This window comes from Marivibrio halodurans, assembly GCF_017963645.1.
GTDB lineage: Bacteria > Pseudomonadota > Alphaproteobacteria > UBA8366 > Aestuariispiraceae > Marivibrio > Marivibrio halodurans.
In genome coordinates this window covers 56,745-114,415 of sequence record NZ_JAGMWN010000006.1, presented here as the reverse complement: position 1 = coordinate 114,415, position 57,671 = coordinate 56,745, and the positions used below count along the sequence as shown (strand labels likewise).

General features: G+C 66.7%; 47 protein-coding genes, 1 tRNA gene and 2 pseudogenes (2 of these 50 cut by a window edge). 33 read left to right on the top strand and 17 right to left on the bottom strand.

Features of this window, described 5'->3' with window-relative positions; all coding sequences use genetic code 11:
• The 3 genes from KAJ83_RS13445 to KAJ83_RS13435 all read right to left on the bottom strand — a co-directional run.
• Positions 1-248 carry the beginning of a tellurite resistance TerB family protein gene (locus tag KAJ83_RS13445; protein ID WP_210682601.1) on the bottom strand. Its footprint begins 253 nt before the window's first position, so only the first 248 of its 501 coding nucleotides appear in the window; its start codon is at positions 246-248; the stop codon falls past the left edge of the window.
• A 109-nt stretch (positions 249-357) separates the two neighbouring features.
• Positions 358-798: an RNA-binding S4 domain-containing protein gene (locus KAJ83_RS13440; protein WP_210682600.1), complete on the bottom strand. Its 441-nt coding sequence runs from the start codon at positions 796-798 to the stop codon at positions 358-360.
• Positions 795-3,590: a helicase-related protein gene (locus KAJ83_RS13435; protein WP_210682599.1), complete on the bottom strand. Its 2,796-nt coding sequence runs from the start codon at positions 3,588-3,590 to the stop codon at positions 795-797. The genes KAJ83_RS13440 and KAJ83_RS13435 overlap by 4 nt, the downstream gene beginning before the upstream one ends.
• Positions 3,591-3,783: 193 nt before the next feature.
• Between KAJ83_RS13435 and KAJ83_RS13430 the strand changes: the two genes are divergently transcribed.
• The 10 genes from KAJ83_RS13430 (at position 3,784) to KAJ83_RS13385 (ending at position 14,087) form a co-directional block, all read left to right on the top strand.
• A complete protein-coding gene (locus tag KAJ83_RS13430; RefSeq protein ID WP_210682598.1) occupies positions 3,784-4,413 on the top strand; it encodes a TetR family transcriptional regulator in 630 nt (209 codons plus the stop codon).
• 10 nt (positions 4,414-4,423) lie between these two features.
• The gene (locus tag KAJ83_RS13425; protein ID WP_210682597.1) at positions 4,424-5,026 is read left to right on the top strand and encodes a hypothetical protein; all 603 of its coding nucleotides are present in this window, start codon (positions 4,424-4,426) and stop codon (positions 5,024-5,026) included.
• Between the two features lie 44 nt (positions 5,027-5,070).
• Positions 5,071-5,508, top strand: coding sequence for a YqaA family protein (locus KAJ83_RS13420; protein ID WP_343222004.1), 438 nt, complete (start codon positions 5,071-5,073; stop codon positions 5,506-5,508).
• Between the two features lie 144 nt (positions 5,509-5,652).
• Positions 5,653-6,471, top strand: coding sequence for a TVP38/TMEM64 family protein (locus KAJ83_RS13415; protein ID WP_246484559.1), 819 nt, complete (start codon positions 5,653-5,655; stop codon positions 6,469-6,471).
• Positions 6,472-6,580: 109 nt separating this feature from the next.
• Positions 6,581-7,954: a sensor histidine kinase gene (locus tag KAJ83_RS13410; protein WP_246484558.1), complete on the top strand. Its 1,374-nt coding sequence runs from the start codon at positions 6,581-6,583 to the stop codon at positions 7,952-7,954.
• Positions 7,955-7,988: 34 nt separating this feature from the next.
• Complete coding sequence (locus KAJ83_RS13405; protein ID WP_210682596.1) at positions 7,989-9,530, top strand: M81 family metallopeptidase; 1,542 nt, start codon at positions 7,989-7,991, stop codon at positions 9,528-9,530.
• Positions 9,527-10,555: a P1 family peptidase gene (locus tag KAJ83_RS13400; protein WP_210682595.1), complete on the top strand. Its 1,029-nt coding sequence runs from the start codon at positions 9,527-9,529 to the stop codon at positions 10,553-10,555. Before KAJ83_RS13405 ends, KAJ83_RS13400 begins: the two co-directional genes overlap by 4 nt.
• 85 nt (positions 10,556-10,640) lie before the next feature.
• Positions 10,641-12,182, top strand: a complete 1,542-nt coding sequence (locus KAJ83_RS13395; protein WP_210682594.1) for an ABC transporter substrate-binding protein — start codon at positions 10,641-10,643, stop codon at positions 12,180-12,182.
• Between the two features lie 40 nt (positions 12,183-12,222).
• Positions 12,223-13,230, top strand: coding sequence for an ABC transporter permease (locus tag KAJ83_RS13390; protein WP_210682593.1), 1,008 nt, complete (start codon positions 12,223-12,225; stop codon positions 13,228-13,230).
• Positions 13,227-14,087 (top strand): ABC transporter permease, encoded by an 861-nt coding sequence (locus tag KAJ83_RS13385; protein WP_210682592.1) that lies wholly within the window; start codon positions 13,227-13,229, stop codon positions 14,085-14,087. The genes KAJ83_RS13390 and KAJ83_RS13385 overlap by 4 nt, the downstream gene beginning before the upstream one ends.
• A 9-nt stretch (positions 14,088-14,096) precedes the next feature.
• Here KAJ83_RS13385 and KAJ83_RS13380 read toward each other — a convergent pair whose 3' ends face one another.
• Together KAJ83_RS13380 and KAJ83_RS13375 are read right to left on the bottom strand one after the other, a co-directional pair.
• Complete coding sequence (locus KAJ83_RS13380) at positions 14,097-14,582, bottom strand: tetratricopeptide repeat protein (protein ID WP_210682591.1); 486 nt, start codon at positions 14,580-14,582, stop codon at positions 14,097-14,099.
• A gap of 107 nt (positions 14,583-14,689) precedes the next feature.
• Positions 14,690-16,054 carry an AMP-binding protein gene (locus tag KAJ83_RS13375; RefSeq protein WP_210682590.1) on the bottom strand — a complete coding sequence of 455 codons (1,365 nt, stop codon included), beginning with the start codon at positions 16,052-16,054 and terminating at the stop codon, positions 14,690-14,692.
• Between the two features lie 196 nt (positions 16,055-16,250).
• Here KAJ83_RS13375 and KAJ83_RS13370 point away from each other — a divergent pair, with 196 nt between their 5' ends.
• The 14 genes and pseudogenes from KAJ83_RS13370 (at position 16,251) to phoB (ending at position 32,365) form a co-directional block, all read left to right on the top strand.
• On the top strand, positions 16,251-16,907 hold the full coding sequence (locus KAJ83_RS13370; RefSeq protein ID WP_210682589.1) for a sulfite oxidase-like oxidoreductase: 657 nt from the start codon (positions 16,251-16,253) through the stop codon (positions 16,905-16,907).
• 105 nt (positions 16,908-17,012) lie between these two features.
• On the top strand, positions 17,013-17,864 hold the full coding sequence (gene cobA / locus KAJ83_RS13365; protein ID WP_210682588.1) for a uroporphyrinogen-III C-methyltransferase: 852 nt from the start codon (positions 17,013-17,015) through the stop codon (positions 17,862-17,864).
• Entirely contained in the window at positions 17,861-19,279 is a 1,419-nt protein-coding gene (locus KAJ83_RS13360; protein ID WP_210682587.1) for a cobyrinic acid a,c-diamide synthase CobB, read from the top strand. The genes cobA and KAJ83_RS13360 overlap by 4 nt, the downstream gene beginning before the upstream one ends.
• Before the next feature lie 32 nt (positions 19,280-19,311).
• On the top strand, positions 19,312-19,803 hold the full coding sequence (locus tag KAJ83_RS13355) for a YcgN family cysteine cluster protein (RefSeq protein ID WP_210682586.1): 492 nt from the start codon (positions 19,312-19,314) through the stop codon (positions 19,801-19,803).
• Positions 19,804-20,783: 980 nt separating this feature from the next.
• Positions 20,784-21,350, top strand: coding sequence for a glycine-rich domain-containing protein (locus KAJ83_RS13350; protein WP_210682585.1), 567 nt, complete (start codon positions 20,784-20,786; stop codon positions 21,348-21,350).
• Positions 21,351-21,560: 210 nt separating this feature from the next.
• A complete protein-coding gene (locus tag KAJ83_RS13345) occupies positions 21,561-23,828 on the top strand; it encodes an NADP-dependent malic enzyme (protein ID WP_210682584.1) in 2,268 nt (755 codons plus the stop codon).
• 45 nt (positions 23,829-23,873) lie between these two features.
• Positions 23,874-25,220 carry an ATP-binding protein gene (locus tag KAJ83_RS13340; RefSeq protein WP_210682583.1) on the top strand — a complete coding sequence of 449 codons (1,347 nt, stop codon included), beginning with the start codon at positions 23,874-23,876 and terminating at the stop codon, positions 25,218-25,220.
• Positions 25,221-25,482: 262 nt separating this feature from the next.
• On the top strand, positions 25,483-26,520 hold the full coding sequence (locus KAJ83_RS13335; RefSeq protein ID WP_210682582.1) for a substrate-binding domain-containing protein: 1,038 nt from the start codon (positions 25,483-25,485) through the stop codon (positions 26,518-26,520).
• A gap of 187 nt (positions 26,521-26,707) precedes the next feature.
• Positions 26,708-28,087, top strand: coding sequence for a phosphate ABC transporter permease subunit PstC (pstC, locus tag KAJ83_RS13330; protein ID WP_210682581.1), 1,380 nt, complete (start codon positions 26,708-26,710; stop codon positions 28,085-28,087).
• Positions 28,080-28,559 (top strand): annotated as a pseudogene (locus KAJ83_RS19765) (DUF3333 domain-containing protein); the annotation flags it as partial. The gene pstC and the pseudogene KAJ83_RS19765, both read left to right, overlap by 8 nt.
• A 501-nt stretch (positions 28,560-29,060) precedes the next feature.
• Positions 29,061-29,870 (top strand): annotated as a pseudogene (gene pstA, locus KAJ83_RS19760) (phosphate ABC transporter permease PstA); the annotation flags it as partial.
• Positions 29,871-30,064: 194 nt separating this feature from the next.
• Complete coding sequence (pstB, locus tag KAJ83_RS13320; RefSeq protein WP_246484603.1) at positions 30,065-30,811, top strand: phosphate ABC transporter ATP-binding protein PstB; 747 nt, start codon at positions 30,065-30,067, stop codon at positions 30,809-30,811.
• A gap of 73 nt (positions 30,812-30,884) precedes the next feature.
• Positions 30,885-31,667 (top strand): phosphate signaling complex protein PhoU, encoded by a 783-nt coding sequence (gene phoU / locus KAJ83_RS13315; RefSeq protein WP_210682579.1) that lies wholly within the window; start codon positions 30,885-30,887, stop codon positions 31,665-31,667.
• A complete protein-coding gene (gene phoB, locus KAJ83_RS13310) occupies positions 31,664-32,365 on the top strand; it encodes a phosphate regulon transcriptional regulator PhoB (RefSeq protein ID WP_210682578.1) in 702 nt (233 codons plus the stop codon). The genes phoU and phoB overlap by 4 nt, the downstream gene beginning before the upstream one ends.
• A 27-nt stretch (positions 32,366-32,392) precedes the next feature.
• Here phoB and rmuC read toward each other — a convergent pair whose 3' ends face one another.
• Positions 32,393-33,853, bottom strand: coding sequence for a DNA recombination protein RmuC (gene rmuC, locus KAJ83_RS13305; RefSeq protein ID WP_210682577.1), 1,461 nt, complete (start codon positions 33,851-33,853; stop codon positions 32,393-32,395).
• A 150-nt stretch (positions 33,854-34,003) separates the two neighbouring features.
• Between rmuC and def the strand changes: the two genes are divergently transcribed.
• The 3 genes from def (at position 34,004) to KAJ83_RS13290 (ending at position 37,210) form a co-directional block, all read left to right on the top strand.
• Positions 34,004-34,531, top strand: a complete 528-nt coding sequence (gene def, locus KAJ83_RS13300) for a peptide deformylase (protein WP_210682576.1) — start codon at positions 34,004-34,006, stop codon at positions 34,529-34,531.
• Between the two features lie 46 nt (positions 34,532-34,577).
• Positions 34,578-35,522 (top strand): methionyl-tRNA formyltransferase, encoded by a 945-nt coding sequence (gene fmt, locus KAJ83_RS13295; RefSeq protein ID WP_210682575.1) that lies wholly within the window; start codon positions 34,578-34,580, stop codon positions 35,520-35,522.
• Positions 35,523-35,614: 92 nt separating this feature from the next.
• Complete coding sequence (locus tag KAJ83_RS13290) at positions 35,615-37,210, top strand: FMN-binding glutamate synthase family protein (protein ID WP_210682574.1); 1,596 nt, start codon at positions 35,615-35,617, stop codon at positions 37,208-37,210.
• Between the two features lie 60 nt (positions 37,211-37,270).
• Here KAJ83_RS13290 and KAJ83_RS13285 read toward each other — a convergent pair whose 3' ends face one another.
• The 4 genes from KAJ83_RS13285 to KAJ83_RS13270 form a co-directional block, all read right to left on the bottom strand.
• Positions 37,271-37,462, bottom strand: a complete 192-nt coding sequence (locus tag KAJ83_RS13285; protein ID WP_210682573.1) for a Trm112 family protein — start codon at positions 37,460-37,462, stop codon at positions 37,271-37,273.
• Positions 37,463-37,485: 23 nt separating this feature from the next.
• Positions 37,486-38,151: an LON peptidase substrate-binding domain-containing protein gene (locus KAJ83_RS13280; RefSeq protein ID WP_210682572.1), complete on the bottom strand. Its 666-nt coding sequence runs from the start codon at positions 38,149-38,151 to the stop codon at positions 37,486-37,488.
• Between the two features lie 19 nt (positions 38,152-38,170).
• Complete coding sequence (gene trxA / locus KAJ83_RS13275) at positions 38,171-39,295, bottom strand: thioredoxin (protein ID WP_246484551.1); 1,125 nt, start codon at positions 39,293-39,295, stop codon at positions 38,171-38,173.
• A gap of 154 nt (positions 39,296-39,449) precedes the next feature.
• Positions 39,450-39,965: a prolyl-tRNA synthetase associated domain-containing protein gene (locus KAJ83_RS13270; protein WP_210682571.1), complete on the bottom strand. Its 516-nt coding sequence runs from the start codon at positions 39,963-39,965 to the stop codon at positions 39,450-39,452.
• 178 nt (positions 39,966-40,143) lie between these two features.
• Here KAJ83_RS13270 and KAJ83_RS13265 point away from each other — a divergent pair.
• Together KAJ83_RS13265 and KAJ83_RS13260 are read left to right on the top strand one after the other, a co-directional pair.
• Positions 40,144-40,218, top strand: a tRNA-Gly gene (locus KAJ83_RS13265).
• Between the two features lie 510 nt (positions 40,219-40,728).
• Positions 40,729-42,309 (top strand): hypothetical protein, encoded by a 1,581-nt coding sequence (locus KAJ83_RS13260; protein ID WP_210682570.1) that lies wholly within the window; start codon positions 40,729-40,731, stop codon positions 42,307-42,309.
• 353 nt (positions 42,310-42,662) lie between these two features.
• Here the strand turns inward: KAJ83_RS13260 and KAJ83_RS13255 are convergent, their stop codons facing one another.
• Positions 42,663-43,328 carry a hypothetical protein gene (locus tag KAJ83_RS13255; protein WP_210682569.1) on the bottom strand — a complete coding sequence of 222 codons (666 nt, stop codon included), beginning with the start codon at positions 43,326-43,328 and terminating at the stop codon, positions 42,663-42,665.
• A gap of 14 nt (positions 43,329-43,342) precedes the next feature.
• Positions 43,343-44,311: a tyrosine-type recombinase/integrase gene (locus KAJ83_RS13250; RefSeq protein ID WP_210682568.1), complete on the bottom strand. Its 969-nt coding sequence runs from the start codon at positions 44,309-44,311 to the stop codon at positions 43,343-43,345.
• A gap of 316 nt (positions 44,312-44,627) precedes the next feature.
• On the opposite strand from KAJ83_RS13250, the gene KAJ83_RS13245 reads away from it, so the two are divergent.
• From KAJ83_RS13245 to KAJ83_RS13235, 3 genes are all read left to right on the top strand, one after another.
• Positions 44,628-45,086 carry a PAS domain-containing protein gene (locus KAJ83_RS13245; protein ID WP_210682567.1) on the top strand — a complete coding sequence of 153 codons (459 nt, stop codon included), beginning with the start codon at positions 44,628-44,630 and terminating at the stop codon, positions 45,084-45,086.
• Positions 45,087-45,137: 51 nt separating this feature from the next.
• The gene (locus tag KAJ83_RS13240; RefSeq protein ID WP_210682566.1) at positions 45,138-45,395 is read left to right on the top strand and encodes a hypothetical protein; all 258 of its coding nucleotides are present in this window, start codon (positions 45,138-45,140) and stop codon (positions 45,393-45,395) included.
• A gap of 117 nt (positions 45,396-45,512) precedes the next feature.
• Complete coding sequence (locus tag KAJ83_RS13235) at positions 45,513-50,387, top strand: NAD-glutamate dehydrogenase (protein ID WP_210682565.1); 4,875 nt, start codon at positions 45,513-45,515, stop codon at positions 50,385-50,387.
• Positions 50,388-50,980: 593 nt separating this feature from the next.
• On the opposite strand, the gene KAJ83_RS13230 is transcribed toward KAJ83_RS13235, so the two are convergent.
• The gene (locus tag KAJ83_RS13230; protein WP_210682564.1) at positions 50,981-52,558 is read right to left on the bottom strand and encodes a helix-turn-helix domain-containing protein; all 1,578 of its coding nucleotides are present in this window, start codon (positions 52,556-52,558) and stop codon (positions 50,981-50,983) included.
• A gap of 241 nt (positions 52,559-52,799) precedes the next feature.
• Here KAJ83_RS13230 and aceA point away from each other — a divergent pair, with 241 nt between their 5' ends.
• Positions 52,800-54,119, top strand: a complete 1,320-nt coding sequence (aceA, locus tag KAJ83_RS13225) for an isocitrate lyase (protein WP_210682563.1) — start codon at positions 52,800-52,802, stop codon at positions 54,117-54,119.
• A gap of 193 nt (positions 54,120-54,312) precedes the next feature.
• Here the strand turns inward: aceA and murJ are convergent, their stop codons facing one another.
• From murJ to rpoN, 4 genes are all read right to left on the bottom strand, one after another.
• Positions 54,313-55,899, bottom strand: coding sequence for a murein biosynthesis integral membrane protein MurJ (murJ, locus tag KAJ83_RS13220; RefSeq protein WP_210682562.1), 1,587 nt, complete (start codon positions 55,897-55,899; stop codon positions 54,313-54,315).
• 68 nt (positions 55,900-55,967) lie between these two features.
• Positions 55,968-56,435 (bottom strand): PTS IIA-like nitrogen regulatory protein PtsN, encoded by a 468-nt coding sequence (gene ptsN / locus KAJ83_RS13215; protein ID WP_210682561.1) that lies wholly within the window; start codon positions 56,433-56,435, stop codon positions 55,968-55,970.
• Between the two features lie 109 nt (positions 56,436-56,544).
• Complete coding sequence (gene hpf / locus KAJ83_RS13210) at positions 56,545-57,150, bottom strand: ribosome hibernation-promoting factor, HPF/YfiA family (protein WP_210682560.1); 606 nt, start codon at positions 57,148-57,150, stop codon at positions 56,545-56,547.
• A gap of 443 nt (positions 57,151-57,593) precedes the next feature.
• Positions 57,594-57,671: the final stretch of an RNA polymerase factor sigma-54 gene (rpoN, locus tag KAJ83_RS13205; RefSeq protein WP_210682559.1), read on the bottom strand. 1,473 nt of this gene lie beyond the right edge of the window; 78 of the gene's 1,551 nt are visible here — the last part of the coding sequence; its start codon lies off the right edge, out of view; it ends in the stop codon at positions 57,594-57,596.

Genomic DNA, 57,671 nt, shown 5'->3' with positions numbered 1-57,671 from the left:
GAGGCGTCCTGCTTGCTTTCGCCCCGCGCCACGATCTGGTCGACCTCGGCGCGTTGGATGCCGAAATGGCGTTCGATCAGGGCCGCGATGCGCTCGCGCTCTCGCTCGTCGATGGCGCCGTCCATCATGGCGGCCTCGATCAGCATCGCGGCCGCCGCGACATGCAGTTCGGCCTCGCTGTGCCGGGTGGGGCCGTCGGCGGGCTCGCCGCCCATCTCGCTGAAGAATTGCTTGATCCGGTTTAGCATTTTTCTCCCCGCGCCTCCTGTCGGCGCGGTCATCCTGATTTGTTTCCGGCGCCAGTTTGGCAAGACGTCGCCCGTCTGTCACCCGCCCGCCGGTTAATTTCCCTCTGACTCAGAGGGTTGGGTCGTCGGGGTTCGGTTTCAACCGGTCGAGTTGCCGCCGCTCGCGCTTGGTGGGCCGGCCCGCGCCGGGCTCGCGCTTCGCCGCCGGGGCGGGGGTCGAGGCTTTTCCATCCGCGTCGGCGCGCGGTTGGGGCGGGTCCAGATCACGATAGAGCGCCTGCGCCTCGCTGGCGGGCCCGCGCCGGTCGGAGAGCGCGCGAATCTCGATCACCCGCACATGGTGCCCCTGGGGGAAGGTCAGCACATCGCCGACGCGCACGGTCTGGCCCGGCTTGGCGACCGGCACGCGGTTGACCCGCACCCGCCCGCCGCCGGCGGCCGTGCCGGCCAGCGTGCGCGTCTTGAAGAAGCGCGCATGCCACAGCCATTTGTCGAGGCGCATGCCGGGGCGCGCGCCGCCGGCTGGATCGGGTGCGCCGCGGCCGCTCATCGCCGGCGGCTCCCGCCGCCGCTGCCTCCCCCGACCAGATCGCGCAGGATCGCGAAGGGCGAATCGGGATTGACCGGGCTCTCGCGACGCGGCGCGCGGGCCGGGGCGGTCTTCTTGCCCGCCTTCTGGGCGCCCGACCGTTTGGTCGCCCCGCGCTTGGGCTCCGACCGTTTCGCGTTCGGCTGCTTGGCGTCGGGCTTGCCGCCTTTCGCTCCCTTGGACGCTTTCGTCTTCCCCGTGGCCTTGCGCGCGGTCTTGTCCCCCTTCGCGGGGCGGCGCATCCGGCCGGGCGGATCGTAGAGCGGGGGCGCCGCCCCGCCGGTCGCCTCCCCCTGTTCGTTCTCGGGTCCCGTTTTCGCGGGCTTGAAGCCGAAGGCGCGCAGGACGCCGTCCGCCACGTCCCGATCGACGGTGCCCGCCGCGCTATCGGCGCCACCCAGTTCTTGCAGCAGCGCGGCGTCGAGCGCGACCGGCCCCGCCTTGGCGCGCCGGCGCAGCAGGGCGGCCAGCCGCTCCCCCCGGTCGAGGCGCAGCGCCAGCGGCCCCCGGACACGATAGCCGAGTGCCTCCCACGCATCGGCCGGGAAGCGTGCGGCCTCCAACACCGGCGCGGGTTCGTTCGGCACCTCGGGCGTCGGACGGTCGTGCCAGGCGGCCCAGAGGATCGCCTTCGCCCGCATCGCCTTCGGCGCCAGCGCGCCGTGCCAATAGACCGCCTCCGTTCCGAAGCGGATGCCGGCGGCCGCCAGGGCCTTCCGCCCGGCGGGGGAAAGGGCGTCGATCTGGTCGCGCGCCTCGGACCGCGCGACGGCTCCCAGCCCCTCCCGCAGCCGATAGAGCAGCCCGCGCGCGGGCGCGTCATCCGCGCTCAGCGCCGCCTCCCCCCCGCGATCGGGGGGGATCAGCACCGGCGCCAGGCGGCGTGCCAGGAACCGGTCGAGGAATCCTTGAAGCCGCGCTTTTACCCGGTCCTCCAGCGTCCGGTCGTTGAGGTCCGTCGGCGCCAGCCGGACGACGGGCGCCAGCGGCGTCGTTCCGCGCGCGACCCGTGCGATCGCCCGCCCGCCCCAGGTGATGCGCCCGTCCGGCTCCATGCCGAAGGCGCTATCGTCGGCGGCGGCGAGGCGCGCGACGCGGGGTCCCGCCTCCTCGCGCAGCGCGCGATGCGCGGCGGCGGCGAGGCGCTTGGCCTCGCGTAGGTCGGCCGGGTCGTGCGGGGTGAAGCGCAACCCCTCCATCCGGCCGACAACATGGCCCTCCACCACCACCTCGCCCTTGGGGGTGACGGCGGAGAGCAGGCCCTCGGCCGAGTCCATGCCTCGGCTCAGGCTCGCCGCGCGGCGATCGACGAAACGGTCCGTCAGCCGGTCGTGCAGCGCGTCGGACAGCGTGTCCTCGATCGCCCGCGCGCGGGCCTGCCAATGGGCGCAGTCCGGCACCCAATCGGCCCGGTGGGTGACATAGGTCCAGGTGCGCACATGGGCCAGCCGCGCCGTCAGCGTGTCGATATCGCCCTCCGCGCGGTCGAGACGCTCGATCTGCGCGCGCACCCAATCCTCCGGCAGGCGGCCGCCGTCGCGGTCGACCAGATGGGTAAAGACCTGCCCCAGAAGCTGGGCGTGGTGATCCGGCATGACCTTGCGGAAATCCGGGATCTGGCAGACTTCCCAGAGCAGGCGCACCCGGTCGCGGCTGGCGGCGCGGGCCATCACGCCCTCGTCGCGCATCAGGGCGGCCAGCGCCAGTTGATCGTCGGCATCGCGCGCGCGCACCAATTCGGCGCGGGGCGGGGCCTGCGTCAGGCTTTGCATCAGGCGGCCCGGGCTGGCGAAATCGAGCGTGCGGTTGCGCCAGCTCACCTTGGTCAGCGCCGGGAAGGCATGGCCCTCGATCTGGCGGATTACCTCCTCGTCCGGCGGGCGCGCGTCGCCGGTGACGCCGAAGGTGCCGTCGTTCATGTGCCGGCCGGCGCGCCCCGCGATCTGGCCGATCTCGGGCGCGGTGAGCGGCCGGCGGCGCATGCCGTCGAACTTGGTCAGCCCGGCGAAGGCCACATGGTCCACATCCATGTTGAGGCCCATGCCGATGGCGTCGGTGGCGACGAGGTAATCGACCTCGCCTTCCTGGTACATCTGAACCTGGGCGTTGCGCGTGCGCGGGCTGAGCGCGCCGAGCACGACCGCCGTGCCGCCGCGCTGGCGGCGCACCGCCTCCGCCGTGCGATAGACCTGATCGACGGAGAAGGCGACGACCGCGCTGCGCCGGGGCAGGCGGTTGAGCTTCCGCGTCCCCGCCCAGGTAAGGGTGGACAGGCGCGGGCGCGTCTCGATCCGCGCTTCCGGGGCGAGCGCGCGGATCAGATCCGCCATCGCCTCCGCGCCCAGGAACATGGTCTCCTCCCGCCCGCGCGCATGCAGCAGCCGGTCGGTGAAGACATGGCCGCGTTCCGGATCGGCGCAAAGTTGGATCTCGTCGACCGCCAGGAAATCGACCGCCGTCTCCAGCGGCATCGCCTCCACCGTGCAGATCCACCAGCGCGGCCGGGGCGGCACGATCTTCTCCTCGCCCGTGATCAGCGCGACGGAGGCGCGGCCCTCCAATTCGACCAGCCGGTCATAGTTCTCCCGCGCCAGAAGGCGCAGCGGGAAGCCGATCATGCCGGTGGCGTGCGCGCGCAGGCGCTCCATCGCCAGATAGGTCTTGCCGGTGTTGGTGGGGCCGAGCACCGCGCGGACGTCGCCGCGCGCGGGATCGTAACGGGGCATGGCGTAGGCGTCGCTGGGCGGCGTCATGACGGGTCCGACTGTGGCCGCTTCCGTCCCTTCCCGCAAGGGGGCCGCAAGAGAGGCGCGAAGGGATGGCGGACGCGATTGGGATGCGTGCGCGCGATGCGAAGATTGGTTAGTCAACCAATTTATTGTATGGTCCGTCAATCAACCTTTTGGACGATGGGCACCTTTTGGACGATGGACTGGGAGCGGCGGCATGGGGCGCACGGCACTGGACACCATTCGGCGCGAGGAACTGGTCGCCGCCGCCGTCGAGACCGTCGGGCGCGAAGGACACGAGGCCGCTACGGTGGCCCGCATCGCGCGTGCGGCCGACATGTCGCCGGGGCTCGTCCATCATTATTTCTCGGACAAGGGTGATCTGCTGGCCGCCGCCTACCGCGCGACGCGCAAGCCGGTGGCGGCGGCTTACGTCCGGGCCGTCGGCGCGATGCCGCCGGGGCATGCCGTGCCGGCGGGTCTGCGCCTGATGGCGGCGGTGGAGGCGCATCTTGTCCCGTCCGTCCTGACCCCGGTGCGCGCGGCCGCCTGGTCGGGCTTCACGGCGTTGACCCCCTATCGCGCGGACTATGCCCGCATCCGCGCGGCCCAGCGCGCGCGGCAGGCATCGGCGCTGCGCGCTGCGCTCTCCGGCCTGGGTGTCGGCGGGGAGGAGGCGTCGGATCTGGCGGTGGCGGCGGCGCTGGCCCTCGACGGTTTGTGGCTGGAGGCGGCGACGCGCGAGGGGGGGCTCTATCCGGGCGAGGGGGAATTGTTGCTGGAATCCGTGCTCGCGCCGCACTATGTCAGCGCCGACCCGCTGGCCACGGCCCAGCCGCCCCTCTAGGATCGGAGCCATGTTTCCGCGTCCCGCCCGTCTGCTCATGCCGCTGTGCGCGTTGCTCGCGCTGGCCGGTTGCTATCTGCCCGACAACTTCCGGGCCGATCTGCAGGTGGCGGCGGACGGCCGCTATGCCTTCGTCTATGAAGGGGACCTGACGCAGCTTCAGTTCCTGCAGCGCATCGGCACGGGCGAGTTGGACGGAGAGCGGCTGGCCGAGTATGTCGGCATCTACGAACGCGATCTGAAACGGGATTCAGGGTTCAAGAAGATCGAATATCTCGGCAATGCCCGGTATCACGTGCGCTACGAGCAGAGCGGCGATCTGACGGAAACCCGGCAATTCAGCTTTCCCCGGCGGAACGCCAAGTTCCTCGGTCTGCGCGTCAGGGAGGACGGGTTGATCGAGATCTTCGGCGACAAGCTGCCGGAGCAGCATCGCGAGGAATTGCTCGCCCGGGGCTTCGACGCGCGCGGCATCGTGCGCGTCTGGGCCCGGGGCGAGGTGTTGACCCACAACGCGGAAAGCGTGACGCAGGGCAGCCCGCCCCTTTATCAATGGACCATCCGTTCCCTGCGCGACCCCACCCCCAATTTGATCCTGGCGCCGGCGCGATAGGCAGGACGCGTCCCGCGCGATAGCAAGAAAGACGGAAAGGCAGCGTGACAGGCGCCGAACTCATTCTCATGTTCGCCTCGGGTTTTCTCGCGGCGACGATCCTGCCGATCGCCTCGGAAGCCGTGCTGGCGAGTTTCTCCTCCTCGGCCAGCACGGGCGATCTGGCGGTGCTGATCGCCGTCGCGACGGTCGGCAATGTGCTGGGAGCGTTGCTCAACTGGTGGATCGGCGGCTGGCTGACCCATTGGCAGGAGAAGCGCTGGTTCCCGATCAAGGCGCGCTCGCTTGAACGCGCCAGCAAGGTTTTCAACCGCTGGGGCCAACCCTCGCTGTTGCTGGCGTGGACGCCGTTCCTGGGCGATCCGCTGACCTTCGTCGCGGGCTTGCTGCGGGTGCCGATCGTCCCCTTCCTGATCTATGTCACCATCGGCAAGGTCGTGCGCTACGTCCTGGTCGCCGGTCTGGCGTCGGAGTGGCTCTGAGAGGCGGCGCCCCCCCGATCACGGCCGGGCTCGCGCGGGTTTCACGCAGGCTTGATTGGCGGGCGGCGGGATTTGGCCGCATCTCGACTCCGTTGGCGGTCGGGCGCGTGATAGGGCTGGATGGCGGGAAACGGGACGAAGCGGATGCGTATGCGCGACGAGGAGGCCGGGAGCGGCGCGGACGGATATGACGGGTCGGACATGAACCGGCCCGGGGCGGAACCGCCCGCCGGCCGCGCCGGCTTCGACTGGCGGCGCCTGTGGCCGCTCGCGGTGCTGGCGGCGGGGCTCGTCGCGGCTAAGGCGGCGGGGCTCGACGCCTATCTGAGCTTCAATCAATTGCAGGCGCATCGCGGCGCGCTGTTGTCCTGGGTGGCGGCGAACGGGTCGCTGGCGGTGTTGGTCTATTGCCTGCTCTATGTGCTGGTGGTCGCCTTCTCGTTGCCGGGCGGGGCGGTGATGACGGTGGCCGGTGGGTTCCTCTTCGGCCAGTGGCTGGGCACGGGTCTCGTGGTCGTCTCGGCGACCCTGGGCTCGGTGCTGGTATTCCTCGCGGCGCGTTCGGCGCTGGGCGATCATCTCGCGGCACGGGCCGGGCCGTGGCTCGGACGGATGCGCGCGGGTTTCAACGAGAACGCGCTCAGCTATATGCTGTTCCTGCGCCTGATTCCGATTTTCCCCTTCTTCGTGGTCAATCTGGTGCCGGCTTTCCTGGGGGTTCGGCTCGCGACCTATACGATCGGGACCGTGCTCGGCATCATGCCGGGCAGCTTCGTCTTCGCCAGTTTCGGCGCCGGAATCGGCGCGCTGTTCGACCGCGGGGAGCGGTTGAGCCTGTCGGCGGTACTGACGCCGGAAATCCTGACCGCGCTTTTCGGCCTGGGGCTGCTCGCGCTCTTGCCGGTCGCCTATCGAAAGCTGCGCGCGCGCCGGAAGGGGCGCGCCCGCGATCCTTTCGCGTAGCGTTTGTGCGTAATGGCACGGATCGCGTGACCCGGGCGGCCGGTTCGGCGTAATCTGGCCGCCCGAGACCCTCGACGACGAGAGGGCGACGACAGATCGTGAGTTCCGGTTGCAACGCAGTCTCTCCGCCCGCCTTCTGGTTCTGACCATCGTCTTCGTCATGTTGGCGGAGGTGCTGATCTTCCTGCCGTCGGTCGCGCGGTTCCGCGTGTCCTGGTTGAACGAGCGGCTGGGCGCGGCGCATCTGGCGATCCTGACGCTGGAGGCCGCGCCGGACGCGATGGTCTCGCAAGCGCTGGAGCGCCAGTTGCTCGATTTCGTCGGGGTGCGCGCGATCGCGCTGCGCCGGGCGGGGGAGAGGCTCGCGCTGCTCAACGACATGCCGCCGGCGGTCGATGCGACTTACGACCTCGCGACCGAGGGGCCGGTCGACATGATCGTCAACGCGCTTTCCCTGATGGGTCGTCACGGGGAGGCGATGACGCGCATCCTCGGCCCCTCGCCCAAGGAGCCGGCGAGCGAGATCGAGATCGTGCTGCGCGAGCGCGCGCTGCGCGACGCCATCCTGGGCTTCGCGGGGCGTATCCTGGGACTCAGCCTGGTGATATCGATCATCACGGCGGGTCTCGTCTTCCTCGTCCTGCGCTGGCAGTTCGTCCGGCCGATGCGCCGATTGACGCGCAACATGATCCGTTTCCGAGAAGCGCCGGAGGAGGCCGGCCGGATCGTGCGCGCCAGTGCGCGCGACGACGAGTTGGGCGTGGCGGAGCGCGAACTCGCCACGATGCAGAAGGCGCTGCACGATACGCTTGCCCAGCGGCGGAAACTGGCGGCGCTGGGCACGGCCGTCGCCAAGATCCAGCATGATCTGCGCGGCATCCTCTCGACCGCGCTGGTGGTCTCCGACCGCCTGGAAAGCTCCGACGATCCGGAAGTGCAGCGGGTGACGCCGACCCTCGTCGCCTCGATCGAGCGGGCGGCGAAGCTCTGTTCCCAGACGCTCGACTATGTCGGGCGCGGCATGCCGGAACGCGACCCGGTTCCCGTCGACCTGCGCGTTCTGGTGGAGGAGGCCGGCGTCGGCTTCGCCCGGGCCGCGCACCTCGACAACCGGGTGCCGGAGGGGCTTACCGCGCATGCGGACCGCGATCAGCTCTTCCGTATCGTCAACAACCTGTTGCGCAACGCGGCCGAGGCGGGGGCCGAGACGGTGACCGTCGGCGCGCCGGAAGCCGGGCGCCGGGACCGGATCGCGCTCGACTTCCTCGATGACGGGCCGGGCCTGCCGCCGCGCGCGCTGGAGAAGCTGTTCCAACCCTTCGAGGGGTCGGCCCGCGCGGGCGGTGCGGGCCTCGGCCTCGCCATCGCGCGTGAACTTGCCCGCGGTAATGGCGGCGATCTGGCCTTGAGCGGTACCGGCGCCGCCGGAACGCGGTTCCGATTGACCTTGCCCCGTACCCCGGCGCAGTCTCCCGGAACCTGATTCCACCCGACCCATAAGGACCGATCCCGAAGCCATGCGTATCCTTTGCGCGACTTTCAAGCACGAGACCAACACCTTCTCGCCGATCCCGACGGATCGCGCGCGCTTCGCCGATTGGGGGCTGCATTTCGGGGAGGCGGCGGCCGAGGCGATGGCGGGCACGCGCATGCCCCAGGCCGCCTATATGAAACTCGCGCGCGAGCGGGGGGCGGAGATCGTCACCCCGCTCGCCGCCGAGGCGATGCCGGCCGGCCCGGTCGAGGAAGCGACCTATGAGGAACTGGCCGGCGCCATCCTGGTGGCGGCGGCGGATTGCGACGCCGCGTTGCTCGACCTGCACGGCGCGATGGTCGCGACCCATCTCGACGACGGGGAGGGGGAGTTGCTGCGCCGGCTGCGCGCCGCGCGGCCCGACCTGCCGATCGCGGTGACGCTCGACCTGCATTGTAATCTGACGCCGGCGATGGTCGACAATTGCACCGCGTTGATCGGTTACAAGACCTATCCCCATGTCGATATGTACGAGGTGGCGGAGCAGGTCGGCCGTATCCTGTTCGACGCGATCGACGGGCGGGTCGATCCGGTGATGCGTTGGGCGCGGCCGCCGTTGCTCTCCCAGACCCTGTGCCAGGGCACCGACGACGCGCCGATGAAGGATCTGATCGCGCGGGCCCGGCGGTTCGAGGCGGAGGAACCGGGTATTCTCGCCGCCACGGTCTTCGGGGGGTTCGCGCTGGCCGATATCGCGGATGCGGGGACTTCCGCGCTTCTGATCGCCGACCGAAAGGTCGCGGGCGCGGAGGAAGCGGCGGCGGCCGGTGCCGGGGACCTCGCCGCCCGCGCCTTCGCGGCGCGCGCCGATTTCGTCTATCGCCATCGCCCGATCGAGGAGGCGGTGGCGGCGGCGGCGCGCCTCGACGACGGTCCGGTCATCCTATTGGATCATGCGGACAATTGCGGGTCCGGCGCGACGCAGGACGTGATGGCCGCGATCCGCGCGGTGATCGAGGGCGGGCTGGACGATGTGGCGGTCGCGACGCTGTGGGATCCGGCGGCGGTCGAGGCGATGCGGCAGGCGGGGGAAGGCGCGACGCTGACCCTCGATCTCGGCGGGCGCACGGACATGCCCGCGATCGGCCTCGAGGGCCGGCCGCTTTCCCTCACCGGCACGGTGGAGCGGTTGAGCGACGGGCGTTTCACCGTGGAGGGGCCGATGTATACCGGCGTCACCGTCGATTGCGGACCGAGCGCGCTGTTCCGCGTGGGCCAGCCGGATGGGGGGCCGGATGGGGCCCCGGATGGGGAAGGCGGGGACGGTGTGCGTATCATCGTGACCTCCCACCACCACGAGCCTTGGGATCTGGGCGTCTTCCGCATGATGGGGCTCGACCCCGCCACCCGGCGTTATCTGATGCTGAAGTCGCGAATCCACTATCGCGCGGGCTTCGGCGATCTGGCGCGCCATACCCTGACGCTGGACGGGGAGGGGGTGGCGACGTCCGACAACGGCTTGCTTCCCTATCGCAAGGTGCGCCGGCCGATCTATCCGCTCGACCCGGAGGTTTCCTGGCCATGAGCGTGCGCCCCGGCCCCCGCAATCTGATCAGCGATGTCGCCGGTCTGACGGTCGGCCATGCCCAGGACGACCGGGTGAAAAGCGGCGTCACCGTGCTGCTGCCTGAAACCGGCTGGGTCGCCGCCGCCGATATCCGGGGCGGTGGCCCCGGCACGCGGGAGACCGATGCCCTCGGCCCCGGCCGGCTGGTGGCGCGCGCGGACGCCCTCGTCTTCTCCGGCGGCTCGGCCTTCGGGTTGGCGGCGGCGGACGGGGTGATGAACTGGCTCGCCGCGCGCGGTCGGGGTTACGATACGGGCGCCGCGGTCGTGCCGATCGTGCCGGCGGCGATTCTCTACGACCTCGCCAATGAGGGCGATAAGCATTGGGGGATGGAGCCGCCCTATCGCGCGCTCGCGCTTTCGGCCTGCGAGGGGGCCGGTGCGGATTTCGCGCTCGGCCGCGTCGGGGCCGGGCGCGGCGCGCGCGCGGGCGGACTGCCGGGCGGGATCGGCTCGGCCTCCGCCGTGGACGGCGGAGCGGCAGATGGCGGGACGGTAGACGGCGAAACAGGGGATGGAACGGGGGTAACGGTCGGCGCGCTGGCGGCGGTCAACAGCTTCGGCTCCGTCACCATGGCGGACGGCACCTTCCTTGCCTGGCCGTTCGAGATGGGGGATGAATTCGGCGGCCGGCGTCCGACCGGCGCGCCGGAATCGCCGGAACCGCATTTCCCCAAGCTGGCCCGGCCGCGCGGGAACACGACGCTGGTGGCGGTGGCGACCGATGCGGCTCTGGACCACTCACAGGCGATCCGGCTGGCGGCGATGGCGCAGGACGGGCTCGCCCGCGCGATCCGCCCGGCGCATACGCCCTTCGACGGGGACAGCGTCTTCACGCTCGCTTCCGGGGCGGCGGGGCGGGTGGACGCGCTGGGGCTGGCGCGGATTGGCGCCATCGCGGCGGACTGCGTGGCGCGCGCCATCGCGCGTGCCGTTTACGAATCGGCGGAGGGGTTGCTAAACTCCGCCCCGACGGGGACCTAAGAGAGAACAAGCGACCGGCCGTGTTCGCCGCGGGCCGTGCGGGTAGCGCGAGGCGGCCGGACCAGAAACAGGGATTATCGATATCATGACCAATCGAAGCCGGCGCGCGCGCGCCCTCGCCCTCTCCGCCGCCGGGCTCGTCGCGGGGTTGATCGGGTTCGGGGTGGGGCCGTTCGCCATGGGCGCTGCCACGGCCCAGGCCCAAGGCCAGGGCAAGGATACCGTCGTCATCGGCATGACGCTGGAGCCGCCGCATCTCGACCCGACGGCGGGCGCGGCCGCGGCGATCGACGAGGTGGTCTACGCCAATGTGTTCGAGGGGCTGACGCGCATCGATTCCACCGGCACGGTGCAGCCCGCGTTGGCGCAGGAATGGACGATCTCCGAGGACGGGATGCGCTACAGCTTCGATTTGCGCCGGGGGGTTACCTTCCATGACGGTGCCAGCTTCGAGGCGTCCGACGTCGTCTTCTCCTTCGAGCGGGCGATGGCCGAGGAGTCGGTCAACGCGCAGAAGCAGCTTTTCTCCGGGATCGAGACGGTCGAGGCACCGGACGATCATACGGTGGTGATCGACCTGAAGCAGCCGCAGGGTCTGTTCCTGTGGAACCTCGGCTGGGGCGATGCCGTGATCGTCGATCCGGCGAGCGCGGAGACCAATAAGACCGATCCCGTCGGTACCGGCCCCTATCGCGTCGCCGAGCGCAAGCCGGGGGACAGCATTACGCTCGTCCGGCGCGACGATTACTGGGGGCATGCCCCGGCGCTGGCCCGCGTGACCATCAAGTTCATCGGCGACGCGGCCGCGCAGGTCGCGGCCCTGATGGCGGGCGACGTCGATGCGATTCCCAATATCGGGGCGCCGGAAACGGTGGCGCAGTTCGAATCCGATCCGCGTTTCGACGTCTATGTCGGCACGACCGAGGGGGAGACGATCCTGGCCCTCAACCACCGGCGCGCGCCCTGGGACGATGTGCGCGTGCGCCGCGCGATCCAGCACGCGGTCGACCGTCAGGCGATCGTCGATCTGGCGATGTTCGGGTTCGGCACGCCGATCGGCAGCCACTTCGCGCCGCACAACCCGGCCTATATCGACCTGACCGACACGGTGCCGCACGACCCGGAGAAGGCGCGCCAGCTGCTGGAGGCCGCCGGCGTCGAGACGCCGATCAAGGCGGTGATGAAGCTGCCGCCGACGGCCTATGCCCGGCGCGGGGGCGAAGTCGTGGCCGCGCAGTTGCGCGAGGTCGGCATCGAGGTCGAGATCGTGCCGGTCGAATGGGCGCAATGGCTCTCCGACGTCTTCAAGGGCGCGCATGATTTCGATTTCACCATCGTCTCCCATACCGAGCCGCTGGATATCGGCATCTATGCCCGCGACGACTATTATTTCGGCTATGACAACCCGGCCTTCCGGGAGCATATGGCCGAACTGGAGCGCGAGGCCGACCCCGACCGCCGGGCGGAGCTTCTGGTCGAGGCACAGGAGATGGTTGCCGACGATCAGGTCAGCGTCTTCCTGTTCCAACTCGCCAAGATCGGCGTCAAGCGCAAGGGGCTGGAAGGGCTCTGGCCGAACGCCCCGATCCAGGCGAACGACATGACGAACGTGCACTGGGCGGAGTAGCCGCTTCGCCCGGCGCGGCTTCCAGTCCGGGGCGCGCGCGATGTTGAGCTATCTGGTTCGACGGCTGGTCCAGTTCGCCGGAACGCTTCTGGCCGCCTCGCTGGTCGTGTTCCTGGCGCTGGAGTTCCTGCCGGGGGACGCGGCGCAGGTTCTGCTCGGCACGGAGGCGAGCGCGGATACGCTCGCCGCACTTCGCGAGCAGTTGGGGCTCGACCGGCCGGCGGCCGGTCGATACCTGGAATGGCTCGCGGGGTTCGCCACCGGCGATCTCGGTACCAGCCATATCTACGGCGTGCCCATCGCGGGCATGTTGGGGGACCGGCTGGCGATCTCGCTACCGCTCGCGCTCATCGCCTTCGCGCTTTCGACGGCGATCGCCATTCCGCTCGGCATCCTGGCCGCGACGCATCGGGGCGGGCCGGGCGACTGGGCCGTGATCGGGTTCGCCCAGATCGGCCTCGCGGTGCCGAATTTCTGGTTCGCCATCCTTCTTATCCTGGTCTTCGCGGTGCATCTGGGCCTCTTCGCCTCGGGCGGGTTCCCGGGATGGGAGGGCGGCATCGGCCCGGCCCTTCGGGCGTTGGTCCTGCCGGCGGCGGCGCTTGCTCTGTCGGAGGCGGCGATTCTCTCCCGCGTTACCCGATCCGCCATGTTGGAGACGCTGGGCCAGGACTATATCCGCACGGCGCGCGCCAAGGGGCTGTCGCGCGGGCGTATCCTGTTCGGGCACGCGCTGCGCAACGCGATGATCCCGGTCGCGACCATTCTGGGGCTGCAATTCGCCTTCCTGGTGATGGGCGCGGTAATCGTGGAGAACGTTTTCTACCTGCCGGGGCTCGGCCGTTTGCTGCTGCAATCGATCTTCCAGCGCGATCTGGTGGTGGTGCGCGATCTGGTGGTGCTGTTGTCCGGCTTCGTGATCCTGGTCAATCTGCTGGTCGATCTCGCCTATGCCGCGATCGATCCCCGGCCGCGCGCCGGCGTGCAGGACGGGGCCGCCCATGGGGCCGCCCATGACGGCTTCGCCCATGATGGGGCGGCGGCATGAGCGGCGGGCCGCTGATCCGCCGTCTGTGGCACGCCCGGCGGCACCCAAGCCTGGCGATCGGTGCCGGGCTGACGGCCCTGGTCTTGCTGGCGGCGCTGGTGGCGATGATCTGGACGCCCTATCCGGTCGACGGGGTCGATGCGACGGCACGCCTCGGCGGGCCCGGTCTCGCCCATCCGCTCGGCACCGATCATTTCGGCCGGGATGTGTTGAGCCTGATCCTCGCCGGGGCCCGGACCTCGGTCGCGGTGGGGCTGGTGGCGGTGGGGCTGGGTCTGGGGCTCGGCGTGCCGCTCGGCCTGATCGCGGCGTTGACGCGGGTGCCGCTGGTCGATGCCGGTGTTGGGCGGCTGGCCGATCTGATCTTCGCCTTTCCGGCGGTGCTTTCGGCGGTCTTGATCACCGCCATCCATGGGCCCGGCGCGGTCAATGTCATCGTCGCGGTCGGCATCTTCAACATCGCGGTCTTCGCGCGGGTGGCGCGCGGGGCGGCGATCGGCGTGGCGGCGCAACCCTTCGTCATCGCGGCACGCGCGATGGGGCGCCGGGGGTTTTCCACCGCGATGGTGCATGTGCTGCCGAATATCGCGGGAATCCTGATCGTCCAGGCGACGATCCAGTTCGCGGTGGCGATCCTGGCGGAGGCGGGGTTGAGCTATCTCGGCCTCGGCGTCCAACCGCCGCAGCCGAGCTGGGGCAAGATGCTGGCCGATTCCCAGACCTTCATGTTCGCCGCGCCGTTGCAGGCGGTCTTTCCCGGCCTCGCGATCATGCTGTCCGTCCTGGGGTTGAACCTGTTGGGGGACGGGCTGCGCGACACGCTCGACCCCCGGCTCAAGATCCTGCGAACCGCGTGAAGGTCGCTGTCAGCCCGTGGCTTTCCCCGACAGCGAGAGCCGTCGGGCGAGCGCCTTCAGCCCCTTGTGCCGGGGCGCGCAGACGAGCCCGGCCTTGAGCGCCTCCAGAGCCTCCTCCCGCCGCCTTAGCGCGGCGAGCGCCAAGGCGCGCTCGTAATGCGTCTCGGCCTGGATCGGCTTCAGGGTAAGCGCCGCATCGAAGCTATCGACCGCCGCCTCGGGCATGCCGGCGAGCCGCCGGGCGCGGCCGAGCGCGTAATGCGCGGCGGCGGAATCCGGTGCCAGACGGCAGGCTTCCCGGGCCGTCTCGATCGCCTCGTCGAGCAATCCGGCCTCGGTCAGCGCCAGGCTCAGCATAAGATGGCCGATCGCCGCGCGCGGCTGCACGACGAGCGCGGCGCGCAGATGCCGCACGGCGGCGGCGTGATCGCCCTTCGCCCGGGCATCGGACGCCGCCTCGACCAGACGTTTCCACTCGGCGCCCGGTTCGCTCACGGGCCCCTCCCCTCACAGCACATGCCAACCCCTTCCCCACCGCGGGCGATACTGTAGGGCGAATTCGATCCGTTGGAAATCGTTCGTCGCGGGTGGCGCGCGCACGCTCAGGCGGGCAGGAACCCCCGGTCCGGGGCGCCGGCCTCCACCAGACGCAGGCCAGCACCCGTGCGCCGGAACCCGTCGCCGTCCCACAGGCTCTCCTCCTCCGAGGCGCCGAACCAGCCGGGACCGACCGCCGCCCCCCGCAGGCAGAGGCCGCCGCCATCCGCCCCGGCGGCGCGCGCGGAAAGCCCCGGCAGGGGGACGAGGCCCGGCCCCGCCACGCCGACGCCCGGGCGCCGGTCGGCCAGCGAATCCGCGCGCCGCCAGAGCGCTATCCCCGCCGTTTCCGCCAGCGACAGCCCGTCCAGCAGCGCGATCCGCTCGCCGCGGGTGCGCCGGCCGAAGCGGTCCAGCCGTTCCGCCAGCGCCGCGTCCGCCGGTCCGTCGAGCAGCCATACCGCCTCCAGCCGGGAGGCGAGGTGATCGGCCAGGAGCTGGTCCTCCTCCGCCGCGTCGAGCAGATGGCCGAGGGCGGCCGCCGGCTCCGCGATGATGGTCGGCCCGGTCTCGCCGGACGCCTTGAGAAGCGCCGCGATCTCCCCCCGCCGCGATTGGCCGGCATGCAGGATCAGCGTGCCGCCGACCGCCATGGCGATGCGCAGCGCCGCCGCCGCCCCGCCGGGGTCGAGCGGATCGCCGGAGGTTAGGATAACCGTGTGGCGCATGGCCGCGAAGGGCCAGGCGGCCAGCAGCGAGGCGGTCGCCGTCCCGGCCGACCGGCGCGAGGCGATGACGGAATGCGGGGAGGGGGCCCGCGCGCTCGCCGGATAGAGGGCATAGGGCCGGTCGGGCGGCGTGCGCTCGCGCGCTTCCATGATCTCGATCGTCGCGCGGGTAAGGGCGATTCGCTCCACCCCGCGCACGCCGACCACGGTTTCCGGCCGGCCGGTGCCGGTGGTCTCCAGGATGTCGCTGACCGCCTGGGCGGCCGGGTTGTCGAGGCCGTAGACCAGCCCCGGGCCGGATTCCGCCGCCAGCCGCGCCGGCGCGCGCGGCGCGATCGCCGCCGGCACGCCCGCCTTGACCGCGCCCGCCTGCATCAGCACCGCCGCCGGTTCCCCCGGCCCGTGGATCATCAGTGGCCGGTCGGCGCCCAGATCGCGGTCGATCAGCGCCTGCGCGATGCCGTCGGTCAGGCCCGCGACCTCGTCGAAGCTGAGGCTGAGGCCCGGCGCGATCAGGAACGGCCGGTCCGGCGTGCGCACCGCCGCGCAGTCGAGCCACTCGGCGATCGACCCGAAGGAGGGCGGCTTGTCCGGCAGGCCCGTGACGGTGGCCGCCGTGCCCTCCACCAATTCGACGCGCACGGACGGGGCCGGCAGGTCGATCGGCGCGGTCGGGGTCGGTCCGTCGGGATTCAACTCCATCACTTCGGCTCGTTCTCCGGCGTCGGATGCGTTCCGTCGCGCGACGGAACGGGATCAGTCTAGCATGGCGGCGCGCGCCACCCTATCGAAAGCGACGGGGCCCAGTGTAGATCACCGGAGTCGGCTTGAAAAAGCGCCGCGCGGGCTAAATGGTAGCCTCTGCGTAGGAGTGCAGGGATATCGGAGGATCATCACGATGGCCGAGAACGGCGAGATCAAGGAGAAGCTGGTCCGTTCCAAGGAGAAATGGGCCGAGCAGGGGCGCCTGCTTACCGGCACGCATGGCGATCCCGCGACCGACCGCCTGCCGCCCGGCCAGCGGGAGGTCGGGCAATGGCCGGTCCTCGACCTCGGTATCCAGCCGGAGGTGGGCCGGGATGAAATGCGCCTTACCGTCGACGGGCTGGTCGAGAACCCCGTGACCCTGGATTGGCGGGGACTTCAGGATCTGCCGGCCGTCAGCCGGGTGCTGGATATCCACTGCGTCACCGCCTGGTCGCGCTTCGACAATCGTTTCGACGGGGTCGCGGTGGAAAGCATCCTGAAGCTGGTTCGCCCGAAGGACGAGGCCCGCTTCGTCCTGTTCGAGGCGCATGACGGCTATACGACCAACCTCGCCCGCTCGCTCTTCGAGACGGAGGACGCGATGCTGGCCACCCATTGGGAGGGCGAGCCGCTGACGCGCGAGCATGGCGGCCCGCTGCGCGTCGTCGTGCCGCGCCAGTATTTCTGGAAGAGCCCGAAATGGGTGAAGCGCATCACCTTCGCGGCCGAGGACAAGCCCGGTTTCTGGGAGGTGCGCGGCTATCACAACGAGGGCGACCCCTGGCGCGAGGAACGTTATTCCGAGTGAGCGGACCTTCGGCCGAACCTCCCGTCCCCGACGGCGTGTCCGCGCGCCCGCCGGTCGCTTTCGGGCTAGGCGCGGCGGGTGGGCTTCGATAGGCTCGGCCCCATTATGAGCATCCGGTCCGCCTTTCCGAAAAGTTTCGCGCCGCCCGTGTTCGAGCCCGGATGGGTTTGGCTGGTCGGCGCGGGTCCCGGCGATCCGGGGTTGCTGACGCTGAATGCCGCCCATGCGCTGGGAGAGGCCGATGTCGTCGTCTATGACGCGCTGGTGGATGAGCGCATCCTGGAACTGGCCCGGCCGGAAGCCGATCTGATCTATGCCGGTAAGCGCGGCGGCAAGCCGAGCCCACGGCAACGCGCGATCTCGCTGCGTCTCGTCGAATTGGCGCGCGAGGGGCGGCGCGTGCTGCGGCTCAAGGGCGGGGACCCCTTCGTCTTCGGACGCGGCGGGGAGGAGGCGCTGACGCTGGTCGAGCATGCCGTCCCCTTCCGCGTCGTCCCCGGCATCACGGCGGGGATCGGGGGGCTGGCCTATGCCGGGATTCCGGCGACCCATCGCGATACGAATTCCGCCGTCACCTTCATCACCGGCCATTCGGTGACGGGCGAGGTGCCGGACAATCTCGACTGGGCGGCCTTGGCGCGCGGGGCGCCGGTGATCGTGCTCTACATGGCGGTCAAGCACATGGCGCGCATCGCCGATAAGCTGATCGCGGGCGGCCGCGACCCGGCGGAGCCGGTGGCCTTCGTCTCCAACGCGGCGACGGGCGATCAATCGGTGATCGAGACCACGCTGGGCGAGGCCGGGGCCGCCGCCGCGCGGGTCAGTCCGCCGGCGGTCATCGCCATCGGTCCGGTGGTCGGGCTGCGTCCCGCCCTCGACTGGTTGGGTGCGGCGCGCGACGGGCGGCGGCTGGTCCCCGATCCGCTGGGCCACAAGGCGCGCGACGAGGCGATGTGACCGCGCCCGACCCGCCCGCCCCCCATCCGGCACACCCCCATCCGGCACACCCTCGGCCGACAGCGCCGGGCCTGATCGTCGCGGCACCGAAAAGCGGCAGCGGCAAGACCGTCCTGACGCTGGGCCTGATGCGCGCGTTGACGCGCCGGGGCCTGCGTGTCGCCCCCGCGAAGGTCGGTCCGGACTATATCGATCCCGCCTTCCACGCCGCCGCCTGCGGACGGGCGTCCGTCAATCTCGACCCCTGGGCGATGCGGCCCGCGACGCTGGATCGGCTGGCGGCCGAACTTGGTGGCGGACGTGACGGAACACCGAGCGATATCGTGTTGGTGGAGGGGGTGATGGGCCTGTTCGACGGGGCGGCGGACGGCACGGGCTCGACCGCCGATCTGGCCGCGCGCGCGGGCTGGCCCGTGCTGCTGACCCTCGACGTCACCGGCCAGGGGGCGAGCGCCATGGCCGTGATCGACGGCTTCGCGAGGTATCGCGCGGATATCTCCTTCGCCGGCGTGGTGCTGAACCGGGTGGGCAGTGCCCGCCATCGCGCCCTGATCGAAGGGGCCGGCGCGCGCGGCGCGGCGCCGGGCGTCCCTGCCGATTCCCCCCCCATCCTGGGTGCGCTCATGCGGAATGAGGGGCTGGCCTTGCCGGCGCGCCATCTGGGGCTGGTCCAGGCCTCGGAGACGGCCGATCTCGATACCTTCCTGGAGCGCGCGGCCGACGCGGTGGAGGCGGGGGTCGATCTCGACCGGCTGGTCGACGCCGCGCGGCCCGCGCACCTCGCCCCGTCTTCCCCCGCCTCCATGGACGCGGCGTGGGGGGCGCCGCCCGGCCGCCGCATCGCGGTCGCCCGCGACGCGGCCTTCGCCTTCGTCTATCCGCACCTGCTGGCGGAATGGAGGGCGGTGGGCGCGGAAATCCTGCCCTTCAGCCCGCTCGACGGGCAGGGGCCGGACGCGGGCGCGGACGCGGTCTATCTGCCCGGCGGCTATCCGGAGCTGCACGGCGCGCGGATCGCGGGCAATGCCGCCTTCCTCGACGGGCTGCGCGCGGCGGCGGGGCGGGGGGCCGCGATCTTCGGGGAATGCGGCGGCTATATGGTGCTGGGGGAGCGGATCGTGGACGGAGACGGCCGGGGACACGCGATGGCGGGGCTGCTGCCGCTCGTCACCAGCTTCGCCGAGCGGCGGCTGCATCTGGGCTATCGGCGGGCGGCGGCGCTGTCGCCCTGCGCGCCGGCGGCGGCGGGCGCGCGGCTTTCGGGCCATGAATTCCATTACGCCACCACGCTGCACGAGGGGCCGGGCGATCCGCTGTTCCATCTGTGGGACGCGGGCGGGGCGGACCTGGGAACGGCGGGGTTGGCGCGCGGGACGGTCGCGGGCTCGTTCCTGCATATCGTCGATCGGGCTTGAAGCGCGCCCCCGGTAGGCTCAGTTTGCCGCCCATGACCGACGATCCGTCCCGCGACAAGCCCTTCTGGGAGACCAAGCGCCTCGACGCGATGACCCGCGCCGAGTGGGAGAGCCTGTGCGACGGCTGCGGGCTGTGCTGCCTGCATAAGCTGGAGGATGTCGATACCGGCGAGGTCGCCTTCACCGACATCGCCTGCCGGTTGCTGGATTGCCAATCCTGCCGCTGCGCCGACTATCCCAACCGCAAGCGCCATGTGCCGGATTGCGTGCGATTGACGCCGGAGACGCTGCCGGAGATCTATTGGCTGCCGCGAAGCTGCGGCTATCGCCGGGTGGCGGAGGGGCGCGGGCTCGCCTGGTGGCATCCGCTGGTATCGGGCGATCCGGAAACGGTGCATGAAGCCGGCATCTCCGCGCGCGGGCGCGTCGTCTCCGAGGCCGCGATCGACGACGCCGAAACCCATGTCGAGCAATGGCTGAACGCGGGCGGCGAACCCCTGGTCCGGATTCCGCCCCGGCGGTAGCCTTCAAGAGAGTTGGCAATGAGCTTTAGCTTAATGTGTAAGAGACGAACCTTGAATGGCTTTAAGTGACTCAAGCAGGCGACTCTTTATCTTAAGGTGTCAAGCTGGACAGCCATGAAGAGGTTTTCTGCTAATGTGTTAGAGGGTTGCTTAGTAGTTTAGAACGTTCTTTGTTTCATTGAGTGAATGAAGAAGAATATTTTAAAAATGCAGAAGGAAAATTTACATAACTAGATATAAGATATTAATTTTCCTTGGAAATTCAAATTTTATCAAAAGACACGATATTTTTCTCGGGCTTTTCATGTTTCCTGCCAAGCATGAATCTGGCTACATAATTGTTGAAATCGCTGGCGTCCCTCTTTCGGTTCCCAAGGCGCGCGCAGCTGACGCGCCAAGGCGTCAGGAGCGATGGGCTCTTCCCATCGTATGAACCGGAAGGAGGTGAGGGCTATGGCTGGGCCGAAAACGGTCCACGTGCGCGCTTACGAGCGTACACGTAACGGCCGCCAGGAGCACGTTTGTGCTCACTGGCGGTCGCGACCTAACCAGCTAACGTTGCCATTCATGTAGGAATGGCGGGCAACGTTCGCCGGGACGCCAGCGGTTTCCCATTGGCATCGGACCGAATTCTGCGCATGCGTGAGCTGCGAAGGTAAAGGGTTATATGCGAAATTTCTCAGGCCATTGATTTTGATCCGAGAAAAGTCTCGTGGGATCGATGTTTTCCCCCGTGATGACGGCCTCTCCATACGGAAATTAACCAATTGCATCGCGAACGGCGTTCGCGGCACCGAATCGGGAGTCGCAAATTTGGGTCAATTGGCGGTTCACTTAGATGGCCCCCCAAGGTGGCTTGTCGAGATAGCTGTGCACGTAATGAGATTAAAATGAAAGATGTGCCGAAAGTTCTGTTGATAAAGGTTAGGAATCGGAAAAACTCTAATTTGGTCAATTGTTGAGATAAGGATGAAAAAGAGATGGCTGATAGGAAGATTGCCGCAATTAGAAGTTCTTTAGCAGAGGCACGGGCGTTGGTGGATACGCTGGAGTTTACCTTGCAGTCGCGCAAAATGATCGAGACCATGGGTTGGTTGCCTGAGGCAATCTCTATAATGGAGGGGCAATATAGAGATTTTCTTTCTTTGTCGGTAGCAATTAAGAGCCTTGGGTTTAAAATAGATATTGTTCCTAATAGAGTTATCGATGAGTTTTGGCATATGCACGTACTTGATACAGAAAAATACAAGAGTGATTGTGAGCGCGTGTTCGGGGAGATGTTCCACCATTATCCATATTACGGCATGCGTTCCGAGGCTGATCGATTAGCCTGGCTCGATGCTGGTGACGAGAGTGGACAACTTTGGAAAGTCTGCTTTGGCTATGATCTCTATGGGACAGGCGAAGAGACGGTCGATCCTTATGCCGAGGAGAAAATGCTCAACGCAGTACGTTCTCATTCGATTGTGGCTAACTCCGGGGCTGGGGCAGAGTTTCCGGGAAGGGCGCGTTGCCGACGTCAATGTGCTCCGATGAAGTGCAAATAACCGCGCCTTTAGCCTGGAGTGGGACTTATGCCCCGGGGACTATCGTTCCCGGGGTTTTGCTTTGGCGGTGACTGAGTTTACCCCCCAACTATCGGGCGATTCCGACTTCTGTTGTAAGCACCCGGAAGCCCCGTCACTATATCGCCCGCGCCGCGAACGGGCGGGCGCGCGAGTGAAACCAAGCACAAGGGTTAGGGAGCGGTCACGACCATGGCGGAGGAACGTCGCAAGATCACGGAGGAGGACGCGCTGCAATTCCACGCGCAGGGCCGCGCGGGGAAGCTGGAGGTGGTGGCGACCAAGCCGCTGACCACGCAGCGCGATCTTAGCCTCGCCTATTCGCCGGGCGTCGCCACCCCGTGCCTGCGGATCGAGAAGGACCCGCTGGCGGCCTATGACTATACCGCCAAGGGCAATATGGTCGCCGTGATCACGAACGGCACGGCGGTGCTCGGGCTGGGCAATATCGGCGCGCTCGCCTCCAAGCCGGTGATGGAGGGCAAGGCGGTCCTCTTCAAGCGTTTCGCCGACGTGGACGGCATCGACCTGGAGGTCGAGACCGAGGATGTCGACGAGTTCGTGAACTGCGTGCGCCTTCTGGGACCCAGCTTCGGCGGCATCAATCTGGAGGATATCAAGGCGCCGGAATGCTTCATCATCGAGCAGCGTCTGCGCGAATTGATGAACATCCCCGTCTTCCACGACGACCAGCACGGCACCGCCATCATCGCGGCCGCGGGGGTGATCAACGCGCTGCATCTCTCCGGTCGGACGATTTCGGACACGACCCTCGTCGTGAACGGCGCGGGCGCGGCCGCCATCGCCTGCGTGGAACTGCTGAAGGCCATGGGCATGCCGCACGACAATGTCGTCATGTGCGATTCCAAGGGCGTCATCTATCAGGGACGCGAGGAGGGCATGAACCAGTGGAAGTCCGCCCACGCCGCGCGCACCGACGCGCGCACGCTGGAAGAGGCGCTGGCGGGCGCGGACATGTTCTTCGGCCTGTCGGTCAAGGGCGCGGTGACGCCCGCCATGGTGGAGAGCATGGCGAAGAACCCCATCATCTTCGCCATGGCCAATCCCGACCCGGAAATCACGCCGGACGAGGTGTCGGCCGTGCGTTCGGACGCGATCATGGCGACCGGCCGCTCCGATTTCCCGAACCAGGTGAACAACGTCCTGGGCTTTCCCTATATCTTCCGGGGCGCGCTCGACGTGCGGGCGTCGACCATCAACGAGGCGATGAAGATCGCCGCCGCCGAGGCGATCGCCGCCCTCGCCCGCGAGGATGTGCCGGACGAGGTCGCCCGCGCCTATGGCGGGCGACGGCTGCAATTCGGCCCGGAATACATTATCCCCGCGCCGTTCGATCCACGCCTCATCGTCTCCGTCCCGGCGGCGGTCGCCATGGCGGCGATGGAATCGGGCGTCGCGACGCAGCCGATCATGGATGTGGAGGGGTACCGCACGGAGCTGCGCGCGCGCCTCGACCCCACGGCGTCCATGCTGCACTACATCTTCGAGAAGGTGCGCAGCCAGCCGCGCCGCGTCGTCTTCGCCGAGGGAGAGGAGGAGCGCGTGATCCGCGCCGCCGTCTCCTTCAAGAACGCCGGCTATGGCGAGCCGATCCTGATCGGGCGCGAGGAATATGTCCGCGAGACCATGAAGACCCTCGGCATCGACCAGTCGGTCGAGTTGGAGATTCACAATGCGCGGCTGTCCGATCACAACAAAAAGTACACGGACTTCCTGTATCGTAAGCTGCAACGCCAGGGGCATCTCTACCGCGATTGCCAGCGGCTGGTGAATCGGGATCGCAATGTCTTCGGGGCCTGCATGGTGGCATTGGGCGACGCGCACGCGATGGTGACGGGGGCGACGCGGTCCTTCTCGGTCGCCTTCGACGATGTGACGAAGGTGATCGACCCAAAGCCGGGCGAACGCGCGATGGGCGTCACCATCCTGCTGGCCAAGGGGCGGACGATCTTCGTCGCCGACACCACGGTGCATGATCTGCCGACGCCGGAAATCCTGGCCGATATCGCGGTGGAGGCGGCGAACTACGCCCGGCGCCTGGGGCACGAGCCGCGGGTGGCGCTGCTCTGCTCCTCGAATTTCGGCAATCCCACCCGCGATTCGACCGAGCGTGTGCGCGCCGCCGTCGAGATCCTGGATACCCACGGCGCCGATTTCGAATATGACGGCGACATGTCGGCCTCGACCGCGCTCAACCACGATATCATGCGGCAGGTCTATCCGTTCTGCCGGCTTTCCGCCTCGGCGAACGTGCTGGTGATGCCGGGGATCAACTCCGCCCATCTCGGCACGGTGCTGTTGCAGGAGCTGGGCGGGGGCACGGTGATGGGGCCGCTTCTGGTCGGCCTGTCCAAGCCGGTGCAGATCGTTCAGATCGGCGCCAGCGTCAGCGACATCGTGGCGACGGCCGCGCTTTCGGCCTACGATTCGCTTCTTTAGACCCTGAATGGAGACTGGAGCGGGAAGAGGATGAACGCGTCCGGATTGAGATCGCTGCTGGTGGCGGTGGTACCGGCGTGCCTGTTGATCCTCTATTTCGCGATCCATGGGGAAATGACGCCCGGTCCGGCGGGTGTCCTGGCGCTCGTCATCCTGGCGGGTGGCATCTACGCCGTGCGCCGGCGCGTCCATGCGGAGCGCGCGGTGCTCGACCGGCTGAACCGGCTGTCGGAGGAGACCCAGACCCAGGCAGACACGCTGCGTTACAAGGCGGCGGCGGCCGACCGGATCGTCTCCTCCCTGCCGGACCCGATCTTCTTTCTCGACCGGCGGCGGCGCGTGGTGCGCATGAACCGGGGGGCGGAACGCCTGCTGGACCAGGATCTGACCGGCCGCGATCTGGGGGAGGGCTTGCGCCATCCCGACCTGCTGGCGGCGATCGACCGGGCGCTGGCCGACGGCGCGGCGCAACAGGTGGAAGTGGCGCTGCCCGGCCCGGTCGCGGCGACCTATATCGCCCGGATCGAACGGGTGGAGACGCCGCCCGGCGGGTCCCGCGCCGCGCGCGGGGAGGAGCCGCCCGCCCTGCTGGTCGATCTGCAGGATGTGACGGCGCTGATCCGCTCTGAGCAGATGCGGGTCGATTTCGTCGCCAATGTCAGCCACGAGCTGCGCACGCCCCTGACCAGCCTGACCGGCTTCATCGAGACGCTGCGCGGCCCGGCCAAGGACGATGCCGAGGCGCGCGAGCGCTTCCTCGCCATCATGCAGGAACAGGCGGAGCGGATGTTCCGCCTGATCAACGACCTGCTCAGCCTCTCGCGCATCGAACTCGACGAGCACAGCCGCCCGACCGAGACGGTCGAGATCGCCGGCGTCGTCGAGACCGTTTCCAACATGCTGGCGCTGAAGGCCGAACGGAAGGGGATGACGATCGACGTCTCCCTGCCGGAGGAGGGCGGCTCCGCCGTGCGCGGCGACGAGGACCAGCTGGTGCAGGTCTTCCTCAACCTGATCGACAACGCCATCAAGTACGGCGCCAAGGGCACGGCGGTGAAGGTGGTGGCGCGCCGGCGCGACCAGCGGCGCCTCGCCGTCGATGTGATCGATACCGGCGCCGGCATTCCGGCGGACCATATCCCGCGCCTGACGGAGCGGTTCTATCGCGTCGACGCCGCGCGCTCGCGCGAGTTGGGCGGCACCGGCCTCGGCCTCGCCATCGTGAAGCATATCGTCAACCGCCATCGCGGCCGGTTGACCATCACCAGCCGCGAGGGGGAGGGAAGCTGCTTCACCGTCACCCTGCCGACGCCCGCCGGCGGCCGCGCCGCCGACACCCCGGCGAGTGGCCCCCAAACGGGTGGCCGCCAAACGGGCCGCGCGGCGGAATAGACCTGCCCCCGTCATCCCGCGCCATGTGACAATCCGCCCGGCGAAAGAATCGCCCGGTCTAGGGCCGTGTCACACACTCGTAACCTTTCCATCATAAAAGCGCAGCCCAGCGGGCGTACATCCGGCGCCAACGTCGACGGGGCGCGAGGGATGTTTCGGGCTTTCACGCGACCGCCCAAGGGGGTCGCGCGGGTCCGCGCCGGGCACCGCCGACGGACGCGAACACGCTTATCGAATGAACACCACCAGGATGGAATTCAGCATGAAGGCACTCCAGAAAACCGTCGCGATCGCCGCTTTCGGCTGCGTCGCGATGGCCGGCGCCGCCGAGGCGCGCGATCAGATCCGCATCGTCGGTTCCTCGACGGTCTTCCCCTTCGCCACGTCGGTCGTCGAGACCTTCGGCAAGACCACCGACTACAAGACGCCGGTGATCGAATCGACCGGCTCGGGCGGCGGCCTGAAGCTGTTCTGCGCCGGCGTCGGCGTCGAGCATCCGGACATCACGAACGCCTCGCGCCGCATCAAGTCCTCGGAGATCGAGAACTGCGCCGCGAACGGCGTCGACAAGGTGACCGAGGTCAAGATCGGCTATGACGGCATCGTCTTCGCCAACTCCAAGGACGGCGAGACGGTCTCCCTGACGCGCGGTCAGATCTTCCTGGCGCTTGCCAAGGAAGTGCCGAACGACGCCGGCGAACTGGTCGAGAATCCCTACAACAAGTGGTCCGAGATCGACCCGGCCCTGCCGGACGCGGAGATCGAGGTTCTCGGGCCCCCGCCGACCTCCGGCACGCGCGACGCCTTCGTCGAGCTGGTCATGCTCGAGGGCGCCGAGAGCATCCCGGCGATGGCGAAGATCGCCGAGGAGGACGAGGACCGCTTCGAGGAGCTGGCCGGCACCATGCGCGAGGACGGCAAGTTCATCGAAGCCGGCGAGAACGACAACCTGATCGTTCAGAAGCTGGAAGCCAACCCGGCCGCCTTCGGCATCTTCGGCTATTCCTTCCTGGAGCAGAACGCCGACGACATCCAGGGCGCCACGATCGACGGTACCGCGCCGACCTTCGACGCGATCGCCAGCGGCGACTATCCGGTCAGCCGGTCGCTGTGGTTCTACGTCAAGAACGCCCATGTCGGCACGATCCCCGGCATGGAGGAGTATCTCAACGAGTTCACCTCCGAGAACGCCTGGGGCCCGGACGGTTATCTGATCGACAAGGGTCTGATCCCGATGCCGGAAGCCGAGCGTACCCAGTACCGCGACGCGGCCAAGAACCTGACCCCGATCGGTTCGTAAGTCGGCACGTCGTACGACGGTTGGTGGCGGTCGGTCCGGGTCCGGGCCGGCCGCCCACCGTCCCCGCCTAATTCGTTCGTTCCTTGATCTTCCGCGTTCGTCGTGGCGTTCGGGGAAGGGGTGCCCCGGCCCCCTTCCGAGCGGCCTCGTCATTTGATCCACCGCCCGCATGCGAGAGGCTGAAAGCATGTCCGTCGTCTTCGTGATCGCGCTCTTGGGTCTGATCGCGGCTGGGTATTATCTCGGCCAGAATCGGGCTCTTCGGTACCGGGCGGCGGATGGGCCGCGTCTGCACTCCCTGCCCAGCTATTACGGGTTCTATGCCGCGCTTTGGTGCGCGCTGCCCGCGGCGGCCCTGCTGCTCGTCTGGATGGCCGGCGAGGGCATGCTGATCGAGAGCCTGATCCTCGCCGATATCGAGAGCGAGTTGACCGGCCTCAGCGCCAACGAGGTCGGCCTGGTGATGAACGATATCCGGAACCTCGCATCCGGCGGCATCACCTCCGGCGACCCCTCGCCGCTGATCAAGGCGGCGGCGCAGCGTTACGCCAATCTCCATCACATCAGCCTGATGGCGATGTTCGTGCTCAGCCTCGCGATCGGCGCGGGCGGCCTGCTGCTGGCCTATCGCCGGGTCAATCCGACGTTCCGGGCGCGCAACCGGGTCGAGCGGATCATCATGGCGCTTTTGATGCTGAGTTCGACGATCGCCATCCTGGTGACGATCGGCATCGTCCTGTCGCTGCTGTTCGAGGCGCTGCGCTTCTTCGCCCAGGTGCCGTTCACGGAATTCATCTTCGGCCTGAAATGGTCGCCGCAGATCGCGATCCGCGAGGATCAGGTGGGCAGTTCCGGGGCCTTCGGCGCGGTGCCGGTGTTCGCGGGAACGCTGCTTATTTCCTTCATCGCCATGTGCGTCGCGGCGCCGATCGGCCTGTTCTCCGCCATCTACATGTCGGAATACGCCTCGCGCCGCTTCCGCTCGGTGGTCAAGCCGGTGCTGGAGATCCTGGCCGGCATTCCGACCGTGGTCTACGGCTTCTTCGCGGCCCTGACGGTTGCGCCCTTCCTGCGCGAACTGGGCAATTCGCTCGGCCTCGACGTCGCCTCGGAAAGCGCGCTGGCCGCCGGCGCGGTGATGGGGATCATGATCATCCCCTTCGTCTCCTCGCTGTCGGACGACGTCATCACGGCGGTGCCCAACGCGATGCGCGAGGGCAGTTACGGCCTGGGCGCCACCAAGTCGGAGACGATCCGCCGCGTGGTCCTGCCGGCCGCCCTGCCGGGTATCGTCGGCGCCCTTCTTCTGGCGGTCAGCCGCGCGATCGGCGAGACCATGATCGTCGTCATGGCGGCGGGCCTATCGGCCAACCTGACCGCCAATCCCTTCGCGGCTGTCACCACCGTCACGGTGCAGATCGTGACGCTGCTGACCGGCGACCAGGAATTCGACAGCCCGAAGACGCTCGCCGCCTTCGCGCTCGGTCTGGTGCTGTTCGTCGCCACCCTGGGCCTCAACATCATCGCGCTTCGCGTCGTCCGGAAATACAGAGAGCAGTATGACTGACACCACCGCCGCGCCGCTCAACGATCCCAAGAAGGCGTCCGAACGCGTCCGCCAGTCCCTGGCCCGACGCTACGCCGCCGAGAAACGGTTCCGCGCCTACGGGCTGATCGCCATCGGGCTCGCCATGTGCTTCATCGCGATCCTGTTCTTCGACATCATCTCGAAGGGCCATTCGGCCTTCCTGCAGAGCCATGTGACGCTGAGCGTGGAACTGACGAAGGCCGAGGTGGACCCGAAAGGCGACGGCAGCGTCGACTCGCTGCGCTCCGGCAATTACCGGGGTCTCGTGCGCGGCGCCTTCGCCGGTCTCTTCGAGGGGATCGAGGGGCGGAGCGAGCGGCGGGAACTGCTGGAGATGCTCTCCGGCTCCGCCGACAGCCAACTCCGCGATTATGTCCTGGAGAACCCGGACAGCGTCGGCCAAACCGTCGATATCCAGGTCAAGCTGGATGACGACGCGGACATTTACTTCAAGGGCAAGACCGTCGAGGTCGAGACGATCGCGGTCAACGGCACCGCCTCGCCGACCGGCACGACGGGCGAGGTCCGCGTGCTGTCCACCGCCAACGACTTCGGCGGCGTCCTCTCCGACGTGAAGGGTCTGCTGGCCGAACGGGCCGCGGACCTGGAGGAGACCATCGCCGGGAACGAGCGGCGGATCGAGCTGTTCCGCGAGCGTCTGGCGAACGCCGGGACGGAGGAAGCGCGCTCCGACATCGAGAGCACGATCGCCTCCCTCGAATATGATATCGGCGCGGATCGCGAGCGGATAGAGGATCTGCGCCGCCGCATCGCCAATCCCGGCAACGCGGAGGAACTGACGGACGAGATGCCGTCCTTCTTCGTGCGCATCAACGGCGGTGTGGTGAAGGCGACCTCGGTCGACAACGCCGAGATCGCGGGCCAGGTGATCCTGCCGCTCGCCAACCAGAACGACGCGCTCAGGGGCGAGTGGGAAATCCTGCATCTGCCGATCGCGGAATCGGACCGCCGGCTTACCGACAAGCAGGTGATCTATCTCTGGGACCTGGAGCGTCGTGGGCTGGTCGAGAAGCAGTTCAACACCACCCTCTTCACCGCCGGCGACAGCCGCGAGCCGGAGCAGGCGGGTATCTGGGGCGCGGTCGTCGGCTCCTTCTACACGCTGGTGGTGACGCTGTTGCTGAGCTTCCCGATCGGCGTGATGACGGCGGTCTATCTGGAGGAGTTCGCGCCGAAGAACAAATGGACCGACCTGATCGAGGTGAACATCAACAACCTCGCGGCCGTGCCCTCGATCGTCTTCGGTCTGTTGGGCCTCGCGATGTTCCTCAACTTCTTCGGCCTGCCGCGTTCCGCGCCGGTGGTGGGCGGTCTGGTGCTGACCCTGATGACCCTGCCGACCATCATCATCGCGGGCCGCGCGGCGCTGAAGGCGGTGCCGCCCTCCATCCGGGAGGCGGCGCTGGGCATGGGGGCGAGCCGTATTCAGGCCATGACGCACCATGTCCTGCCGCTTGCCATGCCGGGCATGCTGACCGGCACGATCATCGGCATGGCCCAGGCGCTGGGCGAGACCGCGCCGCTTCTGATGATCGGCATGGTGGCCTTCATCGTCGACATTCCGGGCGGCTTCACCGACCCGGCGACGGTGCTGCCCGTGCAGATCTACATCTGGGCCGACAGCCCCGAGCGCGCCTTCGTCGAGCGGACGTCGGCGGCCATCATGGTGCTGTTGGCCTTCCTGATCACGATGAACCTGACCGCGGTCCTTCTGCGCAAGCGCTTCGAGAAGCGCTGGTAGGAAGGCGGGGACTAGGAAGACGGGGATTTTTCGACGTGTCCACCGAACGTCGAGCAACTGGGAGCTGAGTTGTCATGAGCGAACAGGCCGAAACCGGCGAAGCCAACGCGACGGTCCAAAAGATGGGGAAGGTGGACACCTCCACCGTTCCCACCCCCACCGCCCCCCAGGCCGAGGGCACCGGCCGGGTCAAGATGAGCGGTAAGGATGTCTGCGTCCATTACGGTGAGAAGCAGGCGCTTTTCGACGTCAATATCGATATCATGGAGAAGGAGGTCACCTCGCTGATCGGCCCTTCCGGTTGCGGTAAGTCGACTTTCCTGCGCTGTCTCAACCGGATGAACGACGTGGTGGATATCTGCCGCGTCTCCGGCGCGATCGAGATGGAGGGCGACGATATCTACGCCCCCGACGTCGACGTGGTGCATCTGCGCGCGCGTGTCGGCATGGTGTTCCAGAAGCCGAACCCCTTCCCCAAATCGATCTATGAGAACATCGCCTACGGCCCGAAGATCCACGGTATCGTGCGCGGCAAGGCGGAGACCGACGAACTGGTCGAGAGCGCGCTGCGCAAGGCGGGCCTGTGGGAAGAGGTGAAGGATCGCCTCGCCGCCCCCGGCACCGGCCTTTCCGGCGGTCAGCAGCAGCGCCTGTGCATCGCGCGCGCCATCGCGGTGCAGCCGGAGGTGATCCTGATGGACGAGCCCTGCTCGGCCCTCGACCCGATCGCGACGGCCAAGATCGAGGACCTGATCCACGAACTGCGCGAGAACTACACGATCGTGATCGTCACCCACTCGATGCAGCAGGCCGCGCGCGTCTCCCAGAAGACGGCCTTCTTCCATCTCGGCATCCTGGTGGAGTACGGCGAGACGGAAACGATCTTCACCAACCCCCGGGACGAGAAGACGCAAGGCTACATCACCGGCCGCTTCGGCTAAGGTCATGCGGGAATCATGCTAGACTCGGGAAGCTGGCCGGGCCCGCTTCCCTTTGGTTGGAAAGTGACAAGAAATGTCGGTCGATACGGGACATCACATCGTCGCCGCCTATGACGAGGAGTTCCAGAAGCTCACCAAGCTGATCACCCAGATGGGCGGTCAGGCGGAAACCCAGCTTCAGGATGCCCTGCGGGCGGTGGAGAAGCGCGACGACAAGCTCGCCGCGCGGGTCAAGAAGCAGGATAAGGAGATCGACGCGCTCGAACGCTCGATCGACACGCTCGTCGTGCGCATGCTGGCGCTGCGCCAACCGGTGGCGAACGATTTGCGCTTCATTCTGGCGGTCCTGCGCTGCGCCTCGGAGTTGGAGCGCATCGGCGATTACGCCAAGAATATCGCCAAGCGCGCCACCGCGCTCAGCCAGATGCCGGTGACGCCGCTGACCCGGGGCGTCGCGCGCATGGGCGCGTTGACCCAGGCGATGCTGAAGGACGTCATGGACGCCTTCCTGCAGGGCGACGTGGAGAAGGCGGTCGAGGTCTGGGAGGCCGACGAGGAGGTCGACAGCCTCTATACCAGCCTGTTCCGCGAGCTTCTGACCTACATGATGGAGGACCCGCGCCACATCACGCCCTGCACGCATCTGCTGTTCATGGCGAAGAACCTGGAGCGGATCGGCGACCACGCCACCAATATCGCCGAGATCATCCATTTCCACGTGGAGGGCGAGGCCCTGGCGGAGAAGCGGCCCAAGGCGGATTCCTCGAACTACACGGTAATGGACCCGGAGGACGTTCTCGACGAGGGGGCCGATGACGTTTCCCTCGACGGGGAGGAAGGAAAGGCCGATCGATGAGCGGCTTGAAACCCCGCATCCTGATCGTCGAGGACGAAACGGCGGTCGTCACGCTTCTGCGCTACAATCTGGAACATGAAGGGTTCGAGGTGGATGCCGTCTCCGACGGGGAGGAGGCGCTGGTCGCCGTCGACGAGAATCCGCCCGATCTGGTCTTGCTCGACTGGATGTTGCCGCAGCTTTCCGGCATCGAGGTCTGCCGCCAGCTTCGCCGCCGCTCCGCGACCAAGCAACTGCCGATCATCATGCTGACCGCCCGGGGCGAGGAGGCGGATACCGTGCGCGGCCTCGACGCGGGGGCCGACGACTACGTGCCCAAGCCCTTCTCTCCGGCGGAACTGACGGCGCGGGTGCATGCGCTGCTGCGCCGTTCCCGTCCGGCGCTGTCGGAGGAATCACTGACGGTCGCCGATATCCGCATGGACCTCGCCGCGCACCGGGTGCGCCGGGGCGAGACGGAGATCAAGCTGGGGCCGACCGAATACCGCCTGTTGCGGCATTTCATGGAGCATCCGGGCCGGGTCTTCAGCCGCGAGCAGCTGCTCGATGCGGTCTGGGGGCGGGATGTCTATGTGGAGCTGCGGACCGTGGACGTCCACATCCGGCGCCTGCGCAAGGCGTTGAACGACGGCGGTGGGGACGACCTGATCCGCACCGTGCGCTCCGCCGGCTATGCGCTGGAAGCGCCGGCGCACTGAGCGTCGGAAGCGTCCCTTCCGGCCGGCTCACCCTTTTTCCCCGTCCTCCGGCCCGAACAGCAGGGGGGCCTCGTCGACCGGCTCCGACTCCGCGTCGATCGCGTCCTTGCGCACATCCAGCTTCGGCAGCGGGCCGGGCAGGCCCTTGGCCGGCAGGCTGAGGCCCTTGCCGCCCATGGACTTCATCACCGGCAGCACCCGGCGGTTCATCGACCCGGCGAAGTCGTCATAGCCCTTCGCCGCCTGGGTGATGGCGTTGCCGACCTTTTCCGCGTGCGAGAGCGCCGTCGTCAGCCGGTCGACGAGGTCGGTCGCCAGATCGCGGATCACCTCCGCGTTGTCGTGCTGGGTCTGCAGGCGGATGCGGGTCGTCGCGATGCCGACGGCGGACCACAGGCCGCTGGGTCCCGTGACGAAGATATCCGCCTGCGCCGCCTTCGCGGTGAAGGTCGGATCGGCATGGCCCAGCTTTTCCACCGCCCCCTCGTTCGGCAGCCACATCAGGGTCAGTACCTGGCGCGCTTCCGCCCGGCGCCCGGCGCCCTGCAACGCCTCCGACACGGCCTTGCGGTAATCCTTGCGCGTCAGGTCGGCGAGGTGCTTGCGCATGGATTCGGTGAAACGCTTGCGCGCGGCGGCCAGCGCCTCCTCCCCCTCGTCCTCCGCCTCGGCCAGTTCCAGCAGGTATTTGGAGGATTTGCTGTCGATCACCAGCACCGTGTCGCTCGGCAGGAAGACGACGGCGTCCGGGCGCAGCCGCCCGGCACCGTCCTCGCCCGTGCCGGTGACGGTATATTCGAGGTGATAATCCCGCCCCTCCGTCAGGCCGAAGCTCTTGAGCACGTTGCCGAGCGTCGTCTGCGCCGCGTGCCCCGAGGTTCCGGGGGCGGACAACGCGCGCAGCACGGTCGAGACGTCGTCGGCATTGTGCCGGCTCACCTCGTCGATACGCACGACCCGCTGGCCCAGTTCGTCCACCTGCTTCAGCAGATCGGCGGTCAGCTTCTGGGTCCGTTCCTCGGACTGCTTCCGGGACAGCTCGTTCTCCTGCTTGTGATCGTTGAGCAGCTTGGTCGAGAGTTCGGAGGCCGTGGCCGTCACGCTCGATTTCGCGATGGCGAGGAAATCCTGCTTCAGCTTCTCGAAATCCGCGATCGCCTGTTCCTGGTCCTTCAGGCGCTGTTCGACGCGCGCGATCGCCGTATCCTTCTCGGCGATGGTGCGCTCGCGCGCCTCGACCCGGCTTTCCAGCATCGACAGGCGCTCCTGGCCCTCGGCGCGGGCGCGCGCGGTCTCCTCCAGGCGCACGCGCGTCTCGCCATGGGCCAGTTGCTCGGCATGGAGCTGATCGGCGAGCGCGCGGGCATTCTCCTCCGCCGCCCGCGCGCGGCCGGGCGGCCGGGCCAGCAGCGCGAGCGCCGCGCCCAGCGCCACGCCGGCGAGCAGCGCGCCCGCCAGCATCATCTCCATCGTTACCTCGAAGGCCATCGCCGTCCATCCTTATACCCGGCCGGGCAGCCGGCCCGGCGCCGTCATCATAGCCGCGCGGCCGGCGCGGGAAAGCGAGGCCGCTTGACCTCCCGGAATGCCCGCCTTACCTAAACCCTGCATTCAAGACGAAAGGACGGCGGATCCGCCATGGCGATTCTCCCCATCCTCGTCGCCCCCCACCCGGTGTTGAAGCGCAAGGCCGACCCGGTGGAGACGGTGACGGACGAGGACCGCAAGCTGCTCGACGACATGCTGGAGACGATGTACGACGCGCCGGGCATCGGACTGGCCGCGCCGCAGGTCGGCGTGTCCAAGCGCATGCTGGTGATGGATATCGCCCGCGCGGACGAGACGCCGCGTCCGATGAAGATCGTCAATCCGGAAATCCTGGCGGCATCCGACGATCTGGCGACCTACGAGGAAGGGTGCCTCAGCTTCCCGGAGCAATATGCCGAGGTGCGGCGTCCGGCGCGGATCACGCTGCGCTATCTCGACGAGACGGGGGCCGCGCACGAGATAGAGGCCGACGGCCTGCTGGCCACCTGCGTGCAGCATGAGATCGATCATCTCGACGGCATCACCTTCGTGGATCATATCTCGCAGCTAAAACGCACGATGATCCTGCGCAAGCTTCAGAAGCTGAAGAAGCAGGGCCGCCTGCAGGCCGCCGAATGACGGTGCGGACCGGCCTATATTCCGGATCACGCCACGGCCCGCGCCCATGACCCTCGATATCGCCTTCATGGGAACGCCGGATTTCTCGGTTCCGGCGCTGGATGCGCTCGTCGCGGCCGGGCATCGGATTCGCCGGGTCTATACCCAGCCGCCGCGCCCCGCCGGACGTGGCCAGCAGGCCCGGCCGAGCCCCGTGCACCGCGCGGCGGAACGCCACCGCCTGGACGTCGCCCATCCGGCCAGCCTGAAGGACGAGCGTGAACTGGCGACCTTCCGCGCGCTCGGCCTCGACGCGGCGGTGGTGGTGGCCTATGGGCTGATCCTGCCGGAGGCGTATCTGTCGGTGCCGCGTCACGGATGCCTGAACATTCATGCCTCCTTGCTGCCGCGCTGGCGCGGGGCGGCGCCGATCCAGCGCGCGATCCTGGCCGGCGACGCGGAGACGGGGATTTCCATCATGGAGATGGCCTCGGGTCTCGACACCGGGCCGGTGGTCCTTGAGGAGCCGGTGCCGATCGGGCCGCGCACGACGGCGGGCGATCTGCACGATCAACTCTCCGAACTGGGCGCGCGGCTGATCCTGGAGGCGCTCGACGGGCTGGCGTGGGGGGGGCTCCACCCGGTACCGCAATCGCGGGAGGGCATTACCTATGCCCACAAGCTCGAGAAGGCGGAGGGCTTCGTCGACTGGTCCCATTCGGCGCGCGACATCGACCGGCAATTACGGGCGCTTACCCCCTGGCCCGGCTGTTTCTTCGAGTATGGCGGCGAACGGCTGAAGCTGATCGACGCCCGTCCGGCGGAGATGCCGGTGGCGGCAGGGCAGGGAGAGCACCCGGCCCCCGGGACGATCCTGGATGCCGACGGGACCGTCGCCTGCGGGAACGGGGCGCTCCGGCTCGGCCGGGTACAGCGGCCGGGGCGCAAGCCGGTGCCGGGCGATGCCTTCCTGCGCGGCATGCGGCTCCAGCCCGGGGATTGTCTTCGGTAAGTCTTCCGTCTTCCCTATACTCCCCTCAATCTGCGGTGGGGGAAAATCCGGGCCAACCGACGAGATGACGACGAGGGGGAAGTCCATTGCCCATGATGCGCTATTCCATCTTCGCGGCCGTCCTGCTGGCCGCGATGGCGAGCCTGGCCCTGGCGGTGGCGGTTTCGATCTACTTCCTGATCGCGGGCTTGCTCCTGGGCGCGCTCGCGTTGCTGGGGATCTGGGATCTGTGGCAGCCGCGCCATTCGATCCTGCGCAACTATCCGGTCATCGGCCATATGCGGTGGCTGTTCGAGGGGATTCGGCCGGAAATCCGGCAGTATCTGATCGAAAGCGATCAGGACGAGGAACCCTTCAGCCGCGAGGTTCGCTCCCTGGTCTATCAACGCGCCAAGGGGCAGGAGGACAAGCGCCCTTTCGGCACGCGCGAGCGGGTCTATGACGCCGGCTATTCCTGGCTGACCCATTCGATCGCCGCGCGCCATATCGAGGACAGTGATTTTCGCGTCACGATCGGGGGGCCGGATTGCCGCCAACCCTACGAGGCATCGCTCTACAATATCTCGGCGATGAGCTTCGGGGCGCTCAGCGCGAACGCGATCCTGGCCCTCAATCAGGGGGCGAAGGCCGGCGGATTCGCCCATGATACGGGCGAGGGCGGGATCAGCCGTTATCACCGGGAGGGCGGCGGCGATCTGATCTACGAGATCGGTACCGGCTATTTCGGTTGCCGCGACGCGCAAGGCCGGTTCGATCCGGACCGTTTCCGGGAACAGGCCCTGGCCCCCCAGATCAAGATGGTGGAGGTGAAGCTGTCGCAGGGGGCCAAGCCCGGCCATGGCGGCATGCTGCCCGCCGCCAAGATCACGCCGGAGATCGCCGAGGCGCGCGGCGTGCCGATGGACCGGGACTGCATCTCGCCGCCCGGCCACTCGGCCTTCACGACACCGATCGAGTTCATGGAGTTCCTCGGCCGGTTGCGGGAACTGTCGGACGGCAAGCCGGTCGGCTTCAAGCTCTGCATCGGGCATCGCCGCGAATTCATGTGCATGGTGAAGGCCATGGTGGAAACCGGGATCGTTCCCGATTTCATCGTCGTCGACGGCAAGGAAGGCGGCACCGGCGCCGCGCCGTTGGAGTTCAGCAACCATATCGGCACGCCGCTGGTCGAGGGGCTGACCTTCGTCCACAACACGCTGCGCGGCGCGGGATTGCGCGATCGCATCCGCATCGGCGCGGCGGGGAAACTGGTCACGGCCTTCGACATCGCGCGGATCTGCGCGCTCGGCGCGGACTGGTGCAATTCGGCGCGTGGCTTCATGTTCGCGGTCGGCTGCATCCAGGCCCAGTCCTGTCACACCAACCGCTGCCCCACCGGCGTCGCCACCCAGGACCCGGTGCGCCAACGCGCCCTGGTCCCCGCCGACAAGTCGGTGCGCGTCACGCGCTTTCACGCCAACACGCTGCGCGCGGTGGCGGACATGGTGGGGGCGGCCGGTCTGCGCGCGCCGATCGATCTGGAACCCCGGCACTTCAATATCCGCCTTAAGAGCGGAGAGACCGTCAGCGGCGATGTCGCCTTCCCAGAAATTCCGGTGGGGTGCCTGAACGACCCCGACCATTTCGACGAGGTCTACAGCCACCGCTGGGCGCGCGCCCGGGCGGAAAGCTTCGCGCCGGTGGATTGAGGGCGCGGGCGGCCGGAAGGCCGGACCGGGGCGTGACGGATGAAGCGGAGGAGATCGCGCTCAGTCCGCCTTTATCTCGCGCGCCTCGTCGGGAAGCATGATCGGGATGCCGTCGCGGATCGGATAGGCGAGGCCCGCCTGACGGGAGATCAACTCCTGCCGTTCCGCGTCATAGTCCAGCGGCCCGTGCGTCACCGGGCAGACGAGGAACTCCAGAAGCTTCGGGTCGATATCGCCAGCGGGATCGGCCATCGCGTCGGCTCCGTCGCCAGTGGTCATTGCTTGGCGTTGTCGCCACCCCCGCCGCCGGTGTCAAGTACCGCCATCTCGACCAGGGCGGTCAGCACCTCGGCACGCTCCTTGAGCGAGGGGGCTTCGAGCAGGGCCTGCTTCTCCGACGCCTCGAACGGACAGATCATGGCGAGCGAATTCACCAGCCGCTCGTCCGGCGTCTCGTTGAGCGCGTCCCAACTGGCCTCGATCTCCTGCGCCTTGAAGAAGCTCTTCAGGCTCTTGAACAGCTTCTTCCGCTCGACCGCGCCGTGGGACGCTTCCTCCAGGTCCGTCTCGAACCCGGTCCAGTCGGGCCGCACCCGGCGATAGCCGCGCGTCGTCGGCATTTCCTCCGCCACGGTGAAGCGCGCGACCCCCTTGAGGGAAACCAGGAACCGCCCGTCGTCCGTCTCCTCGAAGGCGACGATGCGTCCGGCGCACCCCATGGCGTAGAGTGGCGGCTCCTTGTCCGAGCGCGCCGGCGTCGCCGAGGGCTGGATCATGCCGATCATCCGGTCCGCCTTGAGGGCGTCCTCGATCATGTTGAGATAGCGCGGCTCGAAGATGTTGAGCGGCAGCATGCCGCGCGGCAGCAGCAATACCCCGGAAAGCGGGAAGACCGGGATGCTGGCGGGTAAATCCTCGAAGGCCGGGTCGTACCGACTCATGCGGGCTCCGATCGTGGTCCTAGCTGAACAGCAGCGAGGAAAGCCGCCGCCGACCGCTCGTCACCAACGGGTCGGTCGGGCCCAGCGCCTCGAAGATGGTGAGGAGTTGCTGGCGCGCCGCCCCGTCGTTCCAATCCTTGTTGACCGTCAGGATGTCGAGCAGATGGTCGATCGCCGCTTCGTGACCGCCGGTCGCGGCCTCCGCCTCGGCGAGGTCGAAACGCGCCTGATGATCCTTCGGGTCGGCCGCCACCTTGGCCTTCAGGGAATCGATCTTGGCCGCGGCCTCTCCCGCCTTGCCGGCAAGCGCGATCGCCGCCTTGGCGCTGGCGACATGGCCGGAAATTTCCGGCTTCGTCGCAGTGCCGTCCGGCAGACCGTCGAGCAGTTCCTGCGCGGCCTCGGTCTCGCCCATCTTGGCATAGGCGACGGCCAGTTTCGCCATCACGGCGGCGTTGTTCGGATAATGCTCCAGAATCTGGCCGTAGATCGCGGCGGCACGGTCGTGATCGCCGTTCGCGGCGGCCTCGTCGGCCTGTTCGATCGCTTCCTCGATCGAGGGACCCTCGCCCTCGCCGCCGGCTCCGCCGCCGAGCTGGTCGGCGACCTCCGCCAGCTTGGCGACGAATTCCTTCAACTGGCTTTCCGGCAAGGCACCCTGGAAGCCGTCCACCGGCCGCCCGCCCGCGAAGGCATAGACGGTCGGAATCGACTGGATGCGAAGCTGCTGGGCGATGCCGGGGTTCTGGTCGATGTCGATCTTGACCAGCTTGACCTTGCCGCCCGCGGCCTTGACCGCGCTTTCCAGCGCCGGGCCCAAGGTCTTGCAGGGGCCGCACCAGGGCGCCCAGAAATCGACGATCACGGGCACCTGCATGGATGCCTCGATCACATCGCGCGCGAAACCGGCCTCCGTGCCGTCGACGATCATCGCATCGGCCGACTGCGCGCCGTCCGCGCCGCCGGCGGGCGCACCGCGTCCCGCCCCGCCGATATCGAGGCCGATCAGTTGGTCGGGAGACGGTTGGCCCGCGCCGCCCGCGCCGGTGTCGATCGGCGCCCCGCCACCCTGATTGCCGCCCTGGCCGGCACCGTTAGGGCCGTTGCCGGGTCCGTCCGGGTCCTGGAAAAACGTGTCCGACATGCTGTCCTCTCGTTCGTGGGTCGAGGGTGGCGGCGCGGTTCCCCCCACGCGCGTCACGCCTTCGCATCTGGTCGTGTCGGGCCGGGCCGCCAATGCGCCGGCCTCCTCTTAGATATTTCCGCCGGGTCGCGAGACAAGAGAGCGCCGACGCGGTTCATTCCTCGGGGGCGAGCGGGGCACCGAAATCGACGATCTCGGCCTCGTAGCCTTCCGCCGCGATGAAGCGCTTCAGATCGGCGGCGGCGATGCGCGTCGTCTTGTCGTTGCGCAGCGGATGCGCGTTGACCGTCCCGTGCCCGAAGATGCCCGCGTCGAGCACCACTGTCAGCCGCTTCTCCGCATCATTGATGACGCCGAAGGGCGTGACGGACCCGGGGGAGACGCCGACCACCGCCATCAGCAGGTCCGCGTCCCCGAAGCTGAGCGAGCCCTGCGCGCCGATACGCTTCTTGAGCGCCTTCAGATCGACCGCGCGGTCCTCCAGCACGGTGACGAGCCACAGGCGCTTCTTCTTGTCGCGCAGGAACATGTTCTTCACATGCGCGCCGTCGAGCTGCCCGCGCAGCGCCTGGCTCTCCTCCACCGTGAAGACCGGTTCGTGCGCGACCGTCTCATGCGCGATGCCGAGCGCGTCCAGCCGCGCCAGAAGGTCCGCTTCTCCCTTGGCCATGATGCCGTCCGTCTCCTCCGCCGTTTCCACGTCTCGTGACGGGCCGCTTTTAGCGGCGGTGAGGATCGATCGCAAATCCCCTCTTGCAATGCCCGCCGCCGATCGATATATCACCCGCCGTCGGCGCGACGCGGTGGCTGCCGTGTCCCAAGGTGCCGACCGAGAACTGGATCGTTAAGCGGGCGTAGCTCAGGGGTAGAGCACAACCTTGCCAAGGTTGGGGTCGTGAGTTCGAATCTCATCGCCCGCTCCAGTTTTCTTCCTAAAAAATCAGAGGCTTATAGCTGGGCAGGTGGATTGTCGATCCCTTGAAAGATCGACGATATTCACGCTCGTTCACACCGTCAATATGAATGAAGCTGCTTGGCAAGGTGGCACGCTCTGTTCGCTGGCGCTCACGTCGCTCCGGGTGCTCTACCCCTGAGCTACGCCCGCGAGTAACCGTTGAACGCCGAAGGCGAGAGTTTGCAGGGGCTGCTGCCGGGGCAAGGGGGCTAACCGGGGGCTTTCCGTATATGCAACGGGCCTCAAAATTTTCTCGCGGAAATTCACGGATCGCGACTGCAGAACCTGTTTTCGTGGGCATTGTCGCCCTCGATGCGGTGGGCGAAACGCGAGGAAACGTCGCCCTCGATACGCGACCTCATCGTTTGACTGCTCTGGCATCGTGAAGCCATGTTCTCCGGGGTTTAATGTGTACGGTTGGCAAGAACTCCCCTGCACCAAGCCTAACTCTAAAAGAAATGCTGTCTGGCGGAAGGTTATGGCGGAAGAGATTGCGGTTGATCTAACGAACTCGCGGCGAAACCGCGTTGATCTAGCTCCTGCGAATGCGGCGGCACGAAATTCCATCGCCGAATTGATGGGTGAGTATGAAGCGGAACGAGCGGCACAGGGCGAGAACCGGCTAAGGGAAGTCGATCGACATACCTATTTCCGCCAACTCTGTATTCTCGTTCTCGATCTGCTGTCAGCTTGGGAAGGTGATCGAACGAAGTTCATTGGTTACAGCAGAGGCAAGCAAAACTTCATTAAGGGCGGGAGTTATTGGGACCACGAGACCGATACGCCTTTGCTCTCGCAACACGTTTATCGGACCCTCGTCGATTTTCTCGCTGCCAATGGATATGTGGAAAGCCACATTGAAACGCCGGGCTTCAAGGAATTCTCATCCCGCATGAGAGCATCGCCTAGGCTGGCGGAATTTTTTGAACGGCATGAACTGTCTTGGGTCTCAGTATCGTTTGATCCTGCCGCCCCTGTTATCGTGGTAAAGGACGAGAGGAAGCGACTGATCCCACTTCCTGAGCCAGTGAACTTCGATTTCGACGGGGCCGCCGCAAGCCTCCGGCGGATTAACGAGAATCTCCAACAGAGCTTCATCAACCTCAACGTCACAGATGCCGAGCACGACGAGATCCTCGCTCGACTGTCTGGCGACCAAACCAGTGCCGGTGAGCACAGTGAGATTGGAGAGCCACGCCAGCCACTGGAGTTTGCGAACCGTACGCTAAAGCGAGTATTCGCGAATTCGAGCTACGAGAATGGCGGAAGGTTCTATGGCGGATGGTGGCAGGGGCTGCCTTCCGAGTTCCGCAAGTTCATCGAGATTGATGGCTTTATGACAGTCGAAATGGATTTCACGACGATGCAGCCAAGCATGATGTACGGGCTGATTGGCGAGCCAGCACCAAAGAACGCCTACATCCCCGAGGGCTGGCCGAATGAAGTAAGAGAGATCGGCAAGAAGGCGTTCATGCAGTTAATCAACGCCAAAACAGTCATGCAGAATGAGAAGCGGTGGCGTAGCAGCTTCGCGCCCAACTGTTTTCCAGATGCCCTTCCGGCAGATTGGGAAAACCTTAGTAAGAACGCAAAGGCCCGTATCCAGAACACTGCATTCGAGGAAAGGTTTGGGCGCCCCTATACCGACCTACTGAACGATATGGTGAAGTTGCACGGGCCGATATCTGAGTATTTGTTCTCGCAAGCATGGGGACGAATGCAACGGCTGGATTCCGATATCGCCGAGCGAGTGTTGATCCGCTTGCTCGACAACGAGGTTCCCGTCACCGCCCTGCCGATCCACGATTCGTTCATCGTGAGACGAGGTGCCGAATGGGACTTGTTTCATACGATGCACGAGGTGTTCGAAGAGGTCGTTGGGGTGCCGTGCGATATTCGAATTGATGAGGCTGTCTACCATCGGCCAGAGGGGTATGAGCCTGATGGTCTTGTCTTTGGCGAAGATATCCATGACGCGGCCAAACGATCATTGATCGAGAAGTCCCGCTATCATCGTCGCGAATCTCAATGGGAACGAATGAATGGTCCTGCCGACTAGGCAATGAGGGTATACGCTCGCTTAAGCCATTCATCGCTTATCGTATGGGGCGCCTCCGTTTGGGGCTACGGCGCCCATACAGGATAAGTTATTAAAATATATTATTTCCCTCCAATTCTCATTCGTAACCTAGGGCACTCCACCCTCAAACTAGACCACGAAAATACGTACATCGGCCTTGACCATGTGTTGGTGCTGAACCTTTCGGAGGCGTTCTCGGTCCCTGCTATTAATCCATTGTTGGCATTAATGTCCCAGAGCCGTCGGGCGTGATTAGCTTCAAACCAACAGCGGCTTTCTAGTGAATCGATCGCATCCCGTATTTGAAGAATGGCGGAACGTTCGGGCGCTTGTTAATTCGGTAGGTGATCAAGTTTGAGAGGAATAAGCTGATTTTTTTCTGTGTCTGTGAGCTCTACCGAAGCGCCTCCCATTTGTTTCGCCAAGCCGATGTTGTACATTGTCTCAAGGTCGTTGCTGCGTAAGACGTATTCTACGGGGGTGCCTATAACTTGGCCACGTACGCGTTCTGTCGTTTGCAGGCTATAGACTAACTTATACCGGCCCGCCGGAAACTCGCTGCTAACTATCGGCTCTGTTGCTTTGTAGGCTGCGCCTGAACCCTCTGTGGGGGCGTCAACCTTGTTCGCATCAGGTTGAGTAGTGCTGAACTGATCCAAGGATTCCAGCAATCCTGAAAAAATAAATGAGTGCCGACTCCAATATGGTAGATTGGATTTTGCTTTATCAAGCCGGGCATGAAGCGCCTCATAACATTGACGCCGCGTGATGTTACTTAGTCCCTGATCAAGAAGTCCCTGCTCCAGAATGCCACAAGCGTGCAAAAATGACGCATTAGGCTCTTTTCGATAGTACGATTGTGTGCGCAGCGCTTCGAGATGTTGAAATGCCCAAGCACGAGAAAGAAGCGTGCTAATTAGCCCTTGGTCGTCTGTCTGAGCTCTGATTTCCGCCGCTACGGTTGCTGCGAAGTATCGCCGTTTGAGGTATGTCAACATGAGTCCTCCAAAAACTAGTCAATCAGGCCGACAACATCCTTTACCCTTAAGTGAGTGTATCTCTGAACGCTACGCACGTCACGGTGTCCGCTCACCATCATGATTTGCGCCTGGTTAAGACCTTTCTTCGCGACGTTAGTAATCCGCGTATGTCGAAGCTGATGGAGGCGAATATCAGGACTTAGGCCTGCCTTCTGTCTGGCCCTTCTGACGGCTGTTGTGACACTGTGAGGGACGACGGGGAACAATGGGGCGTCGGGGTGCTTAACTCGCGCCAGCGCCTCTCTGAGAAGCTCTACAGCCCGCTGAGTAAGCGGCACATCGCGATCCCCAGTCTTGCCCTCGACGACTGATGCAACACGCTCTGAGAGATGCACATGGCGGGCTGTCAGTCTCACAATCTCGCTTCGTCGCATGGCTGTTTCGTAGGCCAGTTCGATGATGGGGCGCATGGTCTTTGGAAGGTTGGCAAGGAGCCGATCAAGCTCGCTCCTTTCAATTACTTTGGTGCGGGGTTTGTTGGACGGTGGGATATATACGTCCTCGCATGGCGAGGGATGGTGAGCTTTATCGAGGATCATTTCCCGGTGCGCCCAGCGATAAAGCCGATGGATGAAAACAAGTTCGTCGCGACAGGTGGTGGTGGACACGGCGCGGAGGCGAATTTGGCGGTAAGCATTCACGTCCTGCCGGGATATGTCCGTTAGCTGGCGCGGCAAGTTCCGGGCGATTCGTTCCACCCGATTGAGTGCAATGTCCCGCGACGGTCGCCCTTTCAGAACGGTGTCGCAGTATCTTTGACCCAGTTCCAGAAACGTTAGGCCCTCGCCTGCTTTGAGAGCGGCCCTGCCTGCAAGCTCGTGCTCGGTTGCCCACTGTTGGGCATCTTCCATCGCATCGAAGGTACGGCTGATTGGGTGGGCGTTCTTGCGCCGGATTTGAACGTTGAACCGGCCTGACGGAAGCTTTCTGATGGTCGCCATTCACTCTCTCCTGTGTGAATGAGACCGACAACAGTTTGATATCGCTCACCGTTTCCCTACCTTGCCAAGGTTGGGGTCGTGAGTTCGAATCTCATCGCCCGCTCCAGTTTTCCTTCCGACAAACCACGAGGATGGGCACGACGAACGACCCCGAGCCACATTGCGGCGGGGTGGTTCGGATTTTTGACGGGGCATCTATTTCGCCCGCGTGCCGGGTTTGATATTCATTTTTCATGGAATGCCACGAAACCGGCTCCGGCCATCAGGGGTTAGGATACCGAGCACCCTTTCGCCGGGGGTAAAAAAAGGTCGAGCGGTGGAAGCGCTGGAGGTTCGATCGGACCGCCTGAAGCGGGTCTTGGCGGTTTGGCGTGGTCTTGAAATGATCGCGGACGGCACGCCGCGCCGGGCTTCCTTCTCTCCGCATTGTCTGGATTCGTCGGATTTGCCCTATGTCGTGTTGGTCGATGTGATCGACGGCGGCGCGGATTTCCGATTCCGGTTGGCGGGCACGGAGGTCGTGCGCGCGGTCGGCCGGGAATTCACCGGCCTGCGCCTAAGCGAGAATCTGCATCTGCCCGAAGTGCCGGACCTCGTCGCCAGCTACCGCGAATGCCTGCGTGCGCGCGCGCCGGTGGTCTATCGCGGGACGCTCGCCAGGTTCGGCAAGAAATTCGTCACCTACGAACGGTTGACGCTTCCGCTCGCCGACGAGGCGGGCGACATCACCACGATCCTCGGCGCGCTGGATTTCGGTGTCCTGGAAGGGCGGTGATCCGATCCCCCTTGTCCCGCGCCGGCGCCCGCGGATAGTCTCGCCCGCGTCATGAGCGATTCCTTCGACGACGGCCCGGAAGCGCAGGCGCGCCGCCTGACGATCGAGTTGGCGGAAACCCGGCGGCTGGCCGAGGCGGGCGAGCGTCTCTATACCGAAATTCTCGATTCCCTGCGCCGACGCGTCGGCCGGGACGGGGATCAGGATGTCGCCGGTCTCGCCAAGGACCTTAACGCGGCGCTGACCCGCTACGCGCCGGCCGCCGCCGAGGTACGCCGCCGCGCGCCGCGCGACGGCGGCGGTTCCTGATTTCCGACCGCAACCGTTTCGCCTGTCATCATTTCGCGCTAGGCTTCCGCTATAAAACAGTCGGCGGCGCCTCTCGGCGCGTGCGACCGGCATGACATGCGGGGGATTATCCAAGCGATGGGCGAGTCAATCGATCAGCGCAAGCAAGAGCTTTTGGACAAGGTCCATGCCTTGATCGCCAACCGGATGTCCGGCGAGAAGGCGCGGCGGGCCCAGCTCTTCACCGACCATTACTATCGGCATACCCCGCCGGAGGATATCCTGGACCGGGAGCCGGAGGACCTGTACGGCGCGGCGCTCTCGATGTGGGCCTTCGGGCAGGAGCGCACGCCCGGCCGCCCGAAGATCCGGGTCTATAATCCCCGCTTCGAGGAACATGGCTGGCATTCGACCCACACGGTGATCGAGGTCGTGAACGACAACATGCCGTTCCTGGTGGATAGCGTGACGATGGAGCTCGCGCGCCAGGATCTGACGGTCCATCTGGTCGTCCATCCGATTTTCGGCGTGGAGCGCGACGCGAACGGCGTCGCCCGGGACTTCCCGAGCGAGACGGTCGACCGCGCCAAGCTGCCGCGCGAAAGCTTCATGCATGTCGAGATCGACGAGCAATCGGCCCCGGCCGTGCTGGAGGCGATCGAGGAGGGGCTGGCCGAGATCCTGGTCGATGTGCGCGCGGCGGTCGAGGATTGGCAGGCGATGCGCGACCGCGCGGCCGAGGTCGCCGCGACCCTGAGCAAGAAGCCGCCCAAGGGCGTCGACAAGCGCACGGTCGAGGAAACCGCCCAATTCATGCAGTGGCTGCATGACGACCATTTCACCTTCATGGGCTATCGCGAAGTCGCCTTCGAGGGCGGTGGGGAGAGCGCGCGCCTCGTCATCGATCAGGAGAGCGGGCTCGGCGTGCTCCGCGATTCCGACCGTCAGGTTTTCGAGGGGCTGCGCCATCTCGGCACCCTGCCGGTCGAGATTCAGGAAACCATGTTCGAGCCGACGCTGGTGCGCATCACCAAGGCGAACCGGCGCTCCACCGTCCACCGACGGGTCCATATGGACACGATCGCGATCAAGACCTTCGACGCCAAGGGCAAGCCCGTCGGGGAGAAGCTGTTCACCGGGCTGCTCACCTCCGTCGCCTATAACCAGAGCCCGCGGGAGATTCCGCTGCTGCGCCAGAAGGTGGAGGCGGTGATCGAGCGTTCCGGCTTCGAGACGGGTGGCCATTCCGCCAAGGCGCTGACCCATATCCTGGAGAGCTATCCGCGCGACGAGCTGTTTCAGATCGAGGTCGATCAGCTCTACGAGATCGCGATGGGCATCCTGCATCTGCAGGAACGCCAGCGCATCGCCCTCTTCCTGCGGCCGGACCCGTTCCAGCGCTATGTCTCCGCCATCGTCTATGTCCCGCGCGAGCGTTTCGCCACCGCGCTGCGGCGGCGCATCGGGGAAATCCTGGCGAAGGAACTCGATGGCGGCGTCGTCGCCAATTACACCCACATGTCGGACGAGGCGTTGAGCCGCGTTCAGTTCATCATCAAGACGACGCCGGGCAATGTCCCGGAGTACGACCGCAAGGCGCTGGAAGCCAAGCTGCGCGAGGAGACGCGCACCTGGGAGGACAAGCTGCGCCAGGCGATGGTCGAGAATCACGGGGAGGAGCGGGGCCTGACCCTGCTGCGGAAATACGCGGAGGCCTTCCCCGTCGCCTATACCGAGCATTTCAACGTTCAGACCGCCGCCTTCGATATCGACCGGGTGGAAGGCGCGCTGGAGACCGGCGGGCTGGGCGTCAGCCTCTATCACCCGATCGAGACGGAGAAGCATCAGCTTCGCCTCAAGGTCTATCACCCGGGCGGCCCGATGGTGTTGTCCGCCGTCATGCCGATGCTGGAGAACATGGGGCTGCGCGTGATGGAGGAGCAGCCCTTCGAGGTGCGCCCCGATCCCGACCCGGTGAACGACCGCGACGGCAACCGGGCCAAGGACGCGCCGCTGCTCTACATGCATGATTTCGCGCTGGAGACCCATGGCGGGCGTCCGGTCGATTTCCACGCGGTGCGCGACGTCTTCCACGACAGCTTCCTGCGCGTGTGGAACGGCGAGATCGAGGATGACGGCTTCAACCGGTTGGTTCTGACCGCCGGGCTGGGCTGGCGCGACGTGGTGGTGCTGCGCGCCTATTCGAAATATCTGCGTCAGGCCGCGATCCCCTTCAGCCAGGAATACATGGAGGAGACGCTCGCCTCCAACGGGGCGATCGCCCGGGCCTTGGCGGAGCTTTTCCGGGTGCGCTTCGACCCCGATTATTCCGGCGATCGCGGTACCCGGGAGGAGGCGCTGGTCGCGGAGGTCCATCATGCCCTCGACGCCGTCAGCAACCTGGACGAGGACCGGATCATCCGCCGGTTCCTGAATCTGATCCGGTCGACGCTGCGCACCAATTTCTTCCAGCCGGGCGCGGAGGGCGGCTTCAAGCCGATCGTGTCCTTCAAGCTGGCCAGCCGGGAGATCGAGGAAATCCCGCAGCCCGCCCCCTTGCGCGAGATCTTCGTCTACAGCCCCCGTTTCGAGGCGGTGCATCTGCGCTTCGGGCTGGTCGCGCGCGGCGGCCTGCGATGGTCCGACCGGCGGGAGGATTTCCGCACCGAGATCCTGGGCCTCGTCAAGGCGCAGCAGGTCAAGAACGCGGTCATCGTGCCGGTCGGCTCGAAGGGCGGGTTCGTGCTGAAGAAGGCGCCGCCCGCCAGCGACCGGGAGGCGTTCCTGGCCGAGGGGGTCGCCTGCTACAAGCTCTTCATCGCGGGCATGCTGGATATCACCGACAATCTGGTGACGGGCGACATCCGCGCGCCGGAGAAGGTGGTGCGCTGGGACGGCGACGACCCCTATCTGGTGGTGGCCGCCGACAAGGGAACGGCGACCTTCTCCGACCATGCCAACGCGGTTTCCCAGAGCTACGGTTTCTGGCTGGGGGATGCCTTCGCCTCCGGCGGGTCGGCGGGCTATGATCACAAGAAGATGGGGATCACCGCGCGCGGCGGCTGGGAGGCGGTGAAGCGCCATTTCCGCGAGATGGGCCATGACACCCAGAGCGAGGACTTCACCGTCATCGGTGTCGGCGACATGGGCGGGGACGTCTTCGGCAACGGCATGCTGCTGTCCGAGCATATCCGCCTGGTGGCGGCCTTCAACCATCTGCATGTCTTCATCGATCCGGACCCGGACGCGGCGGCCGGCTTCAAGGAGCGCAAGCGCCTGTTCGAGGCGGTCAAGGGCTGGGACCAGTACGATACCAAGTTGATCAGCAAGGGCGGCGGCGTGTTCGAGCGCAAGGCGAAGTCGGTCAAGCTGACGCCGGAGATCAAGCAGCGCTTCGATATCGACCGGGACGAGCTGACGCCCAATCAATTGATCAAGGCCATCCTCGGCGCGGAGGCCGATCTGCTCTGGTTCGGCGGGATCGGCACCTATGTGAAGCATTCGGAGGAAAGTAACGCCGATGTCGGCGACCGCGCGAACGACGCGATCCGGGTCGATGGCGGGGCGTTGCGCGTCAAGGTGATCGGGGAGGGCGCCAATCTCGGCATCACCCATCGCGGGCGCATCGAATTCGCGCGCGCCGGCGGGCGCATCAATACGGACGCGATCGACAATTCCGCCGGCGTCGATTGCTCCGATCACGAGGTCAATATCAAGATCCTGCTGGGCGATGTGGTCGCGCGCGGCGACATGACGGAAAAGCAGCGCAACCAGTTGCTGGAGAAGATGACCGCCGAGGTGGGCGCGCTCGTCCTGCGCGACAATTATCAGCAGACCCAGTCCGTCTCCGTCACCCAGGCGCGCGCGGCGACCTCGCTCGACCGGCATCAACGCCTGATCCGGGCCTATGAGCGGGCGGGCGACCTCGACCGGGATTTGGAATTCCTGCCCGACGACGAGGAAATCGCCGAGCGGATGCAGAAGAACCAGGGGCTGACCCGGCCGGAACTGGCGGTGATCCTGGCCTATGCCAAGAACATCACCTATCGCGAACTGCTCGAGTCCGACCTGCCGGACGATCCGGTGCTGGAGGAGGATCTGTTCCGCTATTTTCCGAAGCCGCTGCGGGACAATTACGCGGAGAACATCGCGGGCCACCGCCTGCGGCGGGAGATCATCGCGACCTCCGTCACCAATTCGATGATCAATCGGACGGGGCCCAGCTTTATCAACGAGATGCAGCAGCGCACCGGGCGCGGCTCGGCCGAGATCGCGCGGGCCTACACGGTGGTGCGCGAGGTCTTCGGCCTGCGCGATATCTGGGCGCGGATCGAGGGGCTGGACAATAAGATTTCCGCCAGCCTGCAGAACAAGATGCTGCGCGAGACCGGCCGCACGGTGGAGCGCATGACCGAATGGTTCCTGCGCAACGAGAAACCGCCGATCGATATCAAGGGCGCGATCGACACCTACGAAACCGGCGTCCGGACCCTGCAGGAGCATTTCGGCGCTATCCTTTCCACCCGGGCGAAGCAGGATATCGACGCCCGCATCGAACGCTTCGGCCAGGAGGGGGCGGCGCCGCGCGATCTGGTGACCGCGATCGCGCAATTGAAGGTGCTCTCCTCGGCCTGCGACGTGGTGAAGCTCGCCGCCGGCGGCAGCCATCCGGTGAAGGCGGTGGGACAGACCTATTCCGCCGTGGGCGCGCGCTTCGGTCTGGATTGGCTGCGCTCGGCCGCGAACCGGATTCCGTCCGACAATCAGTGGCACCGCATGGCGCTCGGCGCGATCATCGACGACCTCTGGGGGCTGCAGGGCGATCTGGCCGCGCGCATCCTGCAGGGGGCGGAAACCGGCGAGGCCGCCATCGCCGCCTGGGTCGAGGGACGCCACGAATCGGTCGAGCGAATCGACGGGCTCCTCGCGGAACTCGACCGGTTGCCGCAACTCGACCTCGCCATGCTGGCCGTCGTCACGCGCGAATTGCGGACCCTGACCGTTAATGGGTGATGCCCCCAAAGGGTGATGCCCGAAACGGGAGGGGGCAGCGGGTAGGTGTCGGGTGATGGGGACTATCCCGGCCGGGACGCGCGCCGTTCAGATTCTGAACCCTTCGAACCCCGCCATGCGGGCGGGATGGAAGGGGCACGATTACCGAGGCTCGGCACCGAGACTTGGCATCGAGAGACGGCATAAGGAACCGGCCCGGGGAACCACCCCGGACCGGTCAAGTCGGCACATATCGAACAGGGGATGGCCGTCCGGTATGGAACTCCGTGGGACGGCCGGTCACAGGGGGGCGGGCGGCGTTAGAACACCAGCCCGACCAGCATGATGCCGACGGCCGCGAGCGCGGCGAGCGCGCCGTAGCTGCCGGCGGGGAGATGGCCAAGGGAATCGAAACGGATCGGCATCGTCGAACACTCCCTCTCGCATCGGGTCGGCGGGCGACGGCAGTCTCTACACAGGCGCGCCGCCCGCCGATCCGGATCGAATGATGGAATGACCATAGGGCGGCACGGGCCGCCACGCTGTGTTCCTCGTCACAGCACTCGAATTTCGGACGAATCGGTAAGCAAGCCACCGATGGGCATCGGGTACGTTCAGCGCGTCGGCCCCGGCCGTTCGTGATGCCAGGGCCAGCCGGGGGCGGTATAGGGGCTGGCGCCGCGCAGGTCCGGGTCGACCGTGTAGCGCAGATGTACCGGCGGGAAGGCGCGCTGGCCGCAATCCATCCGCTCGCAGATACGGCAGGCGACGCCGATTTCCCCGAAACGTTCGGGTCGGTCGAGTTCGACATCGTCGGAATAGACCATCTCGCGGGCATAGCGCAGATCGCAGCCGATGCCGATCGACTGGAAATAGGATCGCGCGCCGTGCCCCACGCCGCCCTTGCGCACGGTGCGCGCGATGCAGAAATAGGCTTGCCCCTCCGGCAGCTTCGAGACCTGGGCCTGGATCACGCCGGGATTGAGGAAGGCCGAATAGACGTTCCAGCGCGCGCAGGCACCGCCGTGGCGTGGGATCGGCAGGCCGGAGAGCGTGAAGCGCTTGGAGATGTTGCCCGCGGTATCGACGCGCAGCATGTGCAGAGGAATCCCGGCATCGCCCGGCCGGGTCAGGCTGGTCAACCGGTGGCAGACCTGCTCGAAGCTGGCATTGAACTGATGTTGCAGCAGTTCGATGTCGTAGCGCGTGGCGCGCGCGGCGCCCAGCACTTCCTCGTACGGCATAAGAAGGGCGGCGGCGAAGTAGTTGGCCAGCGCGACGCGCCCCAGCGCGCGGCCCTGTTCCTGCTTGATGCGGTTCTCGGTCAGCAGCATTTCCAGCACCGGATCGGCGGAAAGCTGGCCGATCTGATGGGCGAGTTGGAAGGCGCGCGCCTGCGCGTCCAGCCGTGCGGAGATGGTCAGCGCCCGGTCGCGCTTGTCGAAGCGCCTGGCGATCCCGCCCGTTCCGGTTCCCGCCTCGCCGCCCGTGCCGGGCGTCGGCTCCGGTGTCGCGAAGACGGTGCGCACGCCATGGGCCTCGCGCAGATAATCCGCCATGCGTTCCCAGGACAGGGCGGCGGTGTCGTGGCCGACCGTGTCGCCCACCATCTTCACCTCGCGGCGCACGCGGTCGGCCTCGTGTTCCAGATCGGCGAAATGATTCTGGTTCTCCTGAATCATGTCGGAGATCAGGTCCGCCGGTGCCAGATCGGCCAGCGCGAAGCCACCGATACCGAAGCCGCCGCCGTCTTCCTCCCCATCCGTCATCTGGGCGGCGAGCGAGCGGGCGTCGTTCAGCGTCTTGTAATAGGCGTCATAGAGGGTGAGCAGCGCGCGGGCGGCCTGGGGGCTGGCGGTGACCAGCTCTCGCACGTCGGTGTTCGTCAGTTCCACCTCCTCGAACAGACGGTCGCCGAAGGCGTCCATCACGTCGTTATAGAGGCGGCTTTCGTCGTCTTCCGCCAGGCTGGCGAAGTCGAGCTTGAATTGCTCCGCGATGCCCAGAAGCAGGTCGGTCGTCAGCTTGCGCCGGTTATGCTCGATCAGATTTAGATAGGAGGCGCTGACCCCCAGGCGCTCGGCCAGTTGCGCCTGGGTCAGGCCCTGCTCCCGGCGCAGGCGGCGGATCTTGGCGCCGATCTTCGGGGCTTGCTTGGCCGTGGATTTCCCGGATTGCGCGGTGTTCGCCATATCGTCCCATCGTCGTGAATTTACATGATTTACTAATAGTAAATAATTTACCAACCTTTTGTCCATCGCTGTCATGTTTGAAAGCGTTGTGCGTCGCACCATCCCGGCGTTATCAAGCCTTCAGGGCGGAAATGCGAAGCGTGAAACGGTCCGAACGAGGCGCGCGCTTCTTGTAAATCCGTTTGTAAAGGCTTCACAGCGGGGGCGGGACGCCCCACGCATCCGGGAAGGAGTGAGAGACATGGACAGCATCAGCTCCGGCTACAATTGGGAACCGACGCCCGAGGGCGGCGAGGACTGGCCCGCGCCGGATTACGCGCCGGACCGTTGGGCGACGACGCGCCGCGACTACAGCCGCAAGGAGGTGGAGCAGCTGCGCGGCTCCGTCCAGATCCGCCATACGCTGGCCGAGATGGGCGCGGAGAAGCTGTGGAAGCTTCTGCATGAGGAGCCTTATATCAACACGCTGGGCGCCTTCACGGGCTGTCAGGCGGTGCAGCATGTGCGCGCCGGGTTGAAGGCGATCTATCTCTCCGGCTGGCAGGTCGCGGCGGACGCCAACAATGCGGGCCAGATGTATCCGGACCAGTCGCTCTATCCGGTTTCCTCGGTCCCGCAGGTGGTGGAGCGGATCAACAACGCCTTCATCCGTCAGGATCAGATCCAGACGATGGAGCAGCATCAGGGTCAGGAAACCGACGATATCGACTGGTTCGCCCCGATCGTGGCCGACGCGGAAGCCGGTTTCGGCGGCCCGCTCAATGTCTTCGAACTGATGAAGGCGATGATCAAGGCCGGCGCGGGCGGTGTCCATTTCGAGGATCAGCTCGCCTCCGAGAAGAAGTGCGGCCATCTGGGCGGCAAGGTTCTGTTGCCGACGCAACAGGCCGTTCGCAACCTGAACTCCGCGCGTCTGGCGGCCGACGTGATGGGCGTGCCGACCATCATCATGGCCCGCACCGACGCCGAGGCCGCGCGCCTCATCACCTCCGACGTGGATGAGCGCGATGCGCCCTTCCTGACCGGGGAGCGCACGGTGGAAGGCTTCCACCGCATCACCGGCGGCGTCGAGATGGGCATCGCCCGTGGTCTCGCCTACGCGCCCTATGCCGATCTGCTCTGGATGGAGACCTCCACCCCGGATCTGGGCGAGGCGAAGAAGTTCGCCGAGGCGATCCGCAAGGAATATCCGGATCAGATGCTGGCCTATAACTGCTCGCCCTCCTTCAACTGGGCGAAGCATCTGGACCGCGACACGATGGAGAAGTTCCAGCGTGAGCTGGGCGCGATGGGCTATAAGTTCCAGTTCATCACGCTGGCCGGGTTCCACAGCCTGAACTACGCCACCTTCGAACTGGCTCGGGCTTATAAGGAGCGCGGCATGGCCGGCTATTCCGAGCTTCAGCAGGCCGAGTTCGCGGCCGAGGCGCATGGCTTCTCCGCCACCCGCCATCAGCACGAGGTCGGGGTCAGCTATTTCGACACCGTTAACAACGCCACCGCCAATGGCCTCAGCGCCACCACGGCGATGGGCGAGAGCACCGAGTCGGCCCAATTCTAGAATAAAAGGGTCCGGAATAAGGGCCGCATTCCAGGGGAGGGACGGCTTCCGACCGGCCGGCGGTCCCGGATGTGACCGGGGGGTTCAACCCGGGTCCGTCCGGTCGGTCACGAGGAAACGCCCCTTTGGCGAAACGCCCGCCGGAGCGATCCGGCGGGCGTTTCAGTGTTCGGGCGGCCGCGGTTGGGTACGCTCAACGCCGCCGGCGCAGCATTGCCTTGACCTCGCTAAAGCGCGCGGCGCCAAGCAGTTGGGCGGCGGCGAAATAGACCGCCGCGCCGCCCACGACCAGGATCAGGAGCGCGGGCGCCCGCGTCTCCAGCCCGCCGGCGAACCAGGGGGCGAGTAGGTAGGCGCCGCCCACCAGCGCCGCCGCCATCAGCCCGGCCGACAGCACCATGCGGCCGCCCCGCCGGACCAGACGCCGGTCCGCCCGGAACAGTCCCCGCCGCGCCAACAGGAAGGCGAGCGTCCCGGCATTGACCCAGGCCGTCAGCGCCGTGGCGAGCGCGATCCCCGCATGCGCGAGCGGCCCCATCAGGACGAGCGCCAGCGCGATATTCAGCCCGACCGCCCCGGCGGCGATCTGGACCGGGGTCTTGGTATCCTCCCGCGCCCAGAAACCGGGGGAAAGCGCCTTGATCAGGACATAGGCGGGCAGGCCGATCGCGAAGGCGCGTAGCGCGTCCGCCGTCGCGGCCGCCGCCGCCGGGCCGAAGGCTCCGCGCTCGAACAGGGTCAGGACGATCGCGTCGGGAATCGCGACCAGGGCCGCCGCCGCCGGCAGGGTCAGCAGCAGCGAAACCTCGATAGCGCGGTTCATGCTCTCTGCTGCTTCCTTGTCTCGACCGGCCTTCAAATGGCGGGAGAGGAGCGGCAGCAGCGCGATTCCGACCGCCACGCCGACGACGCCGAGCGGCAATTGGTTCACCCGGTCGGCGTAATAGAGATAGCTGACGGAGCCCTCCGCCAGGAAACTGGCCAGCACGTCGCCGATCATCACGTTGATCTGGACGACCCCGGCACCGACCACGCCCGGCACCATCAGCACGATCAGCCGCCTGACCCCCGGGGTCAGACGCGGGCGCGGCACGCGCGGCAGCAGGCCCGCGCGCCGGGCGACCAGGGCCAGCATCGCGAACTGCAGGGCACCCGCCAGCGCGACACCATAGGCCAGCCCCGGCCCCGGTGCGCCGACGATGCCCAGATGGATCAGCGCCAGCGCGCCGAGCAGCACGATATTGAGCAGGATCGGCGCCGCCGCCGCCGCGCCGAAGCGCCCTTGCGCGTTGAGGATGCCCGAGAGCAGCGCCGAGAGCGTCATGAACAACAGATAGGGGAAGGCGATCCGCCCCAGTTCCACCGTCAGCGCGAATTTCGCCGGGTCGTCGGCGAAGCCGGGGGCGATCGCGCTCATGATCCAGGGCATGGCGCCCATGGCGATCAGCGTGAAGACCAGCATGAAGAGGGTGAGGGCGCCCGCGACCTCGCCCGCGAAGCGCGTGGCGCCGTCCGGGCCGTTCTCCGGGTTGTCCTCCGGGCTGTCCTCGTTCTCCGCCGCCTCCGCGCGCCCGGCATAGAGGGGGACGAAGGCGGCGTTCAACGCCCCTTCGCCGAACAGGCGGCGAAACAGATTGGGAAATTTGAAGGCGATGAAGAAGGCGTCGGTCACCATGCCGGCGCCGAGCACATTGGCGATGCCGACGTCCCGGGCGAAGCCCAGGACGCGGCTCATCATGGTCCAGCCGCCGACGGTGGCGATCGCGCGAAAAAGTGCCATGGAGCGGCCTTACACCGAATCGCGGGACCCGACCAGTGGCACCGAATGTTCCGGGACGCCCGGTCGCGCTAGGCGGCGTGGCTGGAGGTCTGCGGCTCGGTCAGCAGGCCGTAGAGCGCGTCGGCGTTGTCGGAGCCGCGCAGCTTCTCGCAGGTGGTGCGGTCGCGCAGCAGCCGCGACACCCGGGCCAGCGCCTTCAAATGGTCCGCGCCCGCGCCTTCCGGCGCCAGCAGCAGGAAGATCAGGTCGACCGGCTGATCGTCGATCGATTCGAAGTCGATCGGCCGTTCCAGCCGCGCGAACAAGCCATGCAACCGGTCCAGCCCGGCGATCTTGCCGTGCGGGATGGCGATGCCGTGGCCGACGCCGGTGGAGCCGAGACGCTCGCGCTCCAGCAGCACGTCGAAAAGACGACGTTCATCGAGGCCGGTGATCTCGGCGGCCTTCCGCGCGATCTCCTGCAACGCCTGCTTCTTGGAGGCGACCGTCAGGCTTTCGATCACGCACTCGGTGCTCAACAGATCGCTGATATCCATGATGCTCTCGACCCTTGGCTCGACCCGCTATGGGTTCGCCCTCATTTGGCCACGGCCGGGCCGAGCGCAAGGCCCGGCCCGTCGCGTACCGTCGTTCATCGATCGTGGGTCAGTCGGCGCCCGCGCCGCCACCGCCCGTCAGCAGCTTGGGATCGACCCAGCCGTAGTTCCCGTCGCTGCGTTGATAGACCATGTTCAGCCCGCCGTGCTTCGAATTGCGGAACAGCAGCGCGGGCAGGCCGCCCAGATCCAGGCGCATCGTCGCCTCGCCCACCGTCATGCTTTCCACCTCGGTCGGCATTTCGGCGACGATGATCGGCTCCGCCGGCGGTGCGTCGTCGGCCGGTTCCTCGTCGCCGCCGCGCTCGGCCTCCAGGATATATTGCAGCGCGGGCACGGCTTCCGCCGTCGACATCTTCTGCTTGTGGTCGCGCAGGCGGCGCTTGTGCCGGCGCAGACGCTTCAGCACATGCTCGGCCGCTTCCTCGAAGGCGCCATAGGCGTCGCCGGCGGCGCCCCGGCCTTGCACCAGCACCCGTTTCGAGACATGGGCCTGGATATCGACCGTGAACTTGTGCCCGTCCTTGGCGATCGTGACCGTGACATCGGTCGTGTTGTCGAAATACTTGCCGATGGAGTCCGGCAGGGTCTCCTCGATATGGGTGCGCAACGCATCGCCCACATCGACCTGCTTGCCTTTCACTGCGAGCTGCATGATTCCCCTTGGATCCTTTCCTGTACCGGACGCGTCGGCGCGGGCGCCGCGTGTCCATTTCGCCATCGGCGGCCGGGATCTGCCCGTCCCGCGAACCGTCCCGTCATCGCCCGGCACCCGATCGGGCGGCGTGGCGGCGGCGGGGTCGTCGATCCGCGCTCGGCCGGGAAGCCGTTCGGCTTCGCGTGCGGCCGCCGGACCGCAATCGTATCACAGCCATCCCGTCTGAATAGGGTTTGCGCCCAAGCCCGTCGGTCCCGTTCGTCGGATACGCCCGTTGACCCCGTTTCGTCGTCTCGCCGTATCGCCCGCGCCGCCGATCCGGCGCCCCCACCGTCCGGCCGCGTTCCGGGCCCGATGCACCCGAATGGCGGCGGAAGCTACTGAGCGCCCCCTGCCGCGTCAAGTATCGTGATTAACCCATGAAAACATGACCTTAGTGTTCAGATCGCGGCTTTTTTTCGACGCCGGCGCTGCACCGAGGAGGGAATCCGCATCGCTTCACGGTATTTGGCTACCGT

Coding starts and splice junctions, on each gene's coding strand:
- pstC (WP_210682581.1), top strand. CDS start 26,708: ATGTCCGTCGTCTTCGTGATCGCGCTCTTGGGTCTGATCGCGGCTGGG.
- KAJ83_RS13385 (WP_210682592.1), top strand. CDS start 13,227: ATGAGCGGCGGGCCGCTGATCCGCCGTCTGTGGCACGCCCGGCGGCAC.
- KAJ83_RS13435 (WP_210682599.1), bottom strand. CDS start 3,590: ATGACGCCGCCCAGCGACGCCTACGCCATGCCCCGTTACGATCCCGCG.
- KAJ83_RS13280 (WP_210682572.1), bottom strand. CDS start 38,151: ATGAGTCGGTACGACCCGGCCTTCGAGGATTTACCCGCCAGCATCCCG.
- KAJ83_RS13240 (WP_210682566.1), top strand. CDS start 45,138: ATGAGCGATTCCTTCGACGACGGCCCGGAAGCGCAGGCGCGCCGCCTG.
- trxA (WP_246484551.1), bottom strand. CDS start 39,295: ATGTCGGACACGTTTTTCCAGGACCCGGACGGACCCGGCAACGGCCCT.
- fmt (WP_210682575.1), top strand. CDS start 34,578: ATGACCCTCGATATCGCCTTCATGGGAACGCCGGATTTCTCGGTTCCG.
- KAJ83_RS13235 (WP_210682565.1), top strand. CDS start 45,513: ATGGGCGAGTCAATCGATCAGCGCAAGCAAGAGCTTTTGGACAAGGTC.
- KAJ83_RS13400 (WP_210682595.1), top strand. CDS start 9,527: ATGAGCGTGCGCCCCGGCCCCCGCAATCTGATCAGCGATGTCGCCGGT.
- KAJ83_RS13430 (WP_210682598.1), top strand. CDS start 3,784: ATGGGGCGCACGGCACTGGACACCATTCGGCGCGAGGAACTGGTCGCC.
- phoU (WP_210682579.1), top strand. CDS start 30,885: ATGTCGGTCGATACGGGACATCACATCGTCGCCGCCTATGACGAGGAG.
- phoB (WP_210682578.1), top strand. CDS start 31,664: ATGAGCGGCTTGAAACCCCGCATCCTGATCGTCGAGGACGAAACGGCG.
- KAJ83_RS13290 (WP_210682574.1), top strand. CDS start 35,615: ATGATGCGCTATTCCATCTTCGCGGCCGTCCTGCTGGCCGCGATGGCG.
- rmuC (WP_210682577.1), bottom strand. CDS start 33,853: ATGGCCTTCGAGGTAACGATGGAGATGATGCTGGCGGGCGCGCTGCTC.
- KAJ83_RS13345 (WP_210682584.1), top strand. CDS start 21,561: ATGGCGGAGGAACGTCGCAAGATCACGGAGGAGGACGCGCTGCAATTC.
- KAJ83_RS13390 (WP_210682593.1), top strand. CDS start 12,223: ATGTTGAGCTATCTGGTTCGACGGCTGGTCCAGTTCGCCGGAACGCTT.
- cobA (WP_210682588.1), top strand. CDS start 17,013: ATGAGCATCCGGTCCGCCTTTCCGAAAAGTTTCGCGCCGCCCGTGTTC.
- def (WP_210682576.1), top strand. CDS start 34,004: ATGGCGATTCTCCCCATCCTCGTCGCCCCCCACCCGGTGTTGAAGCGC.
- KAJ83_RS13375 (WP_210682590.1), bottom strand. CDS start 16,054: ATGGAGTTGAATCCCGACGGACCGACCCCGACCGCGCCGATCGACCTG.
- KAJ83_RS13405 (WP_210682596.1), top strand. CDS start 7,989: ATGCGTATCCTTTGCGCGACTTTCAAGCACGAGACCAACACCTTCTCG.
- KAJ83_RS13350 (WP_210682585.1), top strand. CDS start 20,784: ATGGCTGATAGGAAGATTGCCGCAATTAGAAGTTCTTTAGCAGAGGCA.
- KAJ83_RS13285 (WP_210682573.1), bottom strand. CDS start 37,462: ATGGCCGATCCCGCTGGCGATATCGACCCGAAGCTTCTGGAGTTCCTC.
- murJ (WP_210682562.1), bottom strand. CDS start 55,899: ATGGCACTTTTTCGCGCGATCGCCACCGTCGGCGGCTGGACCATGATG.
- KAJ83_RS13250 (WP_210682568.1), bottom strand. CDS start 44,311: ATGGCGACCATCAGAAAGCTTCCGTCAGGCCGGTTCAACGTTCAAATC.
- KAJ83_RS13230 (WP_210682564.1), bottom strand. CDS start 52,558: ATGGCGAACACCGCGCAATCCGGGAAATCCACGGCCAAGCAAGCCCCG.
- aceA (WP_210682563.1), top strand. CDS start 52,800: ATGGACAGCATCAGCTCCGGCTACAATTGGGAACCGACGCCCGAGGGC.
- KAJ83_RS13255 (WP_210682569.1), bottom strand. CDS start 43,328: ATGTTGACATACCTCAAACGGCGATACTTCGCAGCAACCGTAGCGGCG.
- KAJ83_RS13270 (WP_210682571.1), bottom strand. CDS start 39,965: ATGGCCAAGGGAGAAGCGGACCTTCTGGCGCGGCTGGACGCGCTCGGC.
- KAJ83_RS13415 (WP_246484559.1), top strand. CDS start 5,653: ATGCGTATGCGCGACGAGGAGGCCGGGAGCGGCGCGGACGGATATGAC.
- KAJ83_RS13395 (WP_210682594.1), top strand. CDS start 10,641: ATGACCAATCGAAGCCGGCGCGCGCGCGCCCTCGCCCTCTCCGCCGCC.
- KAJ83_RS13335 (WP_210682582.1), top strand. CDS start 25,483: ATGAAGGCACTCCAGAAAACCGTCGCGATCGCCGCTTTCGGCTGCGTC.
- pstB (WP_246484603.1), top strand. CDS start 30,065: ATGAGCGGTAAGGATGTCTGCGTCCATTACGGTGAGAAGCAGGCGCTT.
- KAJ83_RS13425 (WP_210682597.1), top strand. CDS start 4,424: ATGTTTCCGCGTCCCGCCCGTCTGCTCATGCCGCTGTGCGCGTTGCTC.
- ptsN (WP_210682561.1), bottom strand. CDS start 56,435: ATGGATATCAGCGATCTGTTGAGCACCGAGTGCGTGATCGAAAGCCTG.
- KAJ83_RS13370 (WP_210682589.1), top strand. CDS start 16,251: ATGGCCGAGAACGGCGAGATCAAGGAGAAGCTGGTCCGTTCCAAGGAG.
- hpf (WP_210682560.1), bottom strand. CDS start 57,150: ATGCAGCTCGCAGTGAAAGGCAAGCAGGTCGATGTGGGCGATGCGTTG.
- KAJ83_RS13440 (WP_210682600.1), bottom strand. CDS start 798: ATGAGCGGCCGCGGCGCACCCGATCCAGCCGGCGGCGCGCGCCCCGGC.
- KAJ83_RS13355 (WP_210682586.1), top strand. CDS start 19,312: ATGACCGACGATCCGTCCCGCGACAAGCCCTTCTGGGAGACCAAGCGC.
- KAJ83_RS13260 (WP_210682570.1), top strand. CDS start 40,729: ATGGCGGAAGAGATTGCGGTTGATCTAACGAACTCGCGGCGAAACCGC.